Source organism: Paenibacillus jamilae, assembly GCF_050482105.1.
GTDB classification, from domain to species: domain Bacteria; phylum Bacillota; class Bacilli; order Paenibacillales; family Paenibacillaceae; genus Paenibacillus; species Paenibacillus jamilae_B.
This window is the reverse complement of the sequence record NZ_JBCNHI010000004.1, coordinates 1-52,408: the sequence shown is the minus strand read 5'-3', so window position 1 is coordinate 52,408 and position 52,408 is coordinate 1. Positions and strand designations below refer to the sequence as shown.

Genomic DNA, 52,408 nt, shown 5'->3' with positions numbered 1-52,408 from the left:
ATCAAAGGGATTTAGCCAACAAGAAATGGCTGATAAGTTGGGTCTCTCGCAGTCCTATTATGGTAGATTTGAAAGAGATAAGGGTGAACCTAACCTAGAAACGCTTGCTAAGATTCCTGCAATCTTAGAACAGAGCATAGACTTCTTGTTAGGTATAACTGATTTCACCTATAACGCTACAATTATCCGAGACAAATTTGATAGAGCTTCTTCAAGCTTATTTTTTTTGAGGCAGGATCTACAATTTTTGCAATTTGATCCTCATTCGGGTCTTATTACTTCAAAAGATTTTGACCCTAACAATCCTGAATCTGTTAAGTTGAAAATAGACAGTTTAAGACAAGCCATTCCACTTTGGGAAAAGCAACAAGAATCTGCAAGAAAAACATTACTAGGTATCTTGAATGAAATACCACTCGTTAAAGAATCTACTATTTCTGAAATTAAGGAAAATGATCCATACGGCTTTTTACTTGCCGATGACCTAGAATAATAGCTGAAAAAATCAAAAGGACTCCTAAAACTTAGGGAGTCCTTTTTGTTATTTTTTGAGAATTCAATTTTGAATTTTCACTGAATCCAATTTTGGATTGAGTGATAAATACGCAGACGTCTGCGCTTTTCCAAACCGTACGACGTCGTACGATTTACATTATTGCTGTGGTTCTTCAACATTTTGAAGCTTTGCCAAGTTGGCTTCAATATCCTTAACGGTATTTTCATAATCAGCAAGTTGCTGCTCATATCTACTTATGATTTCTGCAAAATCAGCTTTCTGTTTATCAGTGGTAGCACTTGCTGCTTTTTCTTTTTTATCAGTAAGGAAATCTTTTAATTCTTGAACTTTCTTGCTGTTTTCTACAAGTGCACTTTTATAACCTTCAATTTTCTCTAGTCTGTATTTTTCTTTGACTTCTGCGGTGTTCAATTTAGCACCATCCTTTTTAGTTCCATCTTTCAGAACTACATTTTTGCCATCAACTGTTACTGTATATCCAGCCGCTTCGCCAATAGATCTCACTGGAGCGTAACTCTTTCCTTCTACTACAATTGCCTTATCAAGTTCTTTTCCGTTAACCGAAACTGACGTTTCACTCTGAACTTTTTTTCCTACCAAACTTTCTATCTCGTCCGCAAATGCTCCAGCCCCAATTGTAAAGAGTGCTCCTGCTAAAAACCCAGCTACAATTTTCTTCATGATGTGTCTCCTTAGTTCCATTTTTCACCAATATAACACATCGCTTTAGGATTATGAACCTTCTAATGCTTCAAGTCTATCAAAAATTTCTGATAAATCTTGTTGAAGTGTTCTGCTGGTGCTCCTGTTATATAATCTATTCCAGTTTTCAAAATTTATTTTTTCAGAGACTGCCATATCTAAGTCTCCTCCAGTCACGTTTATAACTAAACCACCGACTCCAAACAGCTCCATTATACCGGATACATCATTTAATCCCCCTCTTGGGGTACCATTAAATACCCATTTCAAAGCAGGAGTACCAGCATAGTTTGGGTCAATAGCAATGTAATGATCAGCGCTAGAAAAAGCCGCAATTAAGTTCCCCTCTGACCCCATTTCAATTTTAGGATAAGCCCCATCAGTACTACTCAAAAGGAACTTAGTTAGTGTAACCAAGCCACTTTCAAACACCTTAAAAGCCGCCTTAGCACGGTCCGGGTCGCCTGCCCAAATACGTAGGTCATCCTCATCCGTTCGTGCGCTGCTCAAGCCTACGGCGCCGTCTCTGGATTGCAGCTCAGTTTTGTTTACGTTGTATCCGCCAATCTCCCTAACATTCCTAGAGTCGATTGCCCCGTTGACGATAAACTCTAATTCCTTAACTACTTTTGCGAACTCATCCAACAATTGTTCATGACTCGTTTGTGCGGTTAGTAATGGAGCTTGGAACATTGCCATGTGTAAAACCCTCCTTGGTTTAATTGTTGCCAATGGCAACAAATGAGATATGAATTGAATGTTGCAAATTGCAACAAACGACGGGAAAGATATGAGTTAATTCTCGCAATTTGCGAGGATAGAAAAACCTAATATAGTGGCATCTCACGTTGTTGTCGTGTGAGCTCATGCAGTTTGAAATAACCTGTACCCTCGAATTTAATCCGAATATAATTTTCGTTAGCTATCTTAGCAGTAGGTATGATCACCCGATGCTTAATAAGGTCTGCGGCTGGTGTAATCTCACCAACCTGTACCCAATCGTTGCCGTTGATAGATGGTGACAGGTATATCTTAAGGTTGCTAGTAGACAGCAAATCTACCACAGCCCATAGCTTGTACATCCGTAGCTTTTGAGCAATTGAGCTATTGTTAAACGGCTTAGTAACAAGTGACCATTTAACGTCCTGTGTGCCATCCTTAGCGGCTCCAAATAGCTGTAGCACTCTACCCTTGCTATCACCCACGTAAAGGTTCTCACCCATTGAAGCAAAGCACAGTGGGTCGATATCGTTAAACATCGTCCAAGCTTGAATGCGTGGATCATAATTTAATATGTCGTTTTGGTGAGTGGAAAAGAATAATGTCTTACCATCTGTCCCGGCGCAACTTGTAGATGATACGCCATTTATAAAGCCCTTGACGACCTCGCTAAACGATTTATCAGGCAAGACCCCACCAGTGTATTGATAGACACCGTTAAGGTTAGCGAAGTAGATAACACCGTCCTGGGTGATTACGCTTTGATTGTTGCGTATACCGATACGGTCGGCCACCATCTTAGTGGTAAAGTCCGATGGAACGCCGCCGTACATCTCGTGTAGGCTGTTAGGCATGCCTATCGTAAGCTTGGTTAAGCTACCAGACAGCATATTCACGGTTTCGCCAGCCATAGATTCCATCTCTTTGCCGTAGCTATCCTCGTCGTCACCGTTGTATAGCTCCCACTTTTCTGGCTGGTCCAGAGCACAGGACTTTATTTCCTTGCCTACAGCGCACCATAGCCTGTTTTGATAGGTGGTAATATAGTTACCTTTGGCTGGTGCTCCAGTTAAATCAGCTACCGTAGTGCCGTCATAATGCTTGATTGGGTCGACTCCGTTGGCGCCTACTAAATGGATGTCACTCCAGTTGCCCTGGAAGTTGGTGAATGACCAACGTGCCGAGGTATCCAGTCCTGATGCCAGCGTCTGCCAAGTATTATTGTTAAATACTCGCCATGTACCATCACCAAATACCGCATGTAGCTGCTGATTCTTCCACACGCCTAACCCAAGCACTGACGTACTTATTGCACTTCCTAGCACGCTGTAACCGCGCCTAGCTGCTATAACCGGGTATTCGTCCAATACAAAGTTGCTGATGCTGGTAAACAGATTGTCCTGGATGGATAAAGGGTCAAAACTACTCAACCCTTTCCATTCACGGACCGTAATAGCTTGTTGTATGCCGGGTAACGGCTGGTAGTTGGCTTGTGGGTACCGAATCACATTCACGATACCACCGCCCTTTGATAATTCTGTGCCGCCACGTTCCAAGCATTTTTATATTGATTCTCATAGTTGGCTGCTTTAACCTCATCATCCATACTATGGGCGATGTATGCAGCAAGAGCCGGGATATACGTCCAATGGTACTCAGCTGGAGCATCCGGCTCTATGGTTAAATTGCTGCTTGTATAGGTTGTGGTGCCAATCCTGTTGTACCTCACCAGACCTCCTAAATCGGCTGTATACGGCGGCGGTGATAGAGTTAATACCTTTGTTGTATCGTCGAATCTAAACGTGTTTTGGAGTGGATTAGGTGCGTCTGGCGATAGCTCATTATATTTGACCACGCCACACATCACGTAATCTATATTTTTAAATCGCACATTAGCGGATAAAGTGTACTGGCTTTGATCGAGAACCGAAACGAACGAATCGAATGCAGGTATCTTCACCACATTGAAAAAGTCCTGGTTAATTGCGTTAAGCCAGATCAACTTATCTGCTGTGTCGACTGCATTAGGTACAAGTAAATCAGCTTCTTTTATGATGTCGTTAATGTTCATATCATCACCTATGACTTTGTGACTTCGACAGTAACCTCGAATGCATTATTAGAGGATACCACGTTGATTAAAGTAAGGGATATCTTAGCGCCTTCGCTACTCACACCCCAGCGGGATATGTTGAGCTTGGCTGCTGGTCCGATGTTGGATGTGCCAATCACATCGGTAATATTACCCTGCTGAAAATGAGCATCAGCAAAGTCCCTGATAACTACCAAAAATACACGACTGACGGAAATAATGTCAGTGCTCGTGTCCTTCATAGTAATCGTGAAGGTGTGTGTCTTCTTGCTATTGTCAATTAGCGAGTCTGTCCAGAAATCAAAGGTGTACTCTTTACCATACGTAAGCGTAGTCTTCTGTCGTTTATACGTCCCCAGGTTATTTACAAGCGAAATATCTGATGCACCAGAAACTAGAGAACCAAAAGAAGCCTTATCCAGGTTACACCCAGTAAAGTTTATATTTTTACTGCCTGAGCCCGTCACAAGGTGCGTAGGCTTCGCATTCCCTTCCCAGTAATCCATTGTAAACACGTTGCCGCTGAATACTATATCTTCACAATTTATCATTCGTAAGTGCGTCTGTTGCCAGTCGTTAGCGTTTGAGTAACCTGATGCCATCATAACGTTTCCGACAAAGGCTAAATCCCTTGCGTTGTTGATGTAGATTCCTTCATTTTCACCCCGGTCAAAGACGTTTCCAACAAACGTCGAACGTTGTGTACCAGTCAGTGATATGTGCATGTCGTTATACTCGATTTTATTGTTAACGATGTTGCACGCTGACCCGTTATATACCATGCCTATCTTGCAAGTGTAAATGAAATTATCAAACACTTTGGAATCGTAGAGCAGGTTAATACCAACATTGGCGTTAAAGATAGCGTTACTATTGATCTGCCACTGCTGCCCCTGTGTACCACCAAGGTCAAAGCCTATTGCTGTGTTAAATCCTGCCCACTGGCAATTGGTTACCTGGAGCAGTCTTACCGATCCGTCTATACCATTGGTAACCCGATTTTGCCCAACCAAAGTAATATTGTGTATCCCGACGTGACTGGCACCGTTAGCCCTAAACATAAATTCGTCGCCAATCTTAGCAATGATTCGTGATGGTCCTAGGTCATATTCGTAGTCCCAAGTTTGATTGACTCCCATCAAAGATATGCCGTTGTATAGCTTGAGTTCGCCAGCGTAATACTTGCCTGCTGGGAAAAATATATATCCACCGACCAATTTGAGAGCATCAATAGCTGCCTGGATTGCTGCAGTGTCGTTGGTTACCCCATCACCTACAGCCCCGAAGTCTTTGACATTGAGTGAGTACGTTCCCTTTTTGACAAAGGTATTTTTGTTTGTGACCCAATCATTTAAGTCTGCCACCTGTTGCGGACTCATCAGACCGCTCACAGTCAGCGTTGAATTCGGTATAGGGTCGGCTCCATCGCTTAAATGGGAAGATCCATGCAAGCCGGGGATTGCGTCTCCAGTGGCTGTAAAGATTAATTTGTCTTCATCTGGGTTAGTGGTGATCGCTATGCCTGTGCGAGCCTCCAAGGTTAATGTGTCTTCCTTATCATCAGCCACTACCGGAAGCTTACCGGGCACCTCGATCGTTTTAAATGCGTTCTTCGCAAAGTTGTCGTCAGCGTACTTCTTTGCGTTTTCCTCAGCCTTATCAGCCTTTTCCTGCGCACCCAAAGGGGTTTCGTAGCGCGGCGGAACCTGTGAGCCAATATCTTGTGTTGTGTTAGGACGCCATGGTAGCACCAATATCATTCACCCCTTTACGGCCTACGTCCTAGCCGTGTAAGTCTTATATGCACGTTGTACAAGCTGTATGTGCCTGCACCTGATTGCGATGCCTTAAACGTAATTACATCGGTTGCAGCCAGGTAACGTTGCTCTTCGAATCCTAAAAATGTGACCGCGCTGGCTCCAAATCCAACTACTTGGCGACTTGTCAGCATCGTGCCGTTTTGGTTGATAGTCACGTCCAGTCGGTTGGTTGCTGGCAGGTCCTGCACAGTAGCAAGTATGTTGATGCTATACCAACCATCTAACGGGATTACTACGGTGTTACCGCTACGCATGCTGTAGCTATCTTCTACTACTGAGGTAATTGGTACATCCAGTACCGTGGGGCTTGCTGGCAAGGTTAGCAACCCACTGCGCAGATAAGTAAAAGGAAAATCTGCCCACGTTAGATAGCCTTGCTGTTTAACATATCCCGTAGTAGCTACCTGAGTATTGTTGGTTGCTGCCGCGGCTGTAGGAGCTGTAGGCGTGCCTGTGAGCGCTGGACTGGTAAGCATGGTCGCCTTGCTCTCATTGGTTACATTGCTCAAGCCCACATCTGCTTTGGTTAGCGTCACAACGCCAGTTTTTCCGGCAACACTCTGAACAGGTGACATAGGAGTAAGCAACTCCTGCCAGTTGGCTAATGCCGTTGGGTCCGTGCCCTTGAGGATGTAAGACTTACTCAAGTCAGTGCGTACAGCAACGTCGCCTGTTTGGGCTACCAGTGCCAACATATCAGCCTGAGTAGCTACCAAAAATGTATCAGTGACTGCAATGGCTGGCACAACTACAGCGTCAAGCTTACCGTTTTCGTCCAATACTGGGACATTGCCTGCTGCTGTGCCGGCATTCAAGTAAGCAGAGTTGCCAGCGTCATATACTTTGCTTAATGGGATAGGGTCAATATCTACTGGCCCAGTTGCCGTTATGGTGATTGCTCTGTCGTCCGGATCTTGAGTGACCCGTATACCGATGCCCTGTAGAATTTTAAGCTCAGTCATTTTAGCGTTTGCTGGGATACCATTAACGACCGTGTAGGCGTTCTGGTTGACCTCTGCGCCCCACTCAATACCATCTAGCTTGTTATGGTCTGTCTGAGTGACATGGACTATCTGATCAGCGGCATGAGCCTTAAAACGGTCATCCAGTGCGTCAGTGTATGCTTTGGACTCCTGCTCGGCTTTGTCTGCTTTCTCCTGAGCTCCTAACGGTGTTTCATACCTCGGGTCCAGTTCTGCCGCTGTATTTTCACTCGTGTTGTGTTTCCAAGGATAAGGATTATTGGCCATATTACCACCTCTCCTCTATTACATACCGCTCATATCCACTCGTAGCCGTACGGTAGTCAGCCAATAGCTGCTGATAACGCACATCAAAGTTGTTGTTCTCCGGCATAATATCGCGCAACACACCGTAAACCAGCAACATGTCCCAATCCGGGTCAAAACCTGTTGTTGATTGCATATCAGCCACCGTGATTTCCGGGTATACAGGCGTATAGAATATTTTAATTCCATAGGCTTTGGCATACTTAGGCGGCGGAAATATACCAATCTGACCAGCTACAAAGTAGTAATAGGTATGTTTCATACGCTCGTTAAACTGCCTGAGCGGTATCCTGTGCCAATCCCGACTATCGTCATGACCTTCGCTATTGTCATAGATTGCACGCCGTATATCGACGTCTGTGACGTTTCCCGGCGGACATGGCAGATCATATAAGCCCTCGCCCACAACGGTGTCTATGGCTTCCTCAATCACCTCTGATTGCTGTTGTGCTGCGGTTGGTGTACGCAACAACATATCTCTTACATTGGTCAGCTTACGCAAGATAGACACGACTGGGGTTTTGTTCTCCGGTAGCTTCTCGACTATTTCCTCTACTACATCCTGTACGCGCATAGTGGCACCTCTCTTAGTACAGCGCTAATATATTGGTTGCTGTCGTCCCAGTCGCTTTGATTCGTTTAGCAGGCAAGAATAACGGTACTCCTGCTGGTACAGCCTTAATTGTTACTGCATTACCTGACGGGCTTATAACAGCCACATCGCCACCTACACCACAGTACACACCAACACATTTACCATCAGGCAAATCCGCTGTATCGCTTGGTGTGACAGCCACATAATCACTTGCCTGTTTTACGGGTAGTGGGTCTAATCGGCTTGACATCTTCATACTCTTCACCTCTTTGCTTAACTATGATTTCAAGCAGTTCATTCGTTCGTTGCTGCTCCTTAATAAGAGCATTTAAAGCGTCAATCTCCATCCTGTACGACATTACAAGTACCTCCTATACGCAAAAAAGGGAGCTTTTAGCTCCCCTTCTTGGTTTCCATTCCACCGTTCTTATCAATCCAGTCACGCATGGAATTATATGTTTCAACCATTTGCTTTTGTGAGTCGTTGAAGTCGTCGGATACCTTCAGGCGAGGAACATACTTGTGCTTGGGTGTTGCACCCTTGCCGCCTCCGCTCACGGTCCATTCAACATCTTTTCTCACGGTGCCACCACCTTTACTTTCCACGAACCAGATGCGAGGTCTACTGTCGCTCCAGTTGGGTTGAACAAGGAAAATTTAATGGCATTAGCAGCAGATACATAAGCTTGTACCTGCACGCCTTGCAGATCGTATGGAGGGAATACCTCTACACGTCTGCCAAGGACGGCGCCAGTGACGGTAATGGCACTCGACACAGCTCCAGTCATCGTGGCCAAGGAAGGAGGATCAAACGTTACTGTCGTTGCAATAACATTCGAACCTCCTACGGGTTGTCCTGCTACTGTCAGGCTGTTAGTTTCAAGCGCGTCAAAATGTGTTGGCAATTTAAACCCTCCTTATACTGGGAAGTGACCATAACCCCAAGTCCAGTCAATGCAACCGTGGACACAGCTCATGATAACCTTAAACTTTTTAATTTCTGTATCGAAGTCTTCCATTGTTCCTTCTTCTGGGAGACGGTGATTGAACCACTTCATTGCTCGTTTCATGCGACGGCTATCAGCTGCAACCCACGCCTTACGATTACCTTTACTAAAGAATGGATTAACGATTACCTTGATGTCGCCTTCATAGATATTGATGTTGTGGTCTGCAGAACCTGGTTCATATCCCTCGCCCTTGCCGCTAATACCTGCAATTTGCAATGCTGCACGTTTGTTATAAGGTGCGACGATTAGTGTGTCAGGCATGATAGGCAACAAGTTTCCACGGTCATTTGTCCATTCCTGCATAGCTACTACAGTGTCATCGAATGAATCAATCGTCAGAGCATCAGTACCCTTGTTAGATTGCCCTGGTCCTGTGTCTCCGGGCGCCAAAGGATGATCTGTCGCAAACAAAGCCTTTCCATCTGGCAGAGCAGCGTTATATGTGCGACCACGGAAGTCAATTGCATTTGTTGTTTTATCCCCATTTACAAACCACTGTGCAGCCATGTTTTGACGAGTGTAGTAAACAGATCCAGCCAATGAACGAATACGGTCTTTAATAGCTGTCAGTTTTACAAAATCAACGAGGTCACGGTCAATCTCACGACCGTCAGAATATTTAGAGTGAGTGAAATACTTTTGCCATAGTTCATTCACATCAGAGTAGAATACTCGTTTGTTGGAGTGAGACCATTCTTCCATCAAGCCTTCTCCACCAATCATTTCAATGCTTTCTGTTTCTTTTGTAGATGCTTGAACATCAAACATATCAGGAATATAATCTTTCATCCCTTTTACTTCTTGGGTATACAGTTCCCGGAAAATCGGCTCCAATGTCTTACTATCCCATTGCAAAATACTTTGTACCATATTTGTTTATCCCCCTTATGAAAGTTGACGGTTTTTTACTTTAACCCGGCAAGTAGCTTTATTTGTGTTTATATCCATTACAACCAGCGCACCGCCAGTTACATCTGACGACAATACGGACAGACCATCAGCAGATACATCCACTGTATTGGCGCCTACCAAGAAAGCTGCATCTGGTGTACCCGTATAAGAAGCTTCGAAGTTATCTCCTTCACGCGCCAAAGTTACTTCTAGTTTTTTGTCAGTGCCAGCAGTAATAGTTTGATTAGCGAACCCTCCGATAGCTGCTCCGTTTGCTGTTTTGCTCCATCTACCATTTACAAGAGAGACCGCTTCACCTCTTGCAAACGCCTCGCTATTTGTTGCAAGAATATGAGCAATACGACTTTCAGGCGCTCCATAATCATTAAAAACCCATCTGAATCCCATATGTTTTTACCTCACTTTTTAACGTATTTTTTAGCTAATGCTGGGTTTAACCCGAATAATGCGAAACCGTCCGCCAACTCTTTTGGCACTTCTGGTTCTGTTTCTAACGCTGCTTGTTTCTCCACCTGAGCGCGCTTATTCAGGCGCTGTTGCTTGATTACATTCTGTTCAGTTCGCTTTCGCTCATTGGCAATGATCTTGTCCCGGTTGGTAAGTTCAAACGCATGAATAGGCTTGTATCCCTGCTCAATGAGTGCGTCCATTTCCGATGTCAGCCAGTCTGGTCGTTCCCCTTCGGCTGGCGCATTTTCGACCAACTCAGGATGCTGATTAAACAGCTCTTCCCAACCTTTGAGTAGCTGTTGTTGCTGTGCTTCCTGTTTCTGTAGCTCTTGTGCTTTGGATTCACGCTCCATCACTTCCTTAGCCTGCTGTAGCAAAGGATGCGCATCCAAGTACCTTTCAACATAGTCAGGATCAAGCCCAGCGTTCTCCACTTCTTCACGAAGCTGTTGCTTAAGGTAATCAAAATCATCCTGCCGTTTTTGCACGGCTTGCTGCTCGATTTTGTCCAAGTTTGCAAGGTATTCGTCTGTCGAGTTGAACCCGGCGATTTTGGCTGATCGCTCTAGGGCTTTCTCCGTTTCAGATCGACGCTCGCGCTCCTTTTCCAGTGCCAAACCCTTCTGTACATACTCAGGGATCTGGTTTTCATCAATCTCAACTTCTTGCTTGTTGAACTTTACTTTGAGCTTCTTGGGTTCGTCCGCTATGGCTGGCGGCTCGTCCTCTGGCTCAAGTTCTTCGTCTTGCTCCAGCACGTCTTGTTCTTCGCCCATTGGTTCATCATTGATGATGCCGAATTCCTTCAAAGCTGCGTTGATATCGACGCCCGGTGTATCTGGTGTTTCTGTAGTTTGAACATCCTCACTATGGCTGGTGGGTTGTTCGAATACTTCATCTTCCATTTGTGTTGCCTCCTATCGGTTAAGCCCTATGGCTGGGGCAGAGATAAGCAATATAAAAGGCCGCCCCACGACTGGGAACGGCCTGCATTATTCGTTTGATTTCAAGTTAAATCCCGTTTACAAACAATCCTCCATCTTCCCATTCAATTTTTAGTACTTCACCATCTGCGAAAGTGATGATAATAGTTCCCCAATCCTACATATCCGTTTTAAGTACTGTTTTTCCCTCGAACTTTTTCATTTCTCGTAACATTTCTTCCATTACACACCACCACCCATCTGATTCATCAGCCCGCCAGCTACTTTACTGGCTTCAATGTCCAGTTTCTGTTGCTGTACCTGCTGATTGAACTCCCTGTCCTGTTGCTCCTGTATCTGCTTTTGTCCAGTCAACTCACCAAGCTGTTGTTGCATTTGCTGGTTCTGCTGCTGTAACTGACCAAACTGTTCTTGCATCTGCTGGATTTGTTGTTGTAAGCCTGACTCTTCCTGAACCCTACGCTTGATAACGTCCATAGGCTCCATACGTCCATTTTGGATGGTATATCGGACAGCCTCGCCGTCGATCATAGGCATCTGTGTTACTGGGTCCATCATCTGCATCATGTTGAAAGCCATCTGTATCCAGTATTCGCGGTCATGCGGCTTATCTGAGCTTATGTTGACCAAGATATCAAATGTTGGTACATATTCTTCTGCTACATCTTTAATATCAGGCACTTCCTCACCCGTAGTCGGATCAATAGCGGTGTTACCTGTGTCATACTGTGAAGGTACCTGAGATACAAGAGATTCCCTGCTTACACTCACTGAACGCCCAGTGACACGCGCTACACGCTCCGTTGTGTAGAATTGTGCCATTAACTCAATGTACTGTTCAAACACATCTTGCAAGGCTTCCTCTATCGTGTCAGTCACCGTGTTCAGCCGTGTGCTTGCTGCTGCCATAAGTGACTTAGCTTGCTCACCGCTGGTCACGTTGCTGCTTGCCTGACCGTTCGCGCTGTCAAACTGTCCCGGCAACTTCTGAAGCATTTCCTTGTAGTATTCCAGCATGTTAAAGACAGTGGATGGAACGTTTATTCCTTCTAATTCCTTAACCCTAGCAATACCACCAGTTGCCACAGGAAGCATTGCCCCAGGTTGTGAACGCATCTCTTTCCACGTGTTGACCTGTTTTGAGGTAATAGCGCCTTCTTCGTACATCATGCCGCCGTTTCCTTGTTTAGCCATAGTCTCTACAGCTATCTCAGCGAATTTGTTAAGCATGATTTGAGGACTGATCATATCCCTTACAAAGCCTTTGCCCCACACATTACGTTCATCTGGATACAGTGTGCGAGCTGTAAAAGGATATTTACCGTGGTCATACACATAGGCTTTATGTTCCAAGAACACGCCATCTGCGCTTATATAAATGCAGTGTATACCCTCCATATCACCGTTAGCCTTAGCCAGTGATTCAGATGGGTCTTTACCTTCCATGAGCTTTGTTTCCGCTTGTTCGTTGAATATCTCCTTATCGTCACTACTAATCATCTTAGGCAGTCCGCGATACCAATACTCAATTAATCCAGCTGTGCCGGACTTCTCCAAGCCTGTACCGTATGATGCGCCATAATCCCGGTTAAATCCCTCGCTATTCGTTGACTCATGATTGAAGATTTCAATGTCGTCTGTATCATCGTCAGAAGTAACCTTTTTGCCTTGTCCTTGCCAACGCTCTTTGAAATACTCCAGTGTCTTACGAGACTTGACGATAATGGCGCCCATGTCCTGTAGGTTGATGAAGTCCTTGACCCGTGGATCTGGAAAGAACGTGCCCAGGTCAACAGGTATAATGTCATTCTGACCTGTCCACCGATTCATGCCACGTCCACCCTCAACAGTTGGGTCGTATACCGTTTTAAATATCAGCGGACCATGAATGACCATACGGCGTACAGCACGGATGTACTTCTGTTGGAATTTAATCTGTCGCAGCTCATAAGGCATATAATCATTCAGGTCAGCAGCCTTTTGCTCATCCCCTTCCTCCTGCGCTTCGAAATCAGGGTAAGGCGACCAGCCAGTGAGTTTGCCTACAATCGACTCCACTTGGGAACCGATAATATTATCCTTGCTGTTTGGCCTTAAGGCAGACTCTGGACGCAATCCCTTCCAATGGTCGCCCATATAAAAGCGTTGTTCCTGCTGCCAGTGCTTCTCAATGCTTTGCCTAGTGGATTTAAACTCTTCAAAGTCACGTTGCACCATAGCAACTAACTTCTGCTGTTGCGGCGTGTTAATCGGCTCATTGGATTGCTTTTTACTTTCGTCTGTGCCGAATATACCAGCTAATTTATCTTTTGCTTTCTCTAACACCGATGCCATTCAATCACCCCTTTCAAGCAAAATAAAAAGCCGCTTATCGCGACTCACTGTACCTCTTCTTCTGTTTCGTCTCCATCATCCCAATAGCTCATCCGTTTGCGTTTGGGCTTCGCTGATTCCTCGTTTACAGGCTGCTGATACGCCTTATATTCCCCATAGTCCTTAGCCATCAACTTATTGGTCAAGTCCTGTATAGTCTGCTGCTGAATCATCGTAATGCGGTATACAAGCGCCGCAGATATGCCCGCGCCTATTGTGCCTACAGCAAATACACCAGCTATAAACTGTATGTCTGTCATTGTCTCACCTCACCAGAATGTTTCATTTCCGCCGAATAGGTTATGTTCATCGTCATCGTCTTCATCAAATCTCACCTTATAGCTTCCGTCTGGTACTGCTGACCATGGCTTTTCCTGTACATCATTCTGCGGTCTACTCATGCACCAGTAACGCAATGCATCAGGCACGTGGTCAAGTGGATGGGCTGCTGCATCTTCCACATGTCTGTCATCGTGTACCATAGCTGGTATAGACTCAATCGCATGAAGACAAGTGTTAAATATCTTTAGGTCAGCATCCTTGTACATCTTACCTGTCACATGATCCAGTACATCCTTTACATGTAGCCATTCCCTCACTCGCTTCCAGCCGTTTACACGCTCTTTCTTAGCTTGGATTAAAGGTACTTGGAAACGCGCAAATATCTCGGCTGGCGTCACATCCTCCATCTTGGATTTATTCCAAAAGGATGTATCAGCTACCGAGTATTCATAATGTTCTGTAATAGGGCTGTTCAGCCTCACCATTTCCACCTGTTCACTAGTCAGCAGCTTACTCTTTACAAACTCGCGGTAAAGGTATGCCGTACCCTTGGGATCTAGTGCTATCCATAGACATACAAATGGGTCGTTGTAACCTTCATCCATTGCTCTGAACTTCTTCCAATAGGTAGGTATATCAAACGGTTCTACAACGTGTATAGCCCGGCTAAACTCACCAAAGTATTGCCCTGCGAATGTGTCCCAGTCACCCTCAAGCAACTGTTTCCGTTCATTGTCCGGTAGAGACATCAACCGAGCCACATAACCGGGGTCATTGTCTACCAACGCTTTGTTATCAAATACATTCGCCGGAATGAATATTCGCTTACGAATTATAGGCTCTCCAGCGTTAGCCATTCCCTCCGGCCAATGTAGTGGATTACCGTTGTCGTCAAGCTCCGGCATTTCATGTATCACTTCGGGCACGCCAATATCAATGAAACGACGCTTAACCCACGAGTGACCTATGCCCCCTGGGTTGGTTGTGCTTTTCACACTGCGTGGATATGGCTTACTACCCCGTAGACGTGAAAGCATGTATGTGTACCATCGTTCTTCAAACTGCGTTAACTCTTCCCAACGTATCTGATCGTACTCAGCACCTTGGTATTTCATAAAGTCGCTGTCATTGTCCCAGTGAGCAAGCTCAACAATTGAACCATTAAGGAATATCCATTCATGTTTTGCTTGGTTGTACTTACATAGCTCTTTGGGATAAACCTGTAATGTACGCATGATAATTGACCGCTGCAAGTCAGGGAATGTACGTCTAAAGATAATTTGTCTGCTACCCGGATACTCCAATGCATACTTGAGTGCGTCCCATATCGTAGCTTCTGACTTACCCCCACCTGCTGCACCGCCATATAACAATTCGTCCACGCCTGTGGCTTGGTGATACTTCTGCTGTCTTGGTTGAGGCTTATAAGGTATCCTGAGCGTTGTCATGGCGACATACCCGGGTCAAACACAACTGTAATACCCATTTCTCCATTTACATTCGCGTCTACTTTAGATTCTTGCTTATCAACCCAACCATAATTGTTTTTGAGGTTGAATATCACCCCAGCAGTTTGCTTTGATGTGAATAGCGATTCCTCGGCGAAATTTTCGATTTTTAACTTGGCTTTTTTTATCGTGTAACTATAATCATCATCGCGTTTTTCATAATCCAACAGGACTTTACGGCTTGTGTCCAACGCTAGAGCCAATCCAGTTATGGTATAAGGTCTAATAAGATCGCCAGCATCGTTGTGGCATGACTCAAAATAGTCGTCTATCTTTATTTGCAACTCTTCAACCGACTGGAATTTTAGTGGTCTGCCCAATGTGTTATCTTCTGCCATGTGTCTGCCTCCTCTCTCCCGTGTACCTTACTTTACCGTCACCCCTCGGTGTTTCGGGTTTAGATTACGGGATGCTTATTTAAAACTTGGCTTGTGATGGTTGTTTGCTCACATAAATTCCTTCTTTTGTAGAATCACACGTTATCGCTGGATGCAAAGGATTGGGCATTAGTGGCGACTGTATACCTTTTAGTTCTGGGTATTCCCGTTCTCCCTTTGGTTTCACCAATCTTTTATACTCTAGTATCTCCTGTGGTGAACCTTCTATAATTCCGTCTGGATGTAGTTTCATCGCTTATCCCTCCTCCTTCACTTCAATTACAAAGACATATTCATCATCATCATCAATATAAGCATCGGTGACAATCAATCCTGGATGCCTCTTCATAATTTCGTTTACTACTTCATCCATAGGTATTTTTATTTTCATTCGTTGTATATCCCTCCTTATATGTAAACCCTCTATACGGCTGCCGCTTCGCTAGGCTGTTCGGTCGTCTCGATGACCTTCGGTAAAACACAAAAAAGCCACAGATATTTTTTCCTGCGACTCCACTAAACGTATTGACAGCAATACACATTCGTGTTATTATATATTCAGAGGGTGCGGTAAGCACTCCGGAAAGGAGAAATTAAGATTATGGGGACAGCAATTGTACTTCTACTTACTGGCTTGGTTAACCTCGCAGCGGCTTGGCTTAATTTCCAAACTGCTAAGAAGAATAACCGCCGGGTAAAGTAAAAGCCCCCTTACGTCATCACCGTAAGAGGCTCAAAACACCAACGAGGTCGGGGAGAAATCCCCTTCCTTGTCCCTATTAATCTTATGCTTATTTTACCCTCTGTATACTTCGTTGTAAATTATAATTTACAAAAAAATCAGAAATAAAGGAGGCACCAGCATGGAAACTGTTACTCTCGTCATTTCGTTGGCTGGCTTAGTTTTATCGTTGGTTGCTTTGACTCAAGCTATCAAGAATAGGAGGTAATCACCTTGGCAAATGCAGCTTTGTCTTTCCGATTCCCGGAAGAATTCGTTACCTTGTTGCGTACCTGGTCATTCGTAACCGAAAAGGATCAACGCACACTATTACAAGAAGCATTTACGGAATATGCAGCCAATCACCCCGACATTAAAGAAAAAGTCGATCAAATTATAAATACACTCAATGACCCGTCCAAGTGATGGGTTATTTTTTTTTTATAACACACAACGGAATCGGACCTTTGTTTTGCTAAGTATTTCAGAAATAAAAAAGCACCCGCAGGTGCCTTTTCTTGTACTATAAGCATTACATTTGTAACTTTAGACGTGGTTGATGCGTTATCTTAGCGAAAACACCATAAACATGTCCGCATTCATCACAATGAACTACATCAAACCAAGGATCACCGCCCTGTGACTTTTCGTCACTTTCTTTGGAAACAATATGTTCCAAACCTACCGTCTTGCATTCAGGGCATTTTGGTTCTGCCATATTTCTCACCTCCATCAAACATCTTTCGACACTCAGGAAGGTTTTTCCTCCAAACAAAAAGAGCAACGGTTACCCGTTACCCTCTCTGTACAGATATCATTTGAAGAAACAGCGTGGACAGCGACTGCGCATTTAGCTACCGTTGCCCATCGCATATTTCCTATACTACTATCTTAGCATTTTGTTTGATGCATTTGTGTGCAAAAATGCGGCATTTATGCTGGTTCTACGTAACGCCAATTTGGGTCATACATGTGATCAATGTTGTTAATTTCCTTTTCATCCTCGGTCAATGGTTCTAAAGCTATAGACAAGCGTCTGATCGCCTCCGTATGCCATCTTCCTACTGTTGTTCGGTCTTTGTGCAGGATATTCGATATCTCGCTCAACGTCATGGTATTGCGTTCAAGATACTTGCGCATGATTACAGAACGCTGATCATCGTTTAATACGTGGTTTACAGCTCCATCAATCATGTTAACAATCCGGTTATATCTTGTCCTATCCCACGAATCTGGATTCTTCCTCCGCTCTGAAATAACCAATGGTAGCTTAATTGTATCGTCATCTTTCCCACAGTTTTTTACCGCGTACTGATATGAACGATAGTTTTTCAACAGCTTTGTCACTTCGTTGTGTTCCATCAATATCCCTCCTTCAACTCTACTAATGGCACAAAAGCAACCTCTCTGTACCCTTCATGCAGTTTGTATTCTTCGTATAAGTGGAATGACGGCTTTGTCCAACGTCCGATACTCCAACCTCGTCTGTCGAAGTCGAAGTACACCAACAATGAACCTGTAGCCTCTTCGTCCTTTAAATCAATCATCACCGCGTATGGGTGATCTATCCCAGGATTGTGATATCTGTAATGCTGCATCACGCTTTTATCACGTTTAAGCATTGATAGAAAAGGCAGCCGTTAGGCCACCTCTCCTTTACCAAATACCTTTAATTCTAGCGCCGTGAGTCTTTCCTCAATTGTCTTTGCTGCCACTTGTCCACCCATGTTCCCTTCAGCCACTCCGTTGGCTGTGTCTTCTTCGGTTTGAAACTGCGTAGGCAGTTCTACAACGTCTGCCTTTTCCACACCGCCAGGTTGTGCCAGATCCTCATTAGCACGTTTTTGTTCTTCGGCTGCTCTTCGAAACTGATCCGCTTCTTCAGCGGTCACCTCCCGGTATTTACCTTTTTCCAGCCATGTAAATGTGATTGTTTCATCCGTTTCAGCCAGTTTAGCAGTAAACTGCGAACCCTTATTATCCGATTGCTGTACATCATAGATAGCTGGGCGCGACTGCTTAAACTTCTCCATCTCTTCAGCAAGGTTCGTTGCCAAGTTTGTGTCAACCACTCGTGTTGCCGCTTTAGCACCAATAGCAATTTCAGTGCGCAGATCCTGCACATGATCGTTTAATCGTTCAATCTCAGCTTTTGCACTGGTCAATTCAGCAGCAGCTGCATCACGTTTTGCTGAGATATCCTCAATCTCCAGCTTAGCATTGCTTAATTCCGTTTTAGCTTGGGCTAGCTTGTCCGACATTTCGTTATTCTCAGCAATAAGCTTTGCAATTTGCTCCTCATATTCTTTCTGGAGCTCATCAATCCGCTCTTTATACCCATTGCTCATAGTTCCAAACTTAGCTTCTACAGCCAAACGAATAACATTGAAAGCCTGCTCTGAGGCAAAAAAGCTTTCCACATTTACGTCACCTGTGTTAATTCCGTCCAACACATATTTAGTAGGCTGTTGTTCTTCTTGCGTTTCAATAATTTGGTCTGTCATGCTACTACACACCTCAATCCGATTATTTTCATCTCTATACTATGATTATACCATATATAGTGCCGTTATAGTACATATTTCGCACTATTACACAACATTTCGTATACATGTAATGTTTGACTATCTCAAATATTTACGTATGGCGACCATCACAATTGCGTATATCAATAACGCCGCTATTAAGTCCATGTTATGCTCCTATTTGTTTATCCGGTGGTTTGCCTATGAATCTATGACCATCCGTTTTAAACCACGTAGCAGGCTCGTAGAGACCTTTTAACTTCCTGCCTAGTATTCGGTTATCCATTACCTTTATCACGCCTACACGCGTCCCATAATCGTCCATAAGGGTATATCCGTCTTTGTGGTTGATCCAACATGCTATCATATCTCTTCCCACCCTCCATTTTTGTAAGTGATCAACTTGAGTTCAATGTCCGGGTACTTGGAGTCAAATAGTTTGCGCTTTATGTTAAAGTCCTTGGTCTTCACCCCTTTCACATCTACCACAATGGTTTTACCGTGTTCCTTATACTTAAAGTCCGCTCGGTACTTCGTCGCTCTGATCGTCCTACCAAGCTTTTTAAATGATGGTATCAATACAAACTCTGGCTGTAATTCTAAATCCGATATCAAGCCAGCTCGTTCCATAAGATTGAGCTGCGTGTAATACTGTGATTCCATCTTGCTATCAAAGGTTATTCCGTTTAATACTGTCTGCTGGGCTCCATACTTGTTAGCCCTCATGCTGATTCATCCTCTTCATACTTGCGGTACTTATTCCTTTCTCTTCTCGTCATTTCTTGAAGACGAATAATCTCATGGACTACTCTGGCTTTTGATATACCCAGCTTCTTAGCAATCTTGGAGCGCGCTACGCCCTGTTCATCCTGAAACAGAATGTATTGGGTATCCCTTGGGTGTAATGGCTTGTACAGGCTTTCTATGAGGTCATCAGTGCACATGGGCAACTTACTGGTTTTAACTGGCTGTGCCTGCTCCTGTATAGATCCACCTGTGCGATAATGCTTTTTCATCATGCTGCCTCATCCTCCTCTGCTTTCTCCCACTCTAATTCTGCTCTAGCAATACGAAGCGATCCTTCAATGTCCTTATCTAAGTAGTCATAGGGGTCTATTGGATTCATGGGGTATCTTCTTCCCTTCTTATTGGAGTCTATAGTCAAAATCCTTGAATTTACCGTATTGCTTTAGGTTCATCATTTCCGCAGTTCCTACAGATCCCTCACGGTTCTTGGCGACAATGATTTCGATAATGTTTTTTTTCTCAGTATCTCGGTTGTAATAGTCGTCCCGGTACAAGAAGGATATGGTGTCTGCGTCTTGCTCGATGTTTCCAGACTCGCGCAAGTCACTCATCATTGGCCGTTTATCCTGACGCTGCTCCACTCCACGACTGAGCTGAGCCAGTGATATAACCGGACAATCATTTTCACGTGCCATCTGCTTAAGGCTGGCACTGATGTAACCCACCTCTTCATTGCGGCTGCTGAACTTTTTCCCGCCTTTTATGAGTTGCAGATAGTCGATATATACAATCAAATCTGGATGCCTCTTTTTTAGTTTTCTGACAGCTGCACGTATTTCTTGAATACTCAGTCCTGGACGATCATCTATAAATACATTCATATCTGTCAGCACTGATAAGCCAAGAGTATATGTCTCCCATTCGTCGTCTCTCAGTTGTCCGGTTCGGATGCGCTCACCGTCTATGTAGCACTCTGCGGCTATCATCCGGTCATACAATTGCATCTCTGGCTGTTCTAAGCTGAATATAGCGACTGTAAGACCCTCCTTACCGTTTCTAACGGCGTTGTTTAGGAGGAAGGCTGTTTTACCCATAGAAGGTCTTGCAGCCACGATATTAAGCGTCTGCTTCTGCCATTTGCCCGTTATTCTGTCTAACTCCGTGCCAACTGTACTGACTCCTAATGCTTGTCCGTTGTACTTCTTGTCATTTAAAAGCTCGAAGTGGTTCATGAGACCATCTTTAATATGGGAAAAGCCTTCTTTATCACGAGACTGGTCACCGATTTTCTCAGCGATACTCATTAGCTCTGCGGCAAACTCTACAGGGTCTTCATGACCGCCACTATATACTTCTTTGACAGCAATCAATCCGGTTCGCATTAAATACTTTTCCTTCACAATACGTTCATGTGAAGCGAAGTCTGAAACGGATGGAACCGACTTGCTCAGGTCAACCAAATAGCTCATACCGCCGACATCCTGCAAGGCTTGTCCCATACGTGAAGTTATAGACACAACGTCTATCTTTTTATTTTCTTCTCGTAATGAGAGCATGTTTTCAAATATGACCCTATGTCCCTCGTTATAAAATGCATCTGGCATTAGTAGAGACTCATATATTAAGTCTGGAGCTAATAGAATGGAGCCAAGTACAGATTGTTCTGCCTCTAAGCTGAAGTAGCTCATTGAGCCTCAGCTCGTTTTTCAGCCAGTAACCTCTGCATCCAAGCCTGTCTGGTTATACCTTCCCTGATCCATGGCGGATCTTTCGGTATATCTTTGCGTTCTTCATCCTGCCTGCGGATCATCTCACGTGTTCTCTCGATTTCCTTATTAGCTTCAATTCTCTCATTCGCTTTTATTAAAGTAGGTATGCCAGGAGCGAAGTCTTTCCCCAAGCTTAGATAGTCGCTCAAGTTAGCCATAACAGTTTCGAAGTCATATTGTTGGAGTTTATCCACCCAAATATCTACGACCGACTTATCAATCTTCCAACTTGGAAAATATGCTGCTGTTTTCTTTACGATATCAATAGCTTCCCTTTTTTCCATCTACCCCAGCTCCCTTTCTAATTCATCAAATATAGACATGCGACTGCTTTTTGCTCCTTTGCCTTTATGCTTCTCTTTAATGGCATTGGTATAAAAGGAAAAGGAATGAACCTTTCCGCCTTCTTCAATCTTTTTAGCATGTTTCTCTTCCATCACCTCTATAATCAGGTCAACCTGAACTCCTTTGTTCAGCAATTCAGTAACTGTAGGCCATTCTGATGGTTTCAAACCCATGCACTGATGAATACGCCCATATTCTTTATTCACTTTGTCAAAATCATTATTTTCGTCAGTAGTAATATCTTTAAGATTATCTTTAAAAGAATATATATCTTGGGGGGGTAAATAGCCCCCTGGGGGTGGTGACTGATTAGCCCCCACAGTGGGTTCTATTTCGTTACCTGGGGTCTTTTTAGCCCCCTGGGTACTTTTTTTGTTAGAATCCCATTCTGCAGTATTCGTATTAATTCCAATCACCCGCGCTTTAACATGTGTACTTTCCTCAAACACTTTTACGATCTTCATATCAATAAGCTTATTAATCTCTCGTTTAACCTGATCCTTTCGGATGCCTGTCCCCTCTGCAATAAATGCATTTCCTAGTTCATGGCTTTTTCGATGGAATCCATATGTGAACCTAAAGATGAACATGATTATGTTTGCTTGGGATCCGTTTATCCTTGTTTTATAAAGTGCTTCTAATAGTTCATGCGCTATCAGGGTGTAACCATTCTCTAGCTGAGCAGCCATATAGGATCACCGCCTACATCGCTTGTTTGTCTTGATTACCTGAGTGGCACGACCATTTTTTCATGTACTCATTAACTGCCTTGTCTAAAAATTGCTGCATTGGTATTCCGTGCTCTACGCAGAATAATTTCAACCTTTTGTGTTCCTGCGGATCGAGACGGTAAGGGATGTTTTTTGTCTTGGTGTGTTCTGCCATTATTATTCACTCCTTCAAGTCTCATTGACGTCATTATAACACGTTATCGTTTATTTTGTAACGTTATCGTTATATTTTAGTTTATACCGTTTACTTATCGCCTACTATACGTATGATAGGAATAGGTGATAAGTGATGATTAAAAGTAATTTGCCGATGCTTATGGCAGGTAAAAAGATTAGAAGTATAAACAAATTAGCTAAGGAAACTGGCGTGAGTGCCCCGGCTTTGGGTCGCCTATACGATGGGACTAACATTCGTATTGACTATTCAACTATTGAAGCACTCTGCGCCTATTTTGAAATTGGTATTGGTGAGCTACTGGAGTACGTACCAGACGAGGACTAAGCCCCTCTCTGCTCCAGTCGATCCATCTTTTGCTTAATGCGGTCTATCTGCCATTCGTAGTGCATGACATCCGCATAATTACCGTATCTATCGGCCTCGTCTCGCTTCTCTACAGCATAGGCGAGGTCAATTTTCAGTAGTGTGTAGTCGTTGTTTGCTGCCATCTTTGCTTTCCTCCGAGTCTTTTATGAGGCGATCTAGGTAATATCTCGCCTTCTTCAAATCTTCCAATCCATTCTTATGCTCATAGCGAGAAATATATTTAATTACGTTGCCTGCTAGAAAGCCTCTGTAAGCCACAGGAGACATTTTCGCATGCATGAAGTCAATTGGTTAAATGCCACCGAAAGAGTAGTGAGACGGGCGTATAGCGTCACTCATGGGCTACTCTCCCTATGCTCAAAGTGTTCGGTTCTATCCTCTCAATCAACATATACCTATCTACTTGCACAATCCCCACATATAACAGTAATGCGCATAATATAGAGGTATAGGCTCTTATCATGGGGTGTTCTCCCGCCGCATAGCTTTGTACGCTGCGGCTAAGGCATCTCCCATAGCGAAAGCTTCTGGTATCCGCCACAAGTACTTATCGCGGATTTTCGGTGCAGCGAAATACAGAGAATGGAATATTTCATCACGTCCAGTCAAATGCTGCCCCATGAGATTCTCTTTATAGTCTTTAGCAAAAGCCGGATAATCGAAGAACATGCCCCATATTTTGTGGATATGGGCGCGGTGCTTACTGGCTACATACGTTTTAATAACGAGCATGCCAAGTGCTGGATTTTCTTTTATAGCATCGTACATATCTTCACGGAATTCTTTACGCACTGACCGATATTTGTTTTTAATGTAACGACTCATACATCCACCTCGTTTGGCAGGAGTGCGTGATATGCTTTAGTCATGTCGTCCAGTTTCTTCAATGTTGCTTCATACTCTCCACGGCTTACGCAATTTGCTTGTAGTCCTTCATATGCTTTCTCAGCGGCGGTTAAATCATCGTTCCAGCCCTTAGCAACCTGTTGAAAACGTTCATATTCTCGTTGTAGCTCTGCATATTGTTGGAGCCAGTATTCAAGTGGTTCATAAGGGGTTTCTATACTAGGCATAGTCTGATACTTTGGAATATTCACGCAGGATCTTGCATGCTTGAACGCATTAACCGCATTCATATCCTCTTGCCAGTTACGTTCCCCTACCTGTATATCAGGCTGCTGTGGTGGGTCTGGATCAAAATCCTTTACGAAAATTTTCGCCCTTAGTTGTTCTTCGAATTTCTCTGTAAATCCAATATTTATACCACTCATCCACTCAAGCATTTTATATGCATCTATTAAGTGTTGTTTATCTGTCATTGTTGTTCCTCCTCAAGCCAGTTCTCAGCATTTAGCTTCGCTAGCTTAACACCCTCGATTTTCCCGCTAATTCTTATAGCCTCGTCACGATTTCCTTGGCTAACATAGTTTTTATAGAGATTTTCTAAGTTTTTGATGTTCTCATTCAGAAGCTTTATATACTCTTGCTTGCTCATGTATATCCTCCCTTAGTGGGTGTACTACACCCTGTATTGGTTTAATCCTTTTGTATAACGGCTAAAGCTCTTTGCGTGATGTCATACGACAATACATGACTGTAATTCTGGACGATTATCGCAAGTACATTTTCAACTGCATAATATTGCTTACGTGCTGTTTTTACGTCTTCCACAAGCTTGGTAATATCACTACGTACGGTCATCCCGTTATATTCTGGCTCATAAGCCCGTCCTTCGCCATCTATCGGCATTGTTCGATACTCTTTGCTTAATTCATCCAATTTTTCGTTTGTAAAATACGGCTGCATATCTATCATCCTTTCAACGCTCCGTCAGAGTGCAGGAGCGTATTGTATTGGTTTAATCATCTGATTTCTCCGCCTCAATCGCCAACTCTCTAAAATAATGGGCTAGATTTTTGAATTTTGCTCCATCAATCAAACCATCTATTCTGTCCCACTCTTCTTGTGGTAGAGTTATGGACACCTTTCGAACAACTGGTTTTTTGCCTATAGGCTTACGTCCTGCTCCCTTGCGTTTGCCGCCGCGACGACTTATTTCTTCTTTGATTTCTGGTTCATTTTTCAAATGGTTTTCTTCTTTGGCTTTAGGTGCTGGAAATAGGGTGTATAACTCTCTGTCGGGCCAAGTAGATATTTCAACTTCAAATGCATTTACAATTGTTTCGCCATCTGAGATAGCTTTTTCGCATCTCTTGATATAGTTTAAATATTTCATACGCCCTTGCCCTTTTCGAAGGCGTATAATTTCACCCATTAGCTTATCCACTCGTTGTTTTTGGAAAAATTGTTTTGTCGCATTGGAAATCCTTGACATATACGAGTATGTCTTTAGTAATTTGGTGTGAAGTTCTTCCACAATCAATCGCCCCTTTGAATTATGCTCTATAATTCAATTATAACATTGGCAAATTGATTTATGCACCATTTTTCTATTGTAGTATTGTATTGGTGGTTACTCCCCTAACTCGTTAGTAAGCCACGCTATTTTGCGGTCCTTCTCTCCCAGTTGCTCCTGAAGCCTAACAACCTCATTTGTTGCACTGGCCCACTCTCTGTCAGACCTGCGTAGCTGGCGCTTTAACTCTCCTATCTGCGTTACCGCTTCTGCCAACTCCTTTTGTTGCCTAACGATCAATTCTGCTGTTTGAGCATCACATACCATCGCCACCAATACGCCTTGCTCGTTGTTGATGATATGCTTACCGTCGTGTTCGCTATATGTCCAGTTACTCACCTTTACCGCCTCCTAACTTAACCCAAATCACTGCCCCTTGTGGATGCTTATAAGGTATAGGCTCCGGGTAAATGACTGGATTTTGCATTACCCATGCATAAGGCTTTAGATATTTGATAGCTCCCAGCGCTACATGATGTTTGTCTTGGTTGCCTAATATCAGTTCCACATCATCAGGACCATGCAACGGTACGCAATCAACCAGTTCCACCGTGCCATATACAAGTCCGCTTCCGCTCTTGATAATGCTGATGGTGCCGCGTTTATGTGTCCGGCTGCCGCGAATCTCCCACGTTTTGACTCCTGATAAAATCATATCCGCCCATTTAGGCTTAATAACGAGTCCGTCCAAATCAGTTCCCTCCTTGGGGCTGTAGTAACTCCGGGTTATCGTGTATGTTGCCGATAGGTTTTCCATGCTCATATATACCAGTCAACATCCACGCATTTACGGCCCATTCTGCATGTTCTGTACATTTCACAACTCCACGTTCAAGCGCACCGTTTGACCACGGTCTTGTAAACTCGTAAATATCACCTTCCCATACACCGTAATTCGGAAGATCTATGAATTGCCCTATTGTTGCAGGATCGACCTCGCAAAAGTCTCCTTTGTCACCAAAAATATAATGTACTCGTGGAGGAACATCCGTATAACCTTGTGAATAATAGCCAATTTCAAATTGGTAAACATAGTATCCATACACCCAGCCAGTGCCGTTGATAGGTTTACCACGGAATTTAATATCTCTCATGCTTATCTCTCCTTTTAATTTGATTGGGTAGGGTAAGAGGCTGTTATGCCTCTCCCTCTTTAATGTGTCTAATATCTATGTCAATCAGCTCTAATCCGCCTAATTCCTCTATTTCTTGTGGGCTTAAACTCATTTTGGACTTTTCAGACCGAATCTGAGTTCCAATCTCACATGTGCTATCCCCTTCGTATTCTCCTAGATATACCAACTGTCTCACCGCTACTGTTCCATACACTTTGTATTTACTCACGGGTTATCTCTCCTTTGGCATAGGTAGTAGGGGGTGTATCCCCCGCTATTAGCGCTTATTCCCTTCCAATTATTTTTGCTGTTGCAAGCATATTTTCTAAATAGGGAATGCGACCTTTATAAAAATCTCTTTCTTCTGTTGCATCTTTAATGTCGCCACCGTGCTTCCGAATCAGTTCAAGACGCTGTTCGACTTCTGGTAGCTTGGATGAAATGACATATTCAAGTTCTTCCTTGATTTTTTTGACACCTTTGACAGTTAAAATAGTAGTCATGCCGTTCCCTCCTTCTTATCCCCTATGGGGCCTTAATTTCCTCGATTTCAACGTTCAAGATTTCAAGAGCTTTGCACATGCCAAGTTGAAAAATTTCCTCGTCAGTATAATCTGTAAAAATTCGGCCTCGTCCAAATTCAAGAATCATTTTCTCAATCCGCTGCTTTGAAAGTTTCATGTGTTTTTCCTCTCTGCCCTTGGGGGCTATAGACTCCTTGCTTGATATATTGGAGACATATCAGGTGCATATTTCATTGCCTTGATATGGTCTAGTAGTATGGGTTGCCATACTCGCTTATTACTGTGTACCAATGCATGCATGTCATATGAGAGCAATACGCAATTGTCTACCTCGTATTTTCCTCCCTGTGATCCGTAAACGATGCGGTGTAAGTGTAATCCTGGTCCCGGTCTACCACTCAATAGACAGCAATTATGAGCGCCTACGGTGGCATCTCGTTCTGATACAGCAGCACGTACCTTTTCCTTGCTCATTACTTCTGGATCAACAGGAGCACGTTTCTTTTTGGGCTGCTCCCGGCGGTTATGGTGGGCCAGAATACTCTGGCGCCACTCTTGTATAGATTTCTTTCTTTTCGCGAGTGCCATAGCTACCTCCTAAAATGGTCCGTCAATGGGATCGGGTAAGGGTCCACCATCGTCGTAAAACGGGTCTTTCTCACGATCATATTTGTTCATGTTCACGCCGCCTTATTTTTATCCAGATACTGAGCAAGCTTGGTTACGTCTGCCGCCCGTACTTCTGCAAATTTAGTAATTTCATAATTCAGAAAACTATTAATTTCTTTGTAGCTGGGCCACCCTGTAGCCTTATGCTTTGCATACAACATTTTGGTTTGTCCTTCACTTGCAAACCCGCCAGAATGCCCATGGCTTTGTGTTGGTTGTACGTTGTTAGATGATGAAAAAGTTGAGTGACTCGCATTTTCCCCGTCATCATCTTCACCTGTATTAAGTGATAGAAAGGCGCTAAGGCTGTATCTACGTGCGTAGGTTGTACAACTGCCTATACCTTGTGGATCGTTCTTTACAGGCTTCATTACAATGGGTTGTGATTCTATCCATTCTCCAGACTCGTGAAGCAACATAGTGGTCATACTGAACCTTTCGCCGTCACCACCGGGGAACTGCATAATGGATAAACCATTCTTTTGTAAAATTGGTCTTACCTCATCTATGATGTTGTCCAAACTAGCATAGTTATTTTTAAAATGTGGATTCAGGCTATCCTTTTGAATCTTCTCAATTTCTCCGTTGAATTTGACCAATGCCATTGCAATATTTTTGATTGATTCGCTCTTATTGCACATGGCTTTCTCCTACTTCCAACTCATACGTGACCTTTATAGGGATTGCACGAAAGTTCTGAGGATCGTCGGGACCATAACGTCCGAGAATCCATATGTTTAAATCATCTTCACGAGGGAAATGGACTGCCTTCATAAAATCCTCTGTAGGTTCAGAATATATATTTATGAAATGACCATTTTTATGACGAGGTACATAACGGTATTTAATAACCATTGCTACTCCTCCATTCTGCTGTTATAATGAACTAAATTGTTTTCCTAAGTGCTCCAACTACGCTGCCGTTGCTTCGGCAGCCTTTTCTTTTTTATAAGCTATCGCCATGTTTTTCAGGTACACCCTCAGCAACGTTTTTGTCAGCGTTCCGCGTTGTTTTGCGATCTTTGCTAGCTCCAGAAACACCCTGCGATCCGTCATCCTTCTTCACCTCCACAAGTTTGACCTCACCTCCCCAACCGTAATGCTTTAAAATATCGTCTACGTTGCGAAACCTCATGCTGTGCGTTTGCCCTCCTGATCTTCTGGATGAAACATCTTGTCCAATTCAAATGCACACTTGGCATATGCAGCCAAATTCGCTTCGTATTCTTCCATCGTTTCTATTAAAGCTGGCTTGTAATTACGCTGTTCAAGCCGACGACATAGGCTATCAATATCAAAATCGTATTCCGCAAGATTGCGGCCGCATTCAGTTAACACATGGTATTCCGTCATAACGTCTACACTGCTTCTCAATCCTTTAGCTGGCATCGTCAAAACCTCCATTCCAACGCTTCACCATCACGAAAGTCTTATTATCAATCGCCTCTAACATGCATGACTTGCAGTGAGGTTGACCGAATACTTCGTAATCTGGATCAGCTCCACAGCCGCATTTGCCTACGTTGACAGTAGGTTCGGTGTCTGGACGTTTAAACGGGAACGGGGTAACTACTCGGTTTTCAATCTCCTTTGGATGTTTAGCCATGCTTGGCACTCCCCTTCTGTTTTTTAGCTTCTTCTTGCTTGTCCTTGGCAAAGTCTTTCATAGCTTCATGTAAAGCCTTCTGGAACTCAGGTCCCTTCTGCTCAGTCTGCTTCACTTGTTCACCACCTTGGGTGCGTCTTTTTTGAGGTAAGTTGGTATTTTGTTGTTTCCGAAATCCTGTAAGGCTGGTCTTATTAATCGGGAAAACATCGGACCGAACTCCTCTGTAACTTTGTGGGTATAATTTACTTTCATTCCGAAGCCTCCTAGATGTACAATGGGTTGTGGTTGTTCTTACATATGAATCAAGATGTTGATAGAGGGTGTCGGCATTATTGGACACCCTAGATTGAAACTAGGGTCTATCAACACTCACAACCATTTTTTCAAACTCCATAAGCTCAACATAATCAGGCATCAAATCTATTACATCAGCGTTTAAATTTTTTGCAGCCAGTTCGCAGATTTGTTCAACAGAAATATTGTTAGGGTCAAATTCTATTCCTTCAATTTTCATTTGATCACCAGCGGCGTTCGTTACAATTTCAATAAAGCTCATAGCTGACTTGTGACATTGTTCGTAATGCTTTCTTAGTTGTTTGCGAGTTAGTTCATGCTTGTCCATTTTCAGCAATCCTCCTAAGGGAATATTTTATAGATAATTCTCGGGGTCAAAATTTGCTACAAATGAAAGAGCTGGTTCAAAATCAATTCGTTTTATATGAATGTATTTGCTAGTTCCAAATTTCTTTTTCATTTTGCTCCAGATATTTTTACGGTACTTACCAACGATTTTTGGGAAATTTTCTTCCACCTCTTTGTGACGTATCTTTGCTAACTCAGTGGACTTCTCTACCACCGCCATATAAAGTTCGTCAATCTCAGCAGGGAGCAGTCTATTTATGTCTCTGAATTCTTTTGCAAACACCTGAATTTCAGCAGCGGTTTGATTTACACTTTGCTCGATCACCATCATCCGATCTAGCATTACTTCCATTGCGTTGCCTTGTTCACGTTGATTGGCAAGTGACTTTTGAAGAAAGCTGTAAACTTGGTTGGATTCTTGTGGGGATTTACTCATTTGAATTTCCTCCTATGATTCGGCCATTTATGGCACCTTTTATTTGTTTAGTGAATTCTTCTAACATCTGTATTCCTTGTTGAAGGCTTTTCTTTGTTGGAGCATCCGATGAAGCAATTGCACCCAGCATGTAACTGGAGATAGCCACTTTTTCAAGAAACTTATTAATATGCACTCTAACTTCCAAAGAGTTATAATTCGCATCTAGTTGAAGTTTGTTGAGTTGTCTTCTTGACTTTTCTTCATCAAACTCAGCAGTGTCTTTTACTTCATACTCCAGTAGTTTTTGTTTGGCGTTCTTGTAACCGTGCCTTAAATCATTGTTTTCGAACTCTAAATTTTCAATTTTCTTTTTCAAGGAATCTGGAACCACTTCAATCGGACGCTCTATAATTTGAGGAGGTTGATTCTTCGCTTCTTGCCACAAGTGTTCGAAATGGTTGGCTGAGTTCTTCGCTGTCTCAGCTTGCTTTTGTGCTTGTTTTAAAGATTTCAGCAGTTCCAAGTATTCCTTACGTGTTGTTATGTCTTCATTTAAAACAGCTTGGACAGCTTCAGGATTAGCTGACGGTTTAGATATCTCATGTACAAGGGAGATGGGTAAATCTTCAATTAGGTCTCGTTTGTTGCAATTTGCAACAATCAATTCATACCTTTGAAGCAACCTATAAACTTGATTCTTCTTCATTCCTATTGCTGTGTACCATTCTTCAAAACATCCATACCCGTGTTTCGAAAGTTCTTCCTGAGCTTCTTTCAGGTTTTGCCCGATTTCGGTGTATGCATTTGAAACAGCGACGTTCATTTTGTTTTCTTTTTCTTTTAGAAAATCAGCTATTTCTTTTGGAAGCGAAGAGTAATCAAATACACTACTCAATTGATTCATAAATGAGTTTCACCGCCAATTCGTATGGGATCATGTACTCATCCTCTGCGTATTGGGCGATTGTTTCGATCTTCGCGTCTTCCCCGAAACGTTTGATTAGGGACGAGATGTAATTTTCAAGGACACCCATACTGATCACCCCTTGATTCAGAATTCGATCACGAAGCGCGATCATTTAGAGCAAAAAAAAGTTCATCAACCGTTACTTTGTAAAAACGAGCTAACTTAAGTTGCAAGTTTCTACGAGGAAATCTTCTACCTGTCTCAATCATGGCGTAAGTGCTATAAGGAATACCGATTTGTTCAGCAACTTCCCTTAAAGAGCGGTCGCCACGAAGTTCAGACATTTTCTGATTCTTCATGTTATCCTCCTTTCAGTCACGTTTCGTGACCGCCTTATGTCTATAATATACAGTCACATTTTGTGATTGTCAACACTTTTATTCACTTATCGTGACCAAAATAATAATGTTCACGTAATGTGATATATAATAATCATCTGGAGGTGGGAATTTTGAAGTCATTTGGCGAACGTCTCTCTTATTTAAGGAACAAAAAGGGAATGTCCCAAGAAGAACTAGCAAAAATTTTAAAGATTGCAAAATCCACTCTTGGTATGTATGAAACAGACAAGAGAGAGCCAAACCACGAAATGACAGCCAAAATAGCTGATTACTTTGGTGTCAGCATTGGCTGGATAACTACAGGAAAAATCGAAAAAGAGAGCGACTACACGCTCCCAGAGGAAGTTATATCAAAAGTCATTAAGGAGGCTGAAGCACATTACGGAGTTAGCCTGAGGGATGACCCTGTTGTTGAGTCGGCTGTTCGGGATTTGATAAATAATCTTGCAAAGATGAAGCAATCAACTCAGAAAAATGATTAATTAGTGATATGTTTGATTCTTTAATACCTGTTCTAAAAATTATGTCGTTTGCCGACATCAACAACTGTTCATCCATGTTAGCAGCTCCTTTGTGTCTATTTCAGCCGTTTTTAACATATTACCACAGAACTACAGTAATCGGGAACGTATGTTCTGTTTTTACTCAAAAAAAGAGAACAAGGTGACAGTGAGATGGTGTCAGTACCCAGCCATTCCCTGCTCACCTTTATTTACACTATAACAGATATTAATTGTCAAACGTTGTCGAAAAGTGTCTAACGACCTATTCACGAATGGGGTTAGAGGTCTATTGACATTACATCTTAAGTCTACTTCTCACTATTACATAAGACCCGTCAACGAAATAAATTCGTGTTCCATTCTTGGATGGTACCTTGTCATGTACCAGTAGTTCGTTTATCAACGTAGATTGATCATATCTCTTAAATCCAAACTTACTATAAGCGCGCTCTAAATCCATTAGACGATCCATTGTTACAAATGAATAGTCCTTTGTATGGTAAGCAGGAACCTTAGCAGAATGTGCAGTCCTCTGAAATTGGTCTATCCAGTTCACTCCATCCAAAGAGAACTCAGAGATTTCCGTCAATTGTCCCGGCTGATTATCTAATTTAATTCCAATGATATTCATGATGTCACTCCCTAATATAGTCACTACCATAATAAACTATGTAATAACTGGAATATATAATAGGGAATAACGGGAAATGACGATAATATATATGACAGATAAACAGCAAATACCGCAACCGATGCGGATAAATGAGAAGCATCTTGGGGAGAGAATATGGATAACTTAGCAGAATTATATGTTGGATTATTTTTTATGGTTTTTATCATTTATCCTTTAAAAGTATTCGTTAGATGGTTGGCTGGATTTTTAAATTACAGCAACACTATGCGCTCTTGGATAACTTTTATTGCACTTACTTTTATTTATCTTATTTTCATTACTCAAATGGCTTCAAGCGCAGATGGTATTTTTAGAGGAATAGTATCAGTCACGCCAATTTTTTTAATTTATTTAGTGGTTGATCTTCAGAAAAATAATCCTAATAGTAAATTAATAAAATTCATTCATCATCTTGCAGTAAGGATTATAGTTTCTGTGCTTACATTCGTTTTGGTTCTGTTCTTCTATTCTCAACGCTTACATGACTATTTATTTATAAAATCACTTTTGATCGGCATAGTTTATGTGTGTGTAATACTTAGACGAAGAACTAAGAAACCAAGAAAAAATAAGATTCAAGAAAACGTAATTCAATCACCATGAATAGAAGCTCTGCTAACCTTAATGGGTCGGCAGAGCTTCGTTTTTTACTTAATGATATTCCTAACGGTGTTCAAAATTTCGTCCGTATTTTTACGGAACTCATCATGTTTGTCGTCAAGTAAAGTATGTATGTGTTCAGTAGATTCTTCGAATTCGTTTATTACATTGGTTAACTTAAGTTTGTATGCTGATAAGTAAATCTCATGGATATGATCGTCAAGGTTGTAATCCTTCAGTTCTGTTTTTGGCACACCATGCTTATTCAATAATTCTGCAATGTCTTGTTCGCTTAATCCAATTTCACTTAAATTATATGTAAGCTTAACCACTTTTGCTGGTGTATCCATATATGTATCCTCCTAAATATAACATCTGTTTATTTCATTGTATTCGAAATGGAAATTGAATTGCAATGAATAAACTTCGTATGATACCATAAGAATAGATAAAGGGACCGGCTGCAACCAGTCCCCTGTACAACTTACCGCTATAAGAGCGGTCGGCGCTGGTTTACGATCACGAAATAGACCGATACCTTGTCCAGGGCGGTCTATTTCCGTTTATGGAAAGAAAGTATCAGAATCACCAATGTTGCAAATTGAATCATCAACATCAGCGTGTCTTTAACTTCCATGGCTTCACCCCCTTTACAGGAGATTAGCCGACCGCCCTTGATAGCCGTTATGTTGTACAACCCAGATTATAACATACAGATGCCCCTTTCCGGGGCTTTTTCTTTGCTTATGTATGCACCTCTATTGTCATGGGGATAGAGATCCTGATGCATTTAAGATCTCTGAAAAAAACACGCAAAGACGTATCTCTCCACGATCCTATAGGGACTGACAAGGAAGGCAACGAGATTACATTAATTGATATCCTCGGATCCGAGGCGGACGATATTGTAGACAAGGTACAGCTCAAAATCGAGAAGAGTAAAATTTATCGCAATCTCGATATTTTAGATGAGCGTGAAAAAGAAGTGGTGATTGGCCGATTCGGCCTGGAAGCCGGAGGAGAAGAACGAACACAGCGGGAAATTGCACGAGAACTGGGAATTTCTCGCTCGTATGTGTCACGAATTGAAAAGCGTGCGTTGATGAAGTTGTACCATGAATTTTACAAGCAGAAGGGATAATGAATAAGCAGTTGCCTAGAATCCTAAACTATTTGGAGGCCCTGAACAGGGCCTATTTTCATTATTTGAATTTCAAATAATCTTGTATTTACATTAGTCAGCACTTGTTTTCCCTTTTTCTTTCAGTACAGTATTAACTTTTTTCTAAATATGATAATGGAAGTGGGGAATAGACTATCGTATCTCCATCCTCATCTCGTTTTAAAATAATAGCAAACTCAGCACCCTTACTCTCATCGCCTCTTGGCAGTGGGAATATCAAAGCCGGACAACGCAACTCATAATTATGTGGAAATTCTTTTCGAAAATCCTCTAAAGCATAATTCAGAATCGCATCTATTTTATCGGTAAGCACATGAAATCCGCCTATTACAAAATCATTGTACTCTTGGGAAGCGATATACTTCTCAAATAATTTGGTTTTGTATTCCTCAACCGTACTAAAGCAAACTTCCCAATCCAAAGGGAATACGCCATCTCCCAAATAATAAGTGTATATTTTCATATTTCATACATCCCCCTTCTCGCACCTAAAATCGTTATTCAAGTTATTCATATTCTTTCTTTCAAACATTTCTATTTAAACTAGCCTAGTCTTTGGAATGAGTTAGTTAAGAATCCGAAAACGGTATCCTTATATTATTTCCTCCTATATCGTTTGAATTTCCAATTACGTTAGGTTCTTTTTCTATCCATTGCTAGTATAGTCCACGAAATAACCGGTTGCTATTAGGTATACATTCATTGAGAGTTTCATATAAATCATATACAACAACGTGTTCTACAAATTAAAAATCATAACCAAGGGAGGTAATCAGCATGACTAAATTCAGTCAAAATCCAGACAATTATTCGTTTTCCATGGAACCTGCCGTTATTCCTGAAGATAATGTTACAACGAACGGAGATACCAAAAATACTTTTCCGAAAAATGTTTTGATCGATAATAATCTCTATTGGGAGAGCAGCTTAAGCGGTAAAGGTGGAGAAATCATCTTTAAATTAGATACAGGCAAAACGATCAATGATATCCTCTTAGCCCAGCCATCTTCTCGAGCTTTTATACTTTCGTTTTCTTTTCACGGCTCGAATGATGGAGAAAATTGGTATAGGTTAGGACAAGTCGAAACTTTGCCAAGCACTGCAAAAATAACTTATCAGTTTAGTAATGAGATTCCTTTTTCATATTATAAAATAACTGTACTCTCCTCTGGATTGAATAATACAACCACCTATTATGGTATCCGGTATATTCAACTAAGAACCGCTCTCATCAATGGCGTCCCGGCCTATAGAGCATCCAATATAAATCCCGCTATTGCAGAATAAGCTAGCACTCAAAAAGGGGGGGTGGCTGACGTCCCCCCTGATTTTGGCTATTTCATATTTTTCATATGGAGCATATTATAAATCATATCAGCCGCTTCGGCACGCGTAACTTCCTGTTTGGCACGGAAGCTACCGTCTGGATATCCTTGCACTAAATTAATCTCGGTTAGACCAAGTACATCCTTTCTGGCCCACTCTACAATTTGAGAGGAATCTGAATATACACTGCTTTCTTGCTGTGGTGTAGCCTTGATAATGTTATTCACCATTTTAGCGGCCTGCTCCCGGTTTATGACCCGATTTGGACCGAAGACTTTGCTACTAAAACCTCGAGCGACTTGATCCTTAATTGCTGTTTTGAGCAAATCAACGTACCACGCAGATAGATCAATATCCTCGAAGTCTAGAGTCACATCTGTTTCGAGCGGTAATTTAAGAGAACGAACAAGCATCGAAGTAAATTCCATACGTGTTACGGGCCTGTTCGGTTCAAAAAGCGTGCTGGATGTTCCTTTAACTACACCCAAATCAGCAAGTGTATTTATCTTTTCTCTATTAAATACACGATCAATGTCACTAAAATGATTTGGCTTTGTCTCAATTGTTGAGTCTTGAAAGAACTCTGTTCCTGTTTTTGTCGGTTCCTCTACAACAGGCTGAATTGTTTTTACACCCCCCGCGCCTCCTGCTCCACCACCTGTGTCCACCGCATTTCCTGTAGTTTTGCCGTTCGCTTCTTTTGCCTCTGTGCGTTTTCCTTGACTATTTTCTGCCCAAAGTTGAACTGTATACATTTGCTTTTCTTTCAGCTGTCTCCAGATAAAAGCTCGATCCTTCCCACGATATAGGACTACTCCTTCACTAGCGAGAACAAAATTATCATTTTCATGCTCTGACTCCCAATGGATAATAAATTCACTATTCGTTGTTTCAGTCTTCGAAAATACAAATGCTGAAGACGGTAACGTCTCGACCTGACCTTCTGACTGCTTACCTTCACCGCTTGTGTTCACTGGCTTAACGGTAATACGATACAATGTAGAGCTGTCTAATCCGTCTACTTTAAACTCATGAGTGCTCGTATGACCGATAAGCATCTCGTTTTTGTAGACATTGTAAGCATCTGCACCCGGAGCTTCTTGCCATGTAATAAGCAAATCAGTATCCGTTACGCTTTTCACAACCAACCTACAATCTGGTATTTGACCTGGCAACGCTCGATACGTAAAGGGAGTTATGTCACCTTCCCCCGTGATATTCATCGCCTGTATACCAAACGAGTAAATTACACCAGGCTGGAAATCTGAAATTATGATGTGAGCTTTTCGTGTGTTAAAAGCTTCACCTGTATCTTTGCGGATTACAGCATATTGGGTAGCACTCTTGATTTCATCCCAGGCCAGCGAAATCTGTCCATTCCCAAGCTCCGTAACTTTGACATTTTGTACTTGAGGAGGAAGTGTCAGCAGTTCGCCCCACGCTGGTGGGCTGTAACCACTGCTGTTCCCACTGCTCACTTGAAAATTGTAGTTACTCCCACCTGCTAAACCAGATACAACTATCCGTGGTTCCGTACTATAATAATTTTGACCGTTGATTGTTACCTTATATTGAGTTGCCCCGTCAACCGGAGCCCATATCAATGTGGCATCGTGCTCGCGAACATCTACAGCTGCAAGTTGTAAGGCTGAATTAGGTAGCGTTAATACGTTGATAGACGTATCCAAACCCACACCACTTCGATTGTAAGCTCGAATTTTAATATTGGCCGGTCTGCCTGGTGGCAAGCCCTCAAAAGTATAAGAATAAATACCACGCGGAATCTGCACCTTTGGTTCATCGTTAACATTTAAGATGTACCCTTCAGCCCCCCGCACATCTTGCCATACTACACCAACAGAATATACATCCTTCGTTACACTTGAAAGTGTAGTTACCTGAGCTGACAATGTCATAACGCCGAGATGAGTGTAGCCTCCAAATCCTGTTGCATTTTCCGCAGATATACGATAGTTATACTCCGTTCCCGCCTGAAGTTCAGTATCGCTAAATTCTGTATACACATCGTTATAAACCGAGACCTTATCTCGCTCTAGGGCGTAGTAAGTGGCAGTGTTTACAGAATTCCACTTCAAGTCGATTCCATCTTCCCTTACAGTTACATTCCGGAATCCGTTTGGGCTGTCTGGTAGACTTAAAAAAGATACATGCTTTGCTGCGCCCTCTCCCGTGTCATTTATAGCGGATACAGAAACTTCGTAATACTTACCAGGCTCCATGTCTTTAATAGAGTTATACACATCTTGTGTAACCGTATCCTTAAATATGATTTCTCCCGTACTTGCGTCCGCAGCTGTAATATTATATTTATTAGCTGAAAAAACTGGCGTAAAGTTGACCATGATTTCTGCTGAATGACGAGAGGCCGGTCGCAACTGAACATGCTCAGGCGCATCAGGTAACGTTAATACACGGACTCGATTAGAATATGCATTGCCTCCTACATGATTACTGCAACGCAGTTCATACTCGTATTCATGTCCTCCTAATAGCCCTGTATCTGTAAAAGAATTTGTCGGATGGTTAACATCCCAAACCTCATTTGTTGTTAGATTTCGGACTGTATAGACATAACCATCATCAAGACCAGAGGGTAGAGGCCATTGCAAATCAACCTCTGTGTTGCGTACAGATGTCGCCGAAAGCACAACCGGCTGCGGTTGCTTTTGAATGCGAAGTGCACTGCTGACCGTTTCATACATGTTTCCTGCCTGGTCTTTCACCTTCGCATGGACATACCATTCACCTTCATTTGAGAGATCCAGCTGGACTATTGGTTCGGCTGCAGCCTCCCAGTTTTCGGGTGAATCGGAGCTGTTGGTGATTTTATACTGCATTGTTGATGGATCAATCCCCGAGTGCTGGTCAGTATATTGTATGTTCACATGAATATTAGTATCTTTCCATTCACGCATATTGGGTGTCAGTTGAATGCTCGGCGGCTCCAAATCGATATAAGACATTGCGTCCACCGGAACGCTTCGATTTCCAGCTGCATCTACAGCTTGAGCAGTCACTTTTACAATTCCCGAACTATTTAATATTCCCGATGAACCAGGTACATAAGCGCCAGAACCCAATTGATATTCATAATGCACTGCTGTAGTATCCGTTGCACCCGAAAGTGTAAACTGTATTGGTTTATTGATATATCGGGTAGGATTCGTTACCTCAGAAAACATAACTTTCGGAGGGCTGGGTTTGGTACGATCAATCATGACCGATTGAGTCACAATGGGACTAGACACATCAAGATTATTGATCGTCCGCGCTGATAGTTCGTAACTCCCTTCTGCATTTAATGTGAAAATGCCATTGTATGTCAGCCACTCCCCTGTTGGACTCAAACGATACTGTGTCTTCTTAATTCCATTTGTAGAGTCACTTCCTGACTCAATGGCAATGTCCACGCCACGATTCGTTGGACCCGCTTCGCTAGCCCGTATAATAGGAGCCGTCGGCCCTTTTTTATCAATCGTGACTTCTTTGCTTACCTCCAGACTCACATTACCGACGCTATCAATGGAACGAGCATAAATTGTGCTTTTGCCATCTTGATTCACATGAAATACTCCACCATAATCCTGCCAATCCTGATTTACAACGCCGGTCAACCGAAATTGAGTATGAGCTAGTCCAGAATAATCATCTGCACCCGGATGTAATGAAATGGTATATTCATTACTATTTCCTGTTGCCTCAATAATGGGGGGAGTTGGCGGCATCCTGTCTATCCGTACATTCGCGGAAGAAAGACCACTATACTGGTTATTGACGTCCACTGTTCGGGCATAAATTGTATTTACACCATGATCATTGACAGTGAAGGGACCAGTGTATTGCTGAAATACTCCTCCATTCAGGCTATATTCATAATATTTTAGTCCTTCAGGAGCCACATCCCCATTGATCCACACGGTTACAGGCTCTTTCGTCCACCCTGTAACCGCCTGTCCCTCTGTGTCTGCATGAATCTGGGGTGGTTTAGGCATAAGGTCCAATTTGGGAATAACACGGATTCCAAACCTGGATATATCATTACTTGTCTGTTGGTTAGTTCCCATCGCTCTGAAATAGCGAACATCCCTTAATGTAATTGAGTCAGTAATATCTATCCATTTTCCCTGGTAGTAGCTATCGGCATAGAATTTCGTTACATTAGTCCATGTATATAAATTCGTACCGTTAGGTCTCCAACTGTCGCCCGCAGCAGCATTCGATGTATATATATCTGTATGATAAGACCCCTCAATGTAAACAAAAATCCTGTAATCCGAAGCCTTAATAGATCTTCCAATATCAATAAAACGATTTGTCGGCTGTTTAGTTCCATCACATGTATACCTTGCCGAACCCATGCCAGTGTATACTTCCGTTGCTCCTATCCCACTTCCCAACCAAGAGCCCCAACTGTCGCCCCCACCCGGCAAATTGTTTTGGCAAAAGGGACCTCCGATGATTTCCTGGGTAGCAGCTGATACCCTTTCCGGGAATATGGGAATGGTCATTAATAAGAGGAGTAAAGCCAATACTCCATACACCCATTTATTGTGCTTCCTAACCTTTCGTTTATTTTTTCGATACATACACTTCTCCTTACTTTATTTTATTTTCAAAGAGTCCTACATACTCGCTTTGATTAAAATAGAAAAAGCACCTCAAACGAAGGCAATCATGCCTAGGTTCGAGGTGCTTCCTCAAGTTCACGAGTATGTTTTGAAGCTATTATACTTCGTTCCAAACAGGATGTAAACAGCACAGCAAAATGAACTGTAATAAATTTTTGAAATTCTCATCTCAGAGACCCTTTTGAAGCTTTAATTGGCCTGAACACCCAAATTCCGTAAAAATCCCCGCATATTTTGCATGTAAGCATCCTGAACAGAAGAAGATTCCTGAAGAAGATTTTGCATACTATTCATAAACGCGGAAGCTGAGGATGTATCCGCTTTGTCAAACTGATTCGTTAACTGTGGTTTATTTAACAGCTCTTCAGTCTGTCCTGTACGTTCCTTGTATTTATTAATCCAATCAGGGTGTTGAGGAACCTTTTGCGCAAAACTCAATAGCTGGCTTAATCCATTTCCTCCACCCTTAATGTCATTCATGAACGCAGTATATTTTTGAGGATCGACCTGTTTCATCACTTCCGACAGCTTGACATAGTCCTCAGGAGCACCTATCGGACGATCTGTTGGAGTCGTGTAGCTAATATCTCCGGTCTCTGAATCAATGGTTCGTGTTAAGGCAATACCAGCTATCTGGTTCATGGTTTCCATAAATTCCTTAGCTTTATCGCCCTCCATGTAATGATCTGCAATATACCTGGACTGGGAAACTCCCATCTCCAGCAATACTGCGCGCTGCTTCTCATCCGTTACCGTTCCATCGACGATAAAATTGGATTGAATCATGTTGTACACAGCATCGGATACTTCTTCCGGTTGGTCCTCCAAAACCCGGTTTAATGCATCATTGATCTGTGTTGTACCGAAATACTTGGCAGCATGTGACACGATATCCCCTTCAGCCAGCTTTCTGCCAGCTTCACTAATCTCCACGGTGTCCTGAACGACGAACCTGGAGATTTTTTCTTCATGGAGCTGGGGGGATGGAACTTGCTTGCTTGCCGGATTGATCCGTAAGCTACCAGAGCTAAGAACCGCTTGTTGTGCTCTAAGAGGTTCAAAATTCATCCTATTTCCTCCTGTCATGTTTGTAACAGGCAATCTAAGGCGTATGTATAATTGTAATGTAATCCTGTTGCTATATATATCGGACAAAGCATATATGGAATGAATATATGCTTTGTCCTAAAAATGAACAATTTTTGAAGCAAGCTCCTGACTCTGAATGTAAATTGTTAAAACAAACAAGCTGACGCTATCACCACTTTTTAGAACAGTACATCAACCACCATAAATGCTATAAGCAAAGTGATACACAATATCTGTAGCTGTAAGTGAAGTACCTGACACCTGGGCAGCTACACCTGAAAGATCATAGTAATGTGTAAAGCTTATAGGTCCAGACAAGTATTCCGCAATACTTCCTGTTGAATGCGGCAGGGAAAGGGTCACACTAAAGGCTCCATTTTGATCCGTATAACCAGTGCCTGTACGAGTTCGATTCCCGCTACTTTCAGTCCAGTTCTGGTTCAACCATGTCACATTAACTGGCGCATTTGCTACTGGATAATTATCCGTTGTAGTAACGACACCCTTTACAGTCAGGCTGGTGTTTCCATTAACCCGATAATGGCGACCGTAAGAGTAGGACGGATAGTCATTCGGACCGTTTTTAGAGTCGTAACCGTTAATTACAATTTTTCCAGCCCGAAGTATTGGTTTAAGTGTCAGTGCATATAAATGGTCGGGTGAATACTGGTTGGTGGTGTACACTCGCACATAGTAGGTTCCCGTATTCAAAGTGACATTATGATTGGTTTGCGGCAGAAGCACCATTTGGTTGCCACTAAGAGCCCCGTAAACTTCCGCTTTGTAACCGTAGCTTTCCGAAGCGCTGTCCAGTTTGACATTCAAACCATCATAATTGCGATTCGCAGGAATTGTGATTTGATACCAATCGTTGTCAATTCCTGAATGAATGGAGCGTGAATTCAGGGTAGAGCCCCCTGTACTAAATGTAAAGTTATAGGCATGAAAAGCACTCTCATCCGGTTCATAGGCATCATATTGAGAGCTTATATCCACAGTTAAATAGAAAGGGTCATTTATGCTCGATCCCTTTTTGGAATGGACTGCAATTGCGTAAGCTTTCTCAGAACCGGTAGCATTGCGGCTTCCTACGTTTTCAGGAAGTGAGGCAGACCCATGTTCATACTTGTTAAAATAGGTTCCATAGGTGGAGGCATCAATAGCATTGGGGTTGATATCCCCTGTCGTCATATCAAATTCGTACAAGTATAAGTCATAGTCAAGCTGTTCTGAAAATGGACCATCCAATTGTGCCTGCAACAATTCACCTGGCTTCACATAAATCGGATATAAAAACTGTGTGCCTCCCTCTTCCGTAATTGTACCTGAATACGTAGCAGAAGAAGCTGTAGCTGCCGTTGGACTAGCTTTCAGGGAAGGAAGGGTCTCCCTTTTCAAAGAGAATGTCTCTGGTGCTTTGAAATTGATATTTTCCTGCATGTTATAAACGGAGGATGTAATACCTTCAGGCTTGTCCACCCGGGTTAAATGCTCAATAACATCTTCGTTGTTCGTTGTTAGCTGAAAACTGGAATCAGTTTCAATAGCTTGTTTTTCCTTGTTCATCTCTGTACCTTGACTTGCGTTTGCAGTCATCCCAAAAGCAAACAGGAGCATCAAGCTTAGCATAACTGAAATAGCCTTTCTGAACCTCTTCATACCGAAATCCCCTCTCAAATGGTTTAAGGAATTCCCGCTTTCCCCAGATAAACCAGGGCAATTTCTAGGCTGTTGTCTCCATGATAAAACATTTTTGGTTCTAATGGAATATACTATGCTAAATATTTTTAGTCGTCATTTCCTAAAATAGAAAGCTCTAGAATCAATAGATTAAATGAGTATACTAGGATAAAAGACTTACTTTAGACACTTTTTTTACCATAAAAAACCTACCATTCTCTTATTTATACGATATAATAAACTGATATGGGTAGTTCTTTTTGACTATAAAACATGTCTAATTACCCATAAACATACATAGAAAAAGGGGATTACAGATGAAAAAACTCGGTGTATTTATGTTAGTATTGTGTTGCTTTTCAATTTTGGCAGCATGCTCTACCGATCCGGTAAAAAAAGATTTAATCACGTATATGAATGACGGAATGCTTCCCTTAGGAAAAGATGAAAAAGCAGTAACTGAAAAATATGAAGCCGCGACCGGAGATAATTACACAGATGATCTAACACTTTATAATACCTTAAACGATGAAATCATCCCGGAATACACCAAATTTGTCGATAAAGTAGAAGCTGTAAAAACGGAAACTCCTGAGGTAAGAGCCGTTCATGAAATCTATATCAAGGCTGTTAACACTCAAAATGAAGCGTTCATTAAGTTGTTAGATGCACTGGATAAACAGGATCTGAACTTAGTCAATGAAAGTAACGCCAAGCTCAGCGAGGGTAGAAAGCTATTTAGAGATTTTGAAGAACAAGTTAACACACTGGCTAAAGAGCATGACGTAACGATCAATAAGAAATAAATTTTAAAGCTCCCTTATGGGGAGCTTTTTTTTCTATATCTTAGGAATACTCGAAGCAAATTACCGCTTTCCTTAATTCTCGATCATAAAATAAGTAAACCGTATCGGCCCCAAACGCCTGAAAATAATATCCGGTGAAAGAACCGATATAGGTAAATGTCTCACCATTGGCACGTTTAGGCACATGAAGCAGATTGGTTTGCTCAAACTGGAGCATTTCATCCAATGATTCCCCATATTCCTTGATGTAGCTTTGGGCCTTTTCAGACTGAAATGCGATATCATCCAAAATACCGTTGACTTCAGGATAGCTAAGTCCCCAACCACTAGATTGCTTTTCCTCAAAATCTCGGGTGAGTTCATCTACCGACTCTTTGGCATTTCCAAAGGAGGAATAAGGATAGATTTTATTGTTTTTCAGGAAAAAATCTTTACGTGCTTCGTAGTCTTGTTCATTAGCGATGTACACCTGTTCCAGCCCGCCCAACGCCATGATTTCTTTCTTCATACGTAGATATGCTTTATCCCCGGTAGATTTCAGCACTTCATAGTTAGCTTCCAATTGCGCTTTCTGATGGAGACTAAAATAGTTCCAGTTTGCTTCGAATTTGTATTTGCCGTCAATTACATCGAATCCCAGCATATCTTCCTTGGTATATGAGGTATGGAATTGCTGAGTATTTTCACCCACACAGCCTTCGTGGATTTCTTTTGCGGAAACAAAATGAAGCCACTCATCCTGCTCTGGAAATAAGAACTGGAGATTAATCGAGCAGATTGGCAGAAAGTGCTTGCGGTGATGTTCAAGATCGCTGGCAAATACGTCCTCGTATGCTGGAAAACGTTTGATAAATCTCTCTGGTATGTTCATGGATGCTCCTCCTAATTGTACGGTTCTATGGTTGCTTTTCGATCCGAAACGTCCCTTCACTCGAAATCACGCTGTAAATTTCATCAAATCCTTCTTCGTAACTTGGGACCTCTAGTTTACTCATTACACTTTTAATACCGATTTCAGGAATATACTCTTTGCCTGTGCGCTGCTCATTACGCTTAATAGATTCAGCATAATCAGGCTCAAAATAGTAGCCAATGATTTTAAACCCCTTATTTTTACAAGCATCTATATATTTCTTTCGTTCTTCGACTGTTGGATTGGTATTGTCCACTACAAAACGCTGCATCGTTTCGATGGAGGTCTGAAGGTACATATTTTCCCTATTCCGTGTTTTAAGCATATCCAAGTTTATCCGCATATGTGTTTTGAAGAATCGCTCTTTATAAAAAGTCGACTTGCCCGAAGCCTGAATTCCTATAAAAATAACACACTCCAAACCTCACACATCCTTATCCAAGTATACATATTGGTTAATATAATCTCTATTTTGTGAGAAGGTTTTTATTTCACAGCAATATTATCCTCAAAAACAAAAACGGAGATGGCTATATCTTCTTCCACTTTAATATCTGAAAATAAATGCAGTAAGCGGGAATCCATATAATCCTCCAGTTCTTTATTGAACTGTACAGGATAGATTTTTTGTACCATTTTGGTTCGAGCTGCGTGCACCATCTCTCTTCCTGCAACCTCTTGTGCAAGAAACTTTTCAGATGGAGTTAAATTACCGTATAGCATTGTGATGGCCATATTATCTACAAAGGTTGTATGTATACGTTCCGGGCCTTTTCCAAATAGCTCTTTACGTACTTTTCGAATAATTTCGTTAAAACCCGTTTCCTTTCTCATGTCGCACCGCTCTCCTAAATCTACTAAAATACTTGTTACTATTTCCATCATAACCTATTCCTATAATATAAAACAGAGATTAAGCGAAAGTGGTTCTTGAAACATGCTATGCTTACCATTGGACTTCATCGAAAAGAAAACACAGCCTGTCCGATCGGACAGACTGCGTATATTACTGAACCCAAATAGACTAATCTTTCACCAATCGACCCGACAGCATCAACATGATAAACGAGAATAAAATGATGACGGCCACCCAACTCCAGGAGAGTGTCATATTTCCGACTTCAGACGCAGTGTAAATCGCCGTAGGCAAGGTTTGAGTCTGTTCAGGAATATTACCCGCAAGCATCAGCGTAGCACCAAATTCCCCTAATCCTCGGGCAAATCCGAGAATGTACCCTGAAATGAGCGGTCGGTAGGCAAGGGGCATCGTTATATGGCGAAACACTTGCCATTCGGTAGCACCTTGCGCACGTGCAGCCTGCTCTATCTCGGGTTCTACAGCTTCAAAGCCTGCTTTAATCGTTCGGTAAGCCAGTGGAAAAGCAACAACTACGGCGGCCACCACTGCTGCTCCCCACGTAAAAACAATTGTCTGCTGGAACAGGCTTTCAAAGGCAGCGCCAATCCAGCCTTTCCTTCCCAGCAAGATGAGTAAAATAAAGCCGACAACAGTGGGTGGCAAAACGAGTGGAAGAAGGAGGACGGTCTCGATCACGCTGCTTCCTCTCCGCAGCTTCCAGTTCGCCATCATCCACGCTACCACAGTTGCTAATAAAAAGACAATGATGCTGGCAACGACAGCGACTTTAACAGATACGATAACCGGAGGAAAAAAAGCCGACCAATTCAACGGGACCCCCTCCTTTATCTGTGAATTCTATTTCTTTTCTGCTGGGGTTGAAAATCCATCCTTACTGAATACGCTCATAGCTTCATCGGTACGCAGGAAATCAACGAACTCGCCTGCCTCCTTGTTGTGTTTGGTTGCTTTTACAATGCCTTCCGGGTACAGGATAGGTGCATGCAATTCCTCAGGTACTTCTAGTGCTACGACTGTTTTATCGGATGATTTGGCATCTGTCAAATAAACGAGTCCAGCATCGGCATTGCCTGTTTCAACATAGTTTAATACCTGTCTTACGTCTTTGGCAAATACCATTTTCGGCTCCAGCTTGTCCCATAATCCGGCCTTTGTCAGCGATTCTTTGGAATACTGTCCAGCCGGAACGGTAGTAGGCTCCCCAACGGCAAGCTTCATGAAAGAAGGACTTGTCAGATCATTGAGTGTAATGCTCTTGTTATCTGTGCTCTTCGCCTTATCTTGCGGAACAACCACAACCAGTTTATTTTGGAGCAATACACTATCCTTTTCTACCAAAGAAGCATCGGTTAAAGCCTTCATTTGCTTCATACCTGCCGAAATAAATACATCAGCGGGCGCACCCTGCTCAATTTGTTTTTGTAATGTCCCGGATGAAGCATAGTTAAAGCTAAGCTTGATATCTGGGTGCTGCTTTTCATACTGTTCTTTTAGCGTATTCAGACTATCTTGAAGGCTCGCTGCGGCGGATATAATCAACTCTGTTTTAGGTGCAGACGGTGTCGATTGTACAGCAGCCGGAGACGAGCATCCAGCCAGAACCCATGCCAACAATCCAACGAACATGAAAATGTAACCGAATTTCTTTTTCAATTTACTTTTCCCCTGTCCTCTAAATTCCGTAAGGAGGTGACAGCGTACATCTCATTACGGTCTGAATCTATTGGGTCAACCCAAATATTTGTGATAAATAGATCTCGCCTCGGCGATATCCTTGGTGCCATGAATGAGAACACGTCCATCCTGAAAAAGAACCATCCGGTGCACTCCAATGACGGCGGATACTAGGTATGAATTATGTTCCACTTTGCCCCCCTGACGAGACAGCAGACGAGCGGCTTCGTTCAGATTACGTACAGCACCCATGACCGGTCGAATCTGAACTGTATCACGCCCACACAGTACCGCCGTTTTGGCCTGATGCTCCGCTTGTAAAAATGGATACACCGGATGCTCACCACACGTCGGGCAATCGGCTTTCTTCATGGCGCTAATCTGGATCGCCTGATGCTGATTATTCCATAGATCGAAGGAAATCAGCTTACCCTGCAGAGCTGAATTGTCCCCAGTCAGCAGCTTTAATGCTTCGGCACTTTGGTAGGCTGCAACCATCTGTACAGCTGGACTAATGACACCGACCGTATCACAGGTCGCACCTCCGAGCGGTACAGTTCCGAGCAGACAATGCAGACAGGGTGTCTGCCCCGGAACGATCGTAAAGGTTGTCCCGTAACTGCCTACACACGCTCCGTAAATCCAAGGAATTTGATGCTTTACAGCGTAATCGTTCAAAAGCAGACGTGTATCGAAATTATCAGTGGCATCTACGATGAGGTCGACCCCTGCCGCAATATCGCTGATTTCCTCCAGCGATACATCTTGGACTAGCGCACGGATGTCCACGTCCGAATTGATTTGCTGCAATCGCCTCTGGGCGGCTACTGCCTTGGGGATCTGTTCACGAGCATCCGCTTCGTCATAAAGTTGCTGACGTTGCAGGTTGCTCCAATCCACATAATCTCGGTCTACCAACGTCAACCGTCCGATGCCCGCTCGCACCAGCATGTCCGCGTTGGCCGTTCCCAGTGCTCCGGCACCTACCATTAACACATGCTTGCTGCGGATATGTTGTTGTCCTGTCGGCCCGATTCTTCCGAATAATTCTTGTCTTGAATATCTGGCGTGGGACGCCTGCGTGTGTGCTTCTGCATCCGCATCCGTTGTTGGGTCCTTTTTCATTTCAGACATCGTTATTTACGCCCCCATACTTCTAATCCATTAATTGCTGTAAGTTGATCAGTCAACATAAAGTCCAGATGTCCCGCCTAACATGAAGGTTATGGGGTGCTATGAGGATTCCAGCCACCTAGCTGGTGTCCCTTCCACTCTGAGCCATCCTCCCACACTTCCTTTTTCCAAATCGGTACAATTTGCTTTAAGCGTTCAATGGCATGGCGGCTGGCCTCGTAGCAAGCATCACGGTGCGCAGCAGAAACAGCAATCACGACACTGGTCTCTCCAATTCTTACCGTACCAAGCCGATGTGTCATGGCAATACGTGTTGACGGCCAACGATCTGCAATCTCGTCGCCAATCTGCTTCATCGTGTTCATCGCCATCGGGACATACGCTTCATATTCAAGCAGCACCGTTCGCTGACCTTGTGTAAATTCCCGAGTCGTACCATTAAAGGTCAAAGAAGCCCCATGTGAAGGGTCGTGTACCTTGGAGGTTACCGCGTCGGCATCAATCGGGTCGTAGGTAATAGCGTATAAGCCACATGCTGAAACGACCGTCTCCATGCCGGGTGCTGACTGATGAAGAGCAATTGCGTCTGATGGAAGCACAAGCTCACCCGGAGAAGCCAGCTTTTTTTGATGGGTAAAAAAAGAACCTGACAGTTGTGAAGCTAACTCCGGGTACAGCTCATTCAGCCTTGCTCGAATGTCTGCAATAGTCACCGTTTCCTGTGAAAGTTCTACGGTGATCACGTCACCAAAATGCTCCGCCAATCCTGCGAATAGTTGAATATGGTATTGCATATGCATCTAACCCCCTTTGTACCTTTATTCTTTAATTAATCTAGCTGTTACTAGAGCTCATCCTCCTGAAACCGGAGGAATAATTGCAATCTCATCATGTATACTTACCAAATCCTCAGGAGCAGCGTAAGCTTGATTCCTGGCAACAAAAGCCCCCTGCAACTGCACTGCTGCTTCAGGGAAATATTGAGACAGCAAGTCTTTTAATGCGTTGACAGTCATCGTTTCCTGATCAGCAGGCACCGTGATCATAGGACTTCCCATCAGCTCTGCAAGTCCAGCAAATACTTGAATATGATAGTTCATTAAGTAGGTTCCCCCCTTTCAGGCACATGGACTGACCATCGGACGTACACCAAGAAAAACCAACATGAACTAATACCTCGAAAGGTTTTATTCCATGCTGGTTAACGATGATGGTCTACATTGATTATTTTTTATATTATATTTTAGATTCGACCAGTTCATCAATCCGCTCCGTGTGCGTGTATACGTTCAAAGAACGACTTCGTATAAAGCCGACAGTAGTAATTCCCAGATCCTCTGCCAATTCAAGTGCAAGCTCTGTGGGAGCTGACTTGGACAGAACCACCTCACAACCAATCTTTGCAACCTTCAACAAAATTTCAGAAGAAATGCGCCCACTGAATACGATGATTTTATCCTGTAACATAATATCATGCTTTAGGCAGTGCCCATAGATTTTATCAAGCGCATTGTGTCGTCCGATATCCATTCTGGACAGGATTATTCCGTCTTTGTCACACAGCGCGGCATTGTGAACGCCACCCGTCTCCTGAAACGTACGCGCCGAGTTTTGCATCAAATTCATCAGCCGGAAGCAGTCGTCAAAAGACACCGTAACATGAGTATCATTCATTCTTTTTGCCACTTTGGCATCATTTATAAAGTAAAATCCCTGTCTACTTTTGCCGCAACAGGAGGTAATGTATCGCTTGGAATGAAAGTTTTGATAAAACTCATTCATCCGACGGGTTTTAATATGAATGAAACCTTCTTTTTCCTGAACCCAAATATCTTCGATGTCATCATACCGTTGAATGACGCCTTCAGAAGCCAAAAAGCCTACTACCATATCCTCAACATACTCTGGTGTACAAACCATGGTGGCAAATTCCTGCTGATTGATTTTAATGGTCACCGGATACTCCGTCACCACATTATCTTCAAAACGCTTGATTTGACCGTCCTGATAACGTAGAATCTCGCGTTTTACTTCAGCCGGCTTTTCCATGTGCTCAACTCCCTTGTTTCTGACAGGCTGGCTCTTCGGTTCACCCGCCGATATGTGACATTTCAATTTTGGACGATGCTTGCCTTGTATGAGTCAACCGTTCCTCTGAATATCGATCGGTACGTCCTCTCCAAACATGCTCAATGTAAGATCTAATCTCATCATCGGACTGCTCGGACCGCAGCATCGTGCGAAGCTTGTACCCTTTGGACGCAAATAGGCACGTGTACAAGGAGCCCTCAGCAGAAATTCTCGCCCGTGTACATGTGGAGCAGAAGGCGTCCGTAACGGATGAAATGATGCCGATCTCCCCGTCTCTATCCAGATATCTATAGCGCGTCGCCACTTCACCCTTGTACTGAGGCGGAACAGGTTCTAACGGCATGTGCTCGTGGATGGTTTCAATGATCTGCTGCTTGGAAACCACCTGATCCAATTTCCAGCCATTGGTGTTGCCTACATCCATAAACTCAACAAAGCGCAAAATATGCTTTTTCTTCTGAAAATAGTCGGCCATAGGCACGATATCCTGATCGTTAAAGCCCTTCTGCACGACCATATTTATTTTCACCTGCATTCCTGCTTGAGCTGCAGCCTCAATACCTTCCAGCACGGCCTTTACACTGCTTCTCCCCCCGTTCATTCGGCGGAATCGATCATCATCAAGTGAATCTAGACTAACCGTCACTCGCTTCAGTCCTGCCTCTCGCAGTAAGACTGCATACTTAGGCAAAAATACCCCGTTTGTCGTCATGGCAATATCTTCAACTCCATCGAGTTGAGTTAACGAATGAATAAGCGAGGATAAATCTCTTCTCAGCAACGGCTCCCCACCAGTAATACGCAGCTTTGTAACACCCAGCGAGACAAAAATACGAGAGAGACGCGTAATTTCCTCAAAGGTCAATATTTTTTCTTTTGGCAAAAACGGATAGTCATGGCCAAATATTTCTTCAGGCATACAATATCGGCACCGAAAATTACATCGGTCTATGACGGATATTCTCAAGTCCCGTAACGGACGATTCCATTGATCGTCGCTCCGGTTCGCCATCCCGTTCACCTCAATCCGTCTTCATTAATAAACCTCTTTAAGCTGTAAACTGAACCAAAAAACCGGCATCACAACAACTTCTTCGCGTATGAATATCGAAGAATCTGCTAAATGCCGGTTAATTTATCTACATCAGGATTTAACGAATCCTCACATCATGTGATATAGAAAAATCAAACTAACAAGCGCTGCGCCAAATAAAATATACGCGATTCCCACGTACACTCCATTCACGAATGCCCTCAAATAGATTACATTCCTATTGTTAGCAATCCTGGAACGTTTGTCAATGTTTTTTCGATTTCTCAATCGATAATCATTATCAATTAAAAATTTTAATAATTCACCGTTGAACTATCTTAAATTTTACGCTATAGTTACACCAGATGACATGCAGAAAATGACATATCTGATCTATTGATATACAGACGGTGCGTACTGTTTGGTATTAATACATACTCCTATGGCGGATTGGCCTCCAGGACCTAGAGCTTGGTTACTACTCCACCATAAACACAAGT

The 52,408-nt window shown here is 42.8% G+C and carries 79 protein-coding genes and 1 pseudogene (1 of these 80 cut by a window edge); 8 read left to right on the top strand and 72 right to left on the bottom strand.

Annotation, left to right across the window (positions count from 1 at the left end; translation table 11 throughout):
• A protein-coding gene (locus ABEW32_RS03720) for a helix-turn-helix domain-containing protein (protein ID WP_430184822.1) crosses the window boundary here: on the top strand, positions 1-493 show its 3' portion. Its footprint begins 38 nt before the window's first position; the window shows 493 of its 531 coding nt (coding positions 39-531); its start codon lies off the left edge, out of view; it ends in the stop codon at positions 491-493.
• 159 nt (positions 494-652) lie between these two features.
• On the opposite strand, the gene ABEW32_RS03715 is transcribed toward ABEW32_RS03720, so the two are convergent.
• From ABEW32_RS03715 to ABEW32_RS03620, 20 genes are all read right to left on the bottom strand, one after another.
• Positions 653-1,198, bottom strand: coding sequence for a hypothetical protein (locus ABEW32_RS03715; protein WP_430184820.1), 546 nt, complete (start codon positions 1,196-1,198; stop codon positions 653-655).
• A 51-nt stretch (positions 1,199-1,249) separates the two neighbouring features.
• A complete protein-coding gene (locus ABEW32_RS03710; protein WP_430184818.1) occupies positions 1,250-1,918 on the bottom strand; it encodes a hypothetical protein in 669 nt (222 codons plus the stop codon).
• Positions 1,919-2,046: 128 nt separating this feature from the next.
• On the bottom strand, positions 2,047-3,453 hold the full coding sequence (locus tag ABEW32_RS03705; protein WP_430184816.1) for a hypothetical protein: 1,407 nt from the start codon (positions 3,451-3,453) through the stop codon (positions 2,047-2,049).
• A complete protein-coding gene (locus ABEW32_RS03700) occupies positions 3,450-4,010 on the bottom strand; it encodes a phage adaptor protein (protein WP_430184814.1) in 561 nt (186 codons plus the stop codon). The genes ABEW32_RS03705 and ABEW32_RS03700 overlap by 4 nt, the downstream gene beginning before the upstream one ends.
• Positions 4,011-4,018: 8 nt before the next feature.
• Positions 4,019-5,782 (bottom strand): glycosyl hydrolase family 28-related protein, encoded by a 1,764-nt coding sequence (locus ABEW32_RS03695; protein ID WP_430184840.1) that lies wholly within the window; start codon positions 5,780-5,782, stop codon positions 4,019-4,021.
• Between the two features lie 17 nt (positions 5,783-5,799).
• Positions 5,800-7,101, bottom strand: a complete 1,302-nt coding sequence (locus tag ABEW32_RS03690; protein ID WP_430184812.1) for a hypothetical protein — start codon at positions 7,099-7,101, stop codon at positions 5,800-5,802.
• 1 nt (position 7,102) lies between these two features.
• Positions 7,103-7,714: a phage adaptor protein gene (locus ABEW32_RS03685; RefSeq protein WP_430184810.1), complete on the bottom strand. Its 612-nt coding sequence runs from the start codon at positions 7,712-7,714 to the stop codon at positions 7,103-7,105.
• Between the two features lie 13 nt (positions 7,715-7,727).
• Entirely contained in the window at positions 7,728-7,991 is a 264-nt protein-coding gene (locus ABEW32_RS03680) for a spike base protein, RCAP_Rcc01079 family (RefSeq protein ID WP_348624275.1), read from the bottom strand.
• Positions 7,942-8,094 (bottom strand): hypothetical protein, encoded by a 153-nt coding sequence (locus ABEW32_RS03675; RefSeq protein WP_430184808.1) that lies wholly within the window; start codon positions 8,092-8,094, stop codon positions 7,942-7,944. The genes ABEW32_RS03680 and ABEW32_RS03675 overlap by 50 nt, the downstream gene beginning before the upstream one ends.
• 34 nt (positions 8,095-8,128) lie before the next feature.
• A complete protein-coding gene (locus ABEW32_RS03670) occupies positions 8,129-8,317 on the bottom strand; it encodes a hypothetical protein (RefSeq protein WP_220031225.1) in 189 nt (62 codons plus the stop codon).
• Positions 8,314-8,640 carry a hypothetical protein gene (locus tag ABEW32_RS03665; protein WP_430184806.1) on the bottom strand — a complete coding sequence of 109 codons (327 nt, stop codon included), beginning with the start codon at positions 8,638-8,640 and terminating at the stop codon, positions 8,314-8,316. The genes ABEW32_RS03670 and ABEW32_RS03665 overlap by 4 nt, the downstream gene beginning before the upstream one ends.
• A gap of 12 nt (positions 8,641-8,652) precedes the next feature.
• On the bottom strand, positions 8,653-9,615 hold the full coding sequence (locus ABEW32_RS03660; RefSeq protein ID WP_430184804.1) for a phage major capsid protein: 963 nt from the start codon (positions 9,613-9,615) through the stop codon (positions 8,653-8,655).
• Between the two features lie 15 nt (positions 9,616-9,630).
• Positions 9,631-10,044 (bottom strand): hypothetical protein, encoded by a 414-nt coding sequence (locus ABEW32_RS03655; RefSeq protein ID WP_142613830.1) that lies wholly within the window; start codon positions 10,042-10,044, stop codon positions 9,631-9,633.
• Positions 10,045-10,055: 11 nt separating this feature from the next.
• Positions 10,056-11,012: a hypothetical protein gene (locus ABEW32_RS03650; RefSeq protein WP_430184802.1), complete on the bottom strand. Its 957-nt coding sequence runs from the start codon at positions 11,010-11,012 to the stop codon at positions 10,056-10,058.
• Positions 11,013-11,273: 261 nt separating this feature from the next.
• Positions 11,274-13,385: a portal protein gene (locus ABEW32_RS03645; RefSeq protein ID WP_430184800.1), complete on the bottom strand. Its 2,112-nt coding sequence runs from the start codon at positions 13,383-13,385 to the stop codon at positions 11,274-11,276.
• A gap of 44 nt (positions 13,386-13,429) precedes the next feature.
• Entirely contained in the window at positions 13,430-13,684 is a 255-nt protein-coding gene (locus ABEW32_RS03640; protein ID WP_430184798.1) for a hypothetical protein, read from the bottom strand.
• A 9-nt stretch (positions 13,685-13,693) separates the two neighbouring features.
• Positions 13,694-15,154: a phage terminase large subunit gene (locus tag ABEW32_RS03635; protein WP_430184797.1), complete on the bottom strand. Its 1,461-nt coding sequence runs from the start codon at positions 15,152-15,154 to the stop codon at positions 13,694-13,696.
• Positions 15,151-15,552 (bottom strand): terminase small subunit, encoded by a 402-nt coding sequence (locus ABEW32_RS03630; RefSeq protein ID WP_430184795.1) that lies wholly within the window; start codon positions 15,550-15,552, stop codon positions 15,151-15,153. The genes ABEW32_RS03635 and ABEW32_RS03630 overlap by 4 nt, the downstream gene beginning before the upstream one ends.
• 79 nt (positions 15,553-15,631) lie before the next feature.
• Positions 15,632-15,844 carry a hypothetical protein gene (locus tag ABEW32_RS03625; protein ID WP_430184793.1) on the bottom strand — a complete coding sequence of 71 codons (213 nt, stop codon included), beginning with the start codon at positions 15,842-15,844 and terminating at the stop codon, positions 15,632-15,634.
• Positions 15,845-15,847: 3 nt separating this feature from the next.
• Positions 15,848-15,982 carry a hypothetical protein gene (locus ABEW32_RS03620; RefSeq protein WP_430184791.1) on the bottom strand — a complete coding sequence of 45 codons (135 nt, stop codon included), beginning with the start codon at positions 15,980-15,982 and terminating at the stop codon, positions 15,848-15,850.
• A 564-nt stretch (positions 15,983-16,546) separates the two neighbouring features.
• On the opposite strand from ABEW32_RS03620, the gene ABEW32_RS03615 reads away from it, so the two are divergent.
• The gene (locus ABEW32_RS03615) at positions 16,547-16,738 is read left to right on the top strand and encodes a hypothetical protein (protein ID WP_430184789.1); all 192 of its coding nucleotides are present in this window, start codon (positions 16,547-16,549) and stop codon (positions 16,736-16,738) included.
• Positions 16,739-16,844: 106 nt separating this feature from the next.
• Here the strand turns inward: ABEW32_RS03615 and ABEW32_RS03610 are convergent, their stop codons facing one another.
• The 10 genes from ABEW32_RS03610 to ABEW32_RS03565 form a co-directional block, all read right to left on the bottom strand.
• Positions 16,845-17,030 (bottom strand): transcriptional regulator, encoded by a 186-nt coding sequence (locus ABEW32_RS03610; protein WP_430184787.1) that lies wholly within the window; start codon positions 17,028-17,030, stop codon positions 16,845-16,847.
• A 215-nt stretch (positions 17,031-17,245) separates the two neighbouring features.
• On the bottom strand, positions 17,246-17,674 hold the full coding sequence (locus tag ABEW32_RS03605; protein ID WP_430184785.1) for a sigma-70 RNA polymerase sigma factor region 4 domain-containing protein: 429 nt from the start codon (positions 17,672-17,674) through the stop codon (positions 17,246-17,248).
• 278 nt (positions 17,675-17,952) lie between these two features.
• Complete coding sequence (locus ABEW32_RS03600) at positions 17,953-18,816, bottom strand: hypothetical protein (RefSeq protein ID WP_430184783.1); 864 nt, start codon at positions 18,814-18,816, stop codon at positions 17,953-17,955.
• Between the two features lie 190 nt (positions 18,817-19,006).
• Positions 19,007-19,204, bottom strand: a complete 198-nt coding sequence (locus ABEW32_RS03595) for a hypothetical protein (RefSeq protein ID WP_430184781.1) — start codon at positions 19,202-19,204, stop codon at positions 19,007-19,009.
• On the bottom strand, positions 19,201-19,563 hold the full coding sequence (locus ABEW32_RS03590; protein WP_430184779.1) for a DUF1064 domain-containing protein: 363 nt from the start codon (positions 19,561-19,563) through the stop codon (positions 19,201-19,203). The genes ABEW32_RS03595 and ABEW32_RS03590 overlap by 4 nt, the downstream gene beginning before the upstream one ends.
• Positions 19,560-19,856, bottom strand: coding sequence for a hypothetical protein (locus ABEW32_RS03585; RefSeq protein WP_430184777.1), 297 nt, complete (start codon positions 19,854-19,856; stop codon positions 19,560-19,562). The genes ABEW32_RS03590 and ABEW32_RS03585 overlap by 4 nt, the downstream gene beginning before the upstream one ends.
• 126 nt (positions 19,857-19,982) lie before the next feature.
• Entirely contained in the window at positions 19,983-21,272 is a 1,290-nt protein-coding gene (dnaB, locus tag ABEW32_RS03580) for a replicative DNA helicase (RefSeq protein ID WP_430184775.1), read from the bottom strand.
• On the bottom strand, positions 21,269-21,637 hold the full coding sequence (locus ABEW32_RS03575) for a replicative helicase loader/inhibitor (protein ID WP_430184773.1): 369 nt from the start codon (positions 21,635-21,637) through the stop codon (positions 21,269-21,271). Before ABEW32_RS03575 ends, dnaB begins: the two co-directional genes overlap by 4 nt.
• The gene (locus tag ABEW32_RS03570) at positions 21,638-22,387 is read right to left on the bottom strand and encodes a replication protein (RefSeq protein WP_430184771.1); all 750 of its coding nucleotides are present in this window, start codon (positions 22,385-22,387) and stop codon (positions 21,638-21,640) included. It abuts the gene before it with no gap.
• A gap of 13 nt (positions 22,388-22,400) precedes the next feature.
• Positions 22,401-22,583, bottom strand: a complete 183-nt coding sequence (locus ABEW32_RS03565) for a hypothetical protein (RefSeq protein WP_430184769.1) — start codon at positions 22,581-22,583, stop codon at positions 22,401-22,403.
• Positions 22,584-22,718: 135 nt separating this feature from the next.
• On the opposite strand from ABEW32_RS03565, the gene ABEW32_RS03560 reads away from it, so the two are divergent.
• Positions 22,719-22,931 (top strand): helix-turn-helix domain-containing protein, encoded by a 213-nt coding sequence (locus ABEW32_RS03560; RefSeq protein ID WP_007428636.1) that lies wholly within the window; start codon positions 22,719-22,721, stop codon positions 22,929-22,931.
• On the opposite strand, the gene ABEW32_RS03555 is transcribed toward ABEW32_RS03560, so the two are convergent.
• The 25 genes from ABEW32_RS03555 to ABEW32_RS03435 form a co-directional block, all read right to left on the bottom strand.
• Positions 22,928-23,095, bottom strand: a complete 168-nt coding sequence (locus ABEW32_RS03555; protein ID WP_153795528.1) for a hypothetical protein — start codon at positions 23,093-23,095, stop codon at positions 22,928-22,930. The genes ABEW32_RS03560 and ABEW32_RS03555 overlap by 4 nt on opposite strands.
• Positions 23,058-23,252 carry a DUF3310 domain-containing protein gene (locus tag ABEW32_RS03550; protein WP_430184767.1) on the bottom strand — a complete coding sequence of 65 codons (195 nt, stop codon included), beginning with the start codon at positions 23,250-23,252 and terminating at the stop codon, positions 23,058-23,060. The genes ABEW32_RS03555 and ABEW32_RS03550 overlap by 38 nt, the downstream gene beginning before the upstream one ends.
• Positions 23,253-23,432: 180 nt before the next feature.
• On the bottom strand, positions 23,433-23,798 hold the full coding sequence (locus ABEW32_RS03545; protein WP_430184765.1) for a hypothetical protein: 366 nt from the start codon (positions 23,796-23,798) through the stop codon (positions 23,433-23,435).
• Positions 23,795-24,292 (bottom strand): hypothetical protein, encoded by a 498-nt coding sequence (locus ABEW32_RS03540; RefSeq protein ID WP_430184763.1) that lies wholly within the window; start codon positions 24,290-24,292, stop codon positions 23,795-23,797. The genes ABEW32_RS03545 and ABEW32_RS03540 overlap by 4 nt, the downstream gene beginning before the upstream one ends.
• Positions 24,289-24,468 (bottom strand): hypothetical protein, encoded by a 180-nt coding sequence (locus ABEW32_RS03535; protein WP_430184761.1) that lies wholly within the window; start codon positions 24,466-24,468, stop codon positions 24,289-24,291. Before ABEW32_RS03535 ends, ABEW32_RS03540 begins: the two co-directional genes overlap by 4 nt.
• Before the next feature lie 41 nt (positions 24,469-24,509).
• Positions 24,510-24,788, bottom strand: coding sequence for a hypothetical protein (locus ABEW32_RS03530; protein WP_430184759.1), 279 nt, complete (start codon positions 24,786-24,788; stop codon positions 24,510-24,512).
• A gap of 43 nt (positions 24,789-24,831) precedes the next feature.
• Positions 24,832-25,350, bottom strand: a complete 519-nt coding sequence (locus ABEW32_RS03525) for a hypothetical protein (RefSeq protein WP_430184758.1) — start codon at positions 25,348-25,350, stop codon at positions 24,832-24,834.
• Positions 25,351-25,446: 96 nt separating this feature from the next.
• The gene (locus ABEW32_RS03520; RefSeq protein ID WP_430184756.1) at positions 25,447-25,728 is read right to left on the bottom strand and encodes a hypothetical protein; all 282 of its coding nucleotides are present in this window, start codon (positions 25,726-25,728) and stop codon (positions 25,447-25,449) included.
• Positions 25,721-26,080 carry an ASCH domain-containing protein gene (locus tag ABEW32_RS03515; RefSeq protein WP_430184754.1) on the bottom strand — a complete coding sequence of 120 codons (360 nt, stop codon included), beginning with the start codon at positions 26,078-26,080 and terminating at the stop codon, positions 25,721-25,723. Before ABEW32_RS03515 ends, ABEW32_RS03520 begins: the two co-directional genes overlap by 8 nt.
• A gap of 1 nt (position 26,081) precedes the next feature.
• Positions 26,082-26,483, bottom strand: coding sequence for a hypothetical protein (locus ABEW32_RS03510; RefSeq protein ID WP_430184752.1), 402 nt, complete (start codon positions 26,481-26,483; stop codon positions 26,082-26,084).
• A 43-nt stretch (positions 26,484-26,526) separates the two neighbouring features.
• Positions 26,527-26,733: a hypothetical protein gene (locus ABEW32_RS03505; RefSeq protein ID WP_430184751.1), complete on the bottom strand. Its 207-nt coding sequence runs from the start codon at positions 26,731-26,733 to the stop codon at positions 26,527-26,529.
• Between the two features lie 55 nt (positions 26,734-26,788).
• Positions 26,789-27,007 carry a GreA/GreB family elongation factor gene (locus ABEW32_RS03500; protein WP_430184749.1) on the bottom strand — a complete coding sequence of 73 codons (219 nt, stop codon included), beginning with the start codon at positions 27,005-27,007 and terminating at the stop codon, positions 26,789-26,791.
• Positions 27,008-27,029: 22 nt separating this feature from the next.
• On the bottom strand, positions 27,030-27,185 hold the full coding sequence (locus tag ABEW32_RS03495) for a hypothetical protein (RefSeq protein ID WP_430184747.1): 156 nt from the start codon (positions 27,183-27,185) through the stop codon (positions 27,030-27,032).
• A gap of 26 nt (positions 27,186-27,211) precedes the next feature.
• Complete coding sequence (locus tag ABEW32_RS03490; protein ID WP_430184745.1) at positions 27,212-27,616, bottom strand: HNH endonuclease; 405 nt, start codon at positions 27,614-27,616, stop codon at positions 27,212-27,214.
• A gap of 92 nt (positions 27,617-27,708) precedes the next feature.
• The gene (locus ABEW32_RS03485; protein WP_430184744.1) at positions 27,709-28,338 is read right to left on the bottom strand and encodes an ERF family protein; all 630 of its coding nucleotides are present in this window, start codon (positions 28,336-28,338) and stop codon (positions 27,709-27,711) included.
• Complete coding sequence (locus tag ABEW32_RS03480) at positions 28,328-28,552, bottom strand: hypothetical protein (RefSeq protein WP_430184742.1); 225 nt, start codon at positions 28,550-28,552, stop codon at positions 28,328-28,330. Before ABEW32_RS03480 ends, ABEW32_RS03485 begins: the two co-directional genes overlap by 11 nt.
• Before the next feature lie 91 nt (positions 28,553-28,643).
• The gene (locus ABEW32_RS03475; RefSeq protein ID WP_430184740.1) at positions 28,644-28,832 is read right to left on the bottom strand and encodes a hypothetical protein; all 189 of its coding nucleotides are present in this window, start codon (positions 28,830-28,832) and stop codon (positions 28,644-28,646) included.
• Entirely contained in the window at positions 28,829-29,086 is a 258-nt protein-coding gene (locus tag ABEW32_RS03470; RefSeq protein WP_430184738.1) for a hypothetical protein, read from the bottom strand. Before ABEW32_RS03470 ends, ABEW32_RS03475 begins: the two co-directional genes overlap by 4 nt.
• A complete protein-coding gene (locus ABEW32_RS03465; RefSeq protein WP_430184736.1) occupies positions 29,076-29,303 on the bottom strand; it encodes a hypothetical protein in 228 nt (75 codons plus the stop codon). Before ABEW32_RS03465 ends, ABEW32_RS03470 begins: the two co-directional genes overlap by 11 nt.
• Positions 29,296-29,418, bottom strand: coding sequence for a hypothetical protein (locus tag ABEW32_RS03460; RefSeq protein ID WP_280740180.1), 123 nt, complete (start codon positions 29,416-29,418; stop codon positions 29,296-29,298). The genes ABEW32_RS03465 and ABEW32_RS03460 overlap by 8 nt, the downstream gene beginning before the upstream one ends.
• A 240-nt stretch (positions 29,419-29,658) precedes the next feature.
• Positions 29,659-29,928 (bottom strand): hypothetical protein, encoded by a 270-nt coding sequence (locus tag ABEW32_RS03455; RefSeq protein ID WP_254351570.1) that lies wholly within the window; start codon positions 29,926-29,928, stop codon positions 29,659-29,661.
• Positions 29,929-29,955: 27 nt separating this feature from the next.
• On the bottom strand, positions 29,956-30,384 hold the full coding sequence (locus tag ABEW32_RS03450) for an ORF6C domain-containing protein (RefSeq protein WP_430184734.1): 429 nt from the start codon (positions 30,382-30,384) through the stop codon (positions 29,956-29,958).
• Complete coding sequence (locus ABEW32_RS03445; protein WP_430184732.1) at positions 30,377-31,270, bottom strand: hypothetical protein; 894 nt, start codon at positions 31,268-31,270, stop codon at positions 30,377-30,379. Before ABEW32_RS03445 ends, ABEW32_RS03450 begins: the two co-directional genes overlap by 8 nt.
• Positions 31,254-31,400 carry a hypothetical protein gene (locus ABEW32_RS03440; RefSeq protein WP_430184730.1) on the bottom strand — a complete coding sequence of 49 codons (147 nt, stop codon included), beginning with the start codon at positions 31,398-31,400 and terminating at the stop codon, positions 31,254-31,256. The genes ABEW32_RS03445 and ABEW32_RS03440 overlap by 17 nt, the downstream gene beginning before the upstream one ends.
• A gap of 28 nt (positions 31,401-31,428) precedes the next feature.
• Positions 31,429-31,632, bottom strand: coding sequence for a helix-turn-helix transcriptional regulator (locus tag ABEW32_RS03435; RefSeq protein WP_430184728.1), 204 nt, complete (start codon positions 31,630-31,632; stop codon positions 31,429-31,431).
• Positions 31,633-31,784: 152 nt separating this feature from the next.
• On the opposite strand from ABEW32_RS03435, the gene ABEW32_RS03430 reads away from it, so the two are divergent.
• Positions 31,785-32,156 (top strand): helix-turn-helix domain-containing protein, encoded by a 372-nt coding sequence (locus ABEW32_RS03430; RefSeq protein WP_430184726.1) that lies wholly within the window; start codon positions 31,785-31,787, stop codon positions 32,154-32,156.
• Positions 32,157-32,472: 316 nt separating this feature from the next.
• Here ABEW32_RS03430 and ABEW32_RS03425 read toward each other — a convergent pair whose 3' ends face one another.
• Positions 32,473-32,808, bottom strand: coding sequence for a LytTR family transcriptional regulator DNA-binding domain-containing protein (locus tag ABEW32_RS03425; RefSeq protein WP_430184724.1), 336 nt, complete (start codon positions 32,806-32,808; stop codon positions 32,473-32,475).
• 156 nt (positions 32,809-32,964) lie between these two features.
• Here ABEW32_RS03425 and ABEW32_RS03420 point away from each other — a divergent pair, with 156 nt between their 5' ends.
• Entirely contained in the window at positions 32,965-33,453 is a 489-nt protein-coding gene (locus ABEW32_RS03420; protein ID WP_430184722.1) for a hypothetical protein, read from the top strand.
• Positions 33,454-33,497: 44 nt separating this feature from the next.
• On the opposite strand, the gene ABEW32_RS03415 is transcribed toward ABEW32_RS03420, so the two are convergent.
• Together ABEW32_RS03415 and ABEW32_RS03410 are read right to left on the bottom strand one after the other, a co-directional pair.
• Positions 33,498-33,800: a hypothetical protein gene (locus tag ABEW32_RS03415; RefSeq protein WP_430184720.1), complete on the bottom strand. Its 303-nt coding sequence runs from the start codon at positions 33,798-33,800 to the stop codon at positions 33,498-33,500.
• Positions 33,801-34,003: 203 nt separating this feature from the next.
• A complete protein-coding gene (locus ABEW32_RS03410) occupies positions 34,004-34,087 on the bottom strand; it encodes a putative holin-like toxin (RefSeq protein ID WP_223822117.1) in 84 nt (27 codons plus the stop codon).
• Positions 34,088-34,225: 138 nt separating this feature from the next.
• Between ABEW32_RS03410 and ABEW32_RS03405 the strand changes: the two are divergent.
• A pseudogene (locus ABEW32_RS03405) lies at positions 34,226-34,591 on the top strand (sigma-70 family RNA polymerase sigma factor); the annotation flags it as partial.
• Positions 34,592-34,724: 133 nt separating this feature from the next.
• Here the strand turns inward: ABEW32_RS03405 and ABEW32_RS03400 are convergent.
• Complete coding sequence (locus ABEW32_RS03400) at positions 34,725-35,075, bottom strand: hypothetical protein (RefSeq protein WP_430184718.1); 351 nt, start codon at positions 35,073-35,075, stop codon at positions 34,725-34,727.
• Between the two features lie 335 nt (positions 35,076-35,410).
• On the opposite strand from ABEW32_RS03400, the gene ABEW32_RS03395 reads away from it, so the two are divergent.
• Positions 35,411-35,920, top strand: a complete 510-nt coding sequence (locus ABEW32_RS03395) for a discoidin domain-containing protein (RefSeq protein WP_430184716.1) — start codon at positions 35,411-35,413, stop codon at positions 35,918-35,920.
• A 47-nt stretch (positions 35,921-35,967) separates the two neighbouring features.
• Here ABEW32_RS03395 and ABEW32_RS03390 read toward each other — a convergent pair whose 3' ends face one another.
• From ABEW32_RS03390 to ABEW32_RS03380, 3 genes are all read right to left on the bottom strand, one after another.
• The gene (locus ABEW32_RS03390; protein ID WP_430184714.1) at positions 35,968-40,566 is read right to left on the bottom strand and encodes a fibronectin type III domain-containing protein; all 4,599 of its coding nucleotides are present in this window, start codon (positions 40,564-40,566) and stop codon (positions 35,968-35,970) included.
• 231 nt (positions 40,567-40,797) lie between these two features.
• Entirely contained in the window at positions 40,798-41,676 is an 879-nt protein-coding gene (locus ABEW32_RS03385; protein WP_430184712.1) for a hypothetical protein, read from the bottom strand.
• A gap of 213 nt (positions 41,677-41,889) precedes the next feature.
• Positions 41,890-43,356, bottom strand: a complete 1,467-nt coding sequence (locus tag ABEW32_RS03380; RefSeq protein WP_430184710.1) for an Ig-like domain-containing protein — start codon at positions 43,354-43,356, stop codon at positions 41,890-41,892.
• A 338-nt stretch (positions 43,357-43,694) separates the two neighbouring features.
• Between ABEW32_RS03380 and ABEW32_RS03375 the strand changes: the two genes are divergently transcribed.
• Positions 43,695-44,183, top strand: coding sequence for a hypothetical protein (locus ABEW32_RS03375; protein WP_430184708.1), 489 nt, complete (start codon positions 43,695-43,697; stop codon positions 44,181-44,183).
• A gap of 40 nt (positions 44,184-44,223) precedes the next feature.
• Here ABEW32_RS03375 and ABEW32_RS03370 read toward each other — a convergent pair whose 3' ends face one another.
• The 10 genes from ABEW32_RS03370 to moaA all read right to left on the bottom strand — a co-directional run bounded on the left by ABEW32_RS03370 (position 44,224) and on the right by moaA (position 51,887).
• Positions 44,224-45,054, bottom strand: coding sequence for a siderophore biosynthesis protein (locus tag ABEW32_RS03370; RefSeq protein WP_430184706.1), 831 nt, complete (start codon positions 45,052-45,054; stop codon positions 44,224-44,226).
• 25 nt (positions 45,055-45,079) lie between these two features.
• The gene (locus ABEW32_RS03365) at positions 45,080-45,517 is read right to left on the bottom strand and encodes an AAA family ATPase (RefSeq protein WP_013372243.1); all 438 of its coding nucleotides are present in this window, start codon (positions 45,515-45,517) and stop codon (positions 45,080-45,082) included.
• A gap of 65 nt (positions 45,518-45,582) precedes the next feature.
• On the bottom strand, positions 45,583-45,930 hold the full coding sequence (locus ABEW32_RS03360; RefSeq protein ID WP_164964642.1) for a Na-translocating system protein MpsC family protein: 348 nt from the start codon (positions 45,928-45,930) through the stop codon (positions 45,583-45,585).
• Between the two features lie 190 nt (positions 45,931-46,120).
• Complete coding sequence (gene modB / locus ABEW32_RS03355) at positions 46,121-46,786, bottom strand: molybdate ABC transporter permease subunit (RefSeq protein WP_430184704.1); 666 nt, start codon at positions 46,784-46,786, stop codon at positions 46,121-46,123.
• A gap of 27 nt (positions 46,787-46,813) precedes the next feature.
• Positions 46,814-47,629, bottom strand: a complete 816-nt coding sequence (modA, locus tag ABEW32_RS03350) for a molybdate ABC transporter substrate-binding protein (protein ID WP_430184702.1) — start codon at positions 47,627-47,629, stop codon at positions 46,814-46,816.
• 75 nt (positions 47,630-47,704) lie between these two features.
• Positions 47,705-48,784 (bottom strand): thiazole biosynthesis adenylyltransferase ThiF, encoded by a 1,080-nt coding sequence (locus tag ABEW32_RS03345; RefSeq protein ID WP_430184700.1) that lies wholly within the window; start codon positions 48,782-48,784, stop codon positions 47,705-47,707.
• 89 nt (positions 48,785-48,873) lie between these two features.
• Positions 48,874-49,578: a molybdenum cofactor biosynthesis protein gene (locus ABEW32_RS03340; protein ID WP_430184698.1), complete on the bottom strand. Its 705-nt coding sequence runs from the start codon at positions 49,576-49,578 to the stop codon at positions 48,874-48,876.
• 57 nt (positions 49,579-49,635) lie between these two features.
• Positions 49,636-49,884 carry a MoaD/ThiS family protein gene (locus ABEW32_RS03335; RefSeq protein ID WP_430184696.1) on the bottom strand — a complete coding sequence of 83 codons (249 nt, stop codon included), beginning with the start codon at positions 49,882-49,884 and terminating at the stop codon, positions 49,636-49,638.
• Positions 49,885-50,020: 136 nt separating this feature from the next.
• The gene (gene fdhD, locus ABEW32_RS03330) at positions 50,021-50,833 is read right to left on the bottom strand and encodes a formate dehydrogenase accessory sulfurtransferase FdhD (protein ID WP_430184694.1); all 813 of its coding nucleotides are present in this window, start codon (positions 50,831-50,833) and stop codon (positions 50,021-50,023) included.
• A 40-nt stretch (positions 50,834-50,873) separates the two neighbouring features.
• Positions 50,874-51,887, bottom strand: coding sequence for a GTP 3',8-cyclase MoaA (moaA, locus tag ABEW32_RS03325; protein ID WP_430184692.1), 1,014 nt, complete (start codon positions 51,885-51,887; stop codon positions 50,874-50,876).
• Positions 51,888-52,408 lie beyond the last annotated feature (521 nt).

What these genes read in the sequence shown, in the direction of transcription:
- ABEW32_RS03390 (WP_430184714.1), bottom strand. Translation starts at nt 40,566, where the DNA reads ATGTATCGAAAAAATAAACGAAAGGTTAGGAAGCACAATAAATGGGTG.
- ABEW32_RS03450 (WP_430184734.1), bottom strand. Translation starts at nt 30,384, where the DNA reads ATGAGTAAATCCCCACAAGAATCCAACCAAGTTTACAGCTTTCTTCAA.
- ABEW32_RS03575 (WP_430184773.1), bottom strand. Translation starts at nt 21,637, where the DNA reads ATGGAAAAAAGGGAAGCTATTGATATCGTAAAGAAAACAGCAGCATAT.
- ABEW32_RS03510 (WP_430184752.1), bottom strand. Translation starts at nt 26,483, where the DNA reads ATGAGAGATATTAAATTCCGTGGTAAACCTATCAACGGCACTGGCTGG.
- ABEW32_RS03545 (WP_430184765.1), bottom strand. Translation starts at nt 23,798, where the DNA reads ATGAGTCGTTACATTAAAAACAAATATCGGTCAGTGCGTAAAGAATTC.
- ABEW32_RS03535 (WP_430184761.1), bottom strand. Translation starts at nt 24,468, where the DNA reads ATGAGCAAGCAAGAGTATATAAAGCTTCTGAATGAGAACATCAAAAAC.
- ABEW32_RS03660 (WP_430184804.1), bottom strand. Translation starts at nt 9,615, where the DNA reads ATGGTACAAAGTATTTTGCAATGGGATAGTAAGACATTGGAGCCGATT.
- ABEW32_RS03415 (WP_430184720.1), bottom strand. Translation starts at nt 33,800, where the DNA reads ATGGATACACCAGCAAAAGTGGTTAAGCTTACATATAATTTAAGTGAA.
- ABEW32_RS03445 (WP_430184732.1), bottom strand. Translation starts at nt 31,270, where the DNA reads ATGAATCAATTGAGTAGTGTATTTGATTACTCTTCGCTTCCAAAAGAA.
- ABEW32_RS03485 (WP_430184744.1), bottom strand. Translation starts at nt 28,338, where the DNA reads ATGTGCAATAAGAGCGAATCAATCAAAAATATTGCAATGGCATTGGTC.
- ABEW32_RS03645 (WP_430184800.1), bottom strand. Translation starts at nt 13,385, where the DNA reads ATGGCATCGGTGTTAGAGAAAGCAAAAGATAAATTAGCTGGTATATTC.
- ABEW32_RS03465 (WP_430184736.1), bottom strand. Translation starts at nt 29,303, where the DNA reads ATGGCTAAACATCCAAAGGAGATTGAAAACCGAGTAGTTACCCCGTTC.
- ABEW32_RS03410 (WP_223822117.1), bottom strand. Translation starts at nt 34,087, where the DNA reads ATGGAAGTTAAAGACACGCTGATGTTGATGATTCAATTTGCAACATTG.
- ABEW32_RS03435 (WP_430184728.1), bottom strand. Translation starts at nt 31,632, where the DNA reads ATGAAGAATCAGAAAATGTCTGAACTTCGTGGCGACCGCTCTTTAAGG.
- ABEW32_RS03455 (WP_254351570.1), bottom strand. Translation starts at nt 29,928, where the DNA reads ATGGACAAGCATGAACTAACTCGCAAACAACTAAGAAAGCATTACGAA.
- fdhD (WP_430184694.1), bottom strand. Translation starts at nt 50,833, where the DNA reads ATGGAAAAGCCGGCTGAAGTAAAACGCGAGATTCTACGTTATCAGGAC.
- ABEW32_RS03475 (WP_430184740.1), bottom strand. Translation starts at nt 28,832, where the DNA reads ATGAGGTTTCGCAACGTAGACGATATTTTAAAGCATTACGGTTGGGGA.
- ABEW32_RS03345 (WP_430184700.1), bottom strand. Translation starts at nt 48,784, where the DNA reads ATGTCTGAAATGAAAAAGGACCCAACAACGGATGCGGATGCAGAAGCA.
- ABEW32_RS03595 (WP_430184781.1), bottom strand. Translation starts at nt 19,204, where the DNA reads ATGATAGCATGTTGGATCAACCACAAAGACGGATATACCCTTATGGAC.
- ABEW32_RS03370 (WP_430184706.1), bottom strand. Translation starts at nt 45,054, where the DNA reads ATGAACATACCAGAGAGATTTATCAAACGTTTTCCAGCATACGAGGAC.
- ABEW32_RS03495 (WP_430184747.1), bottom strand. Translation starts at nt 27,185, where the DNA reads ATGAAACTTTCAAAGCAGCGGATTGAGAAAATGATTCTTGAATTTGGA.
- ABEW32_RS03635 (WP_430184797.1), bottom strand. Translation starts at nt 15,154, where the DNA reads ATGACAACGCTCAGGATACCTTATAAGCCTCAACCAAGACAGCAGAAG.
- ABEW32_RS03560 (WP_007428636.1), top strand. Translation starts at nt 22,719, where the DNA reads ATGATTAAAAGTAATTTGCCGATGCTTATGGCAGGTAAAAAGATTAGA.
- ABEW32_RS03610 (WP_430184787.1), bottom strand. Translation starts at nt 17,030, where the DNA reads ATGGCAGAACCAAAATGCCCTGAATGCAAGACGGTAGGTTTGGAACAT.
- ABEW32_RS03360 (WP_164964642.1), bottom strand. Translation starts at nt 45,930, where the DNA reads ATGAGAAAGGAAACGGGTTTTAACGAAATTATTCGAAAAGTACGTAAA.
- ABEW32_RS03590 (WP_430184779.1), bottom strand. Translation starts at nt 19,563, where the DNA reads ATGAGGGCTAACAAGTATGGAGCCCAGCAGACAGTATTAAACGGAATA.
- ABEW32_RS03680 (WP_348624275.1), bottom strand. Translation starts at nt 7,991, where the DNA reads ATGAAGATGTCAAGCCGATTAGACCCACTACCCGTAAAACAGGCAAGT.
- dnaB (WP_430184775.1), bottom strand. Translation starts at nt 21,272, where the DNA reads ATGAGCTACTTCAGCTTAGAGGCAGAACAATCTGTACTTGGCTCCATT.
- ABEW32_RS03570 (WP_430184771.1), bottom strand. Translation starts at nt 22,387, where the DNA reads ATGGCTGCTCAGCTAGAGAATGGTTACACCCTGATAGCGCATGAACTA.
- ABEW32_RS03585 (WP_430184777.1), bottom strand. Translation starts at nt 19,856, where the DNA reads ATGATGAAAAAGCATTATCGCACAGGTGGATCTATACAGGAGCAGGCA.
- ABEW32_RS03650 (WP_430184802.1), bottom strand. Translation starts at nt 11,012, where the DNA reads ATGGAAGATGAAGTATTCGAACAACCCACCAGCCATAGTGAGGATGTT.
- ABEW32_RS03565 (WP_430184769.1), bottom strand. Translation starts at nt 22,583, where the DNA reads ATGGCAGAACACACCAAGACAAAAAACATCCCTTACCGTCTCGATCCG.
- ABEW32_RS03540 (WP_430184763.1), bottom strand. Translation starts at nt 24,292, where the DNA reads ATGACAGATAAACAACACTTAATAGATGCATATAAAATGCTTGAGTGG.
- ABEW32_RS03530 (WP_430184759.1), bottom strand. Translation starts at nt 24,788, where the DNA reads ATGATAGATATGCAGCCGTATTTTACAAACGAAAAATTGGATGAATTA.
- ABEW32_RS03500 (WP_430184749.1), bottom strand. Translation starts at nt 27,007, where the DNA reads ATGACTACTATTTTAACTGTCAAAGGTGTCAAAAAAATCAAGGAAGAA.
- ABEW32_RS03715 (WP_430184820.1), bottom strand. Translation starts at nt 1,198, where the DNA reads ATGAAGAAAATTGTAGCTGGGTTTTTAGCAGGAGCACTCTTTACAATT.
- ABEW32_RS03550 (WP_430184767.1), bottom strand. Translation starts at nt 23,252, where the DNA reads ATGCATGCGAAAATGTCTCCTGTGGCTTACAGAGGCTTTCTAGCAGGC.
- ABEW32_RS03675 (WP_430184808.1), bottom strand. Translation starts at nt 8,094, where the DNA reads ATGTCGTACAGGATGGAGATTGACGCTTTAAATGCTCTTATTAAGGAG.
- ABEW32_RS03340 (WP_430184698.1), bottom strand. Translation starts at nt 49,578, where the DNA reads ATGCAATACCATATTCAACTATTCGCAGGATTGGCGGAGCATTTTGGT.
- ABEW32_RS03690 (WP_430184812.1), bottom strand. Translation starts at nt 7,101, where the DNA reads ATGGCCAATAATCCTTATCCTTGGAAACACAACACGAGTGAAAATACA.
- ABEW32_RS03625 (WP_430184793.1), bottom strand. Translation starts at nt 15,844, where the DNA reads ATGAAACTACATCCAGACGGAATTATAGAAGGTTCACCACAGGAGATA.
- ABEW32_RS03555 (WP_153795528.1), bottom strand. Translation starts at nt 23,095, where the DNA reads ATGGCAGCAAACAACGACTACACACTACTGAAAATTGACCTCGCCTAT.
- ABEW32_RS03335 (WP_430184696.1), bottom strand. Translation starts at nt 49,884, where the DNA reads ATGAACTATCATATTCAAGTATTTGCTGGACTTGCAGAGCTGATGGGA.
- ABEW32_RS03440 (WP_430184730.1), bottom strand. Translation starts at nt 31,400, where the DNA reads ATGGGTGTCCTTGAAAATTACATCTCGTCCCTAATCAAACGTTTCGGG.
- ABEW32_RS03375 (WP_430184708.1), top strand. Translation starts at nt 43,695, where the DNA reads ATGAAAAAACTCGGTGTATTTATGTTAGTATTGTGTTGCTTTTCAATT.
- ABEW32_RS03655 (WP_142613830.1), bottom strand. Translation starts at nt 10,044, where the DNA reads ATGGGATTCAGATGGGTTTTTAATGATTATGGAGCGCCTGAAAGTCGT.
- ABEW32_RS03385 (WP_430184712.1), bottom strand. Translation starts at nt 41,676, where the DNA reads ATGAATTTTGAACCTCTTAGAGCACAACAAGCGGTTCTTAGCTCTGGT.
- ABEW32_RS03380 (WP_430184710.1), bottom strand. Translation starts at nt 43,356, where the DNA reads ATGAAGAGGTTCAGAAAGGCTATTTCAGTTATGCTAAGCTTGATGCTC.
- ABEW32_RS03630 (WP_430184795.1), bottom strand. Translation starts at nt 15,552, where the DNA reads ATGGCAGAAGATAACACATTGGGCAGACCACTAAAATTCCAGTCGGTT.
- ABEW32_RS03700 (WP_430184814.1), bottom strand. Translation starts at nt 4,010, where the DNA reads ATGAACATTAACGACATCATAAAAGAAGCTGATTTACTTGTACCTAAT.
- ABEW32_RS03425 (WP_430184724.1), bottom strand. Translation starts at nt 32,808, where the DNA reads ATGAATATCATTGGAATTAAATTAGATAATCAGCCGGGACAATTGACG.
- ABEW32_RS03480 (WP_430184742.1), bottom strand. Translation starts at nt 28,552, where the DNA reads ATGGTTATTAAATACCGTTATGTACCTCGTCATAAAAATGGTCATTTC.
- ABEW32_RS03420 (WP_430184722.1), top strand. Translation starts at nt 32,965, where the DNA reads ATGGATAACTTAGCAGAATTATATGTTGGATTATTTTTTATGGTTTTT.
- ABEW32_RS03620 (WP_430184791.1), bottom strand. Translation starts at nt 15,982, where the DNA reads ATGAAAATAAAAATACCTATGGATGAAGTAGTAAACGAAATTATGAAG.
- ABEW32_RS03640 (WP_430184798.1), bottom strand. Translation starts at nt 13,684, where the DNA reads ATGACAGACATACAGTTTATAGCTGGTGTATTTGCTGTAGGCACAATA.
- ABEW32_RS03685 (WP_430184810.1), bottom strand. Translation starts at nt 7,714, where the DNA reads ATGCGCGTACAGGATGTAGTAGAGGAAATAGTCGAGAAGCTACCGGAG.
- moaA (WP_430184692.1), bottom strand. Translation starts at nt 51,887, where the DNA reads ATGGCGAACCGGAGCGACGATCAATGGAATCGTCCGTTACGGGACTTG.
- ABEW32_RS03470 (WP_430184738.1), bottom strand. Translation starts at nt 29,086, where the DNA reads ATGCCAGCTAAAGGATTGAGAAGCAGTGTAGACGTTATGACGGAATAC.
- ABEW32_RS03490 (WP_430184745.1), bottom strand. Translation starts at nt 27,616, where the DNA reads ATGGCACTCGCGAAAAGAAAGAAATCTATACAAGAGTGGCGCCAGAGT.
- ABEW32_RS03710 (WP_430184818.1), bottom strand. Translation starts at nt 1,918, where the DNA reads ATGGCAATGTTCCAAGCTCCATTACTAACCGCACAAACGAGTCATGAA.
- ABEW32_RS03605 (WP_430184785.1), bottom strand. Translation starts at nt 17,674, where the DNA reads ATGGAACACAACGAAGTGACAAAGCTGTTGAAAAACTATCGTTCATAT.
- ABEW32_RS03395 (WP_430184716.1), top strand. Translation starts at nt 35,411, where the DNA reads ATGACTAAATTCAGTCAAAATCCAGACAATTATTCGTTTTCCATGGAA.
- ABEW32_RS03600 (WP_430184783.1), bottom strand. Translation starts at nt 18,816, where the DNA reads ATGACAGACCAAATTATTGAAACGCAAGAAGAACAACAGCCTACTAAA.